Origin of the sequence: Deinococcus marmoris, from assembly GCF_001949125.1 — a bacterium.
Taxonomy (GTDB): domain Bacteria; phylum Deinococcota; class Deinococci; order Deinococcales; family Deinococcaceae; genus Deinococcus; species Deinococcus marmoris_A.
Map to the genome: position 1 here is coordinate 1 of NZ_MSTI01000145.1, position 55,654 is coordinate 55,654.

A 55,654-nucleotide genomic window follows, 5' to 3' on the forward strand; every position below is an offset into this window, starting at 1 on the left:
GGCCGGAAGAACCGTGATTTCATTGGCCTTGACGGGAACAGTGACCGTTTCAAGGACCAGTTGGAACTGCACACTGTAGACGCTGACCGTATGCAGTGCAGCGAAAGCGTCAGACGCTGTGCCACGCGAAGTTTTCCCGTCAATTGCGAAGACTTCCCGCTCCCCTTCAGGGAGCGTTTGACTGGGAATCTGCTGTATCCATCCACAAAAAACGGCTCGGAACGTGTCAGGAGCAACGATCCCAAAAATACGCTCAAACGTATCCTGGCTGGGAATACCGCCTTGCAGCCTCAGAAAACGGCGCAACCACACTTGTCGGTGAACGGCAAAGGTGTGAATCAAGGCGTAGTTCGTTGCCCCACAAATCACTGCCAGAATGCTGATCACCAGAATGTCGCACAGCAAATGGCGAATCCCCCGTGCCTGACGGGGATCATCAAGGGTGGCAAAGGTGGCGGTCAGCGTGATCAGGTCTGCTTGACGAATAATTTTGGATGACACCCACCACCCTACCCTGACTTTGCGGTAGCCCTGCACTCCAGGCCCGGAACCCGTCCTTCTCCTTCTCGCATCCGCTCAGATTTCATCGTTTTTGCAAACGGTTCAATCGGAGTCCGTATGAACAGAGCAAAAAAAGCCCGCCGAAGCGGGAACAGATGTCTGTGGAGCGGCCTCCCGATGGGCAAAAGACACGGGCCGCGATCTGCACGGCCCGTGTCTTTTGCCCTCAAGAGGTCAGGCTCAGCGCGCCGTGGCCCACTTGATCAGTCCGGCTTCCAGCTCGTTGCTCAGGCCGTCGATCTCGGGAATCATCCGCACGCCCACCGAGTACAGCCCGCTTTCTGCCAGCGGCACGTCGGCGCTGAAGGTGCCGTCGCCCCGGTTTTCCAGCTCGAAGCGCGTCAGGTGTCCGGCGCGGCTCAACACCGCTTCCACGCGCAGTTCGTCCAGCGAGATGCCTGCCGGGTTGACGCTGGCGCTGATTGGCGCGGTCTGGCCGGGGTGACAGGTGGCGGGCAACTCGGCGTGGGCGGACAGACTGGTGTACGGCCATTGCTGGCGCACCCAGGTTTTCCACCCGGCAATTGCGTGGGCCTGCGCGCTGCCGTTGGCCGCCACTTCCTGTCCACGCGTGCCCAGCGGCAGGTAGAACTTCTGCACGTAATCAATGACCTGCCGCTGCATAGAAAAGCGCGGGCTGACCGTTTCAATGGAGCGGCGCACCGAGTAGGCCCACGAGTCCTCACCCGTGGCCCCCCCGTAATAGCGCGGCACGATGTTGTCTTCCAGCGTCTGATACAGGCTGTAGGCGTCGGCGTCGTCCTGCACGTTCAGGTCCGCGTATTCGCGTTCCTCGCCAATCGGCCAGCCGTTGGTGCCGTCGTAGCCCTCGCGCCACCAGCCGTCCAGCACGCTGAAATTGGGGCTGCCGTTGAAGCTGGCCTTCATGCCGCTGGTCCCCGAAGCCTCCAGTGGGCGGCGCGGGTTGTTCAGCCAGATGTCCACGCCCTGCACCAGATGGCGGGCCACGTTCATGTCGTAGTTTTCCAGAATGACGATCTTGCCCCGGAACTCTGGCTCCTGCGACATCCTGTAGATTTCCTGGATGAACGCCTTGCCAGGGTTGTCGGCGGGGTGCGCCTTGCCCGCGAAGACGAACTGCACCGGGCGCTGGGGGTCATTGACAATTCTGCTCAGGCGTTCGCGGTCCCGGAACAGCAGTGTGGCGCGCTTGTAGGTGGCAAAACGCCGCGCGAAGCCGATGGTCAGGGCCTGGGCGTCCATCAGCGTGTCGGTGGCGGCGACATCGGCGGCCCCCGCCCCGTTGCGGAGCATCTGCTCGCGCATACGGACGCGGATAAAGGCGATCATCTCGCGCTTGGTCTCCAGTTGCACGTTGCTCAGTTGCGCGTCGCTGAGCTGATCCACCGCCTTCCACATCTCCTCGTCTTCCAGCCGCTCGGTCCAGTCGGCGGGCAGCACCGTGGACAGCAGATCGCGCATGGCCTGAGAGGTAAAGGTCAGGTTGTGCGCGCCGTTGGTGACGTGTCCAATCGGGACTTCCTCCGCCTCCGCACCGGGGTACAGGAACTTCCACATGTCGCGGCTGACCTCGCCGTGCAACTCCGAGACGCCGTTGGCCGCGCGGCTCATCCGCAGCGCAAACACGGTCATGGAGAAGGCCGGGACCGTCTGGCCGTCCCAGTTCTGATCGTGGCGGGCCAGCTCGTACAGCTCCTCGCGCGTGGTGGACAGCAGCGCGGGCCAGTCGGCCAGATAGCGGTCCATCAGGTCATAGGCGAAGGCGTCGTTCCCGGCAGCCACCGGGGTATGCGTGGTGAAGAGGGTGGAGCTGGCGACGGTTTCCAGCGCGGTGCGGAAGTCCAGCCCGCCCTCCACGCATTCGCGGATGCGTTCCAGGCCCAGCAGGGCGGCGTGGCCCTCGTTCATGTGGTAGACGGCGGCGGGAACATCCAATGCGCGCAATGCCCGGATGCCCGCCACGCCCAGCAGCACGTACTGCTGCACGCGCAGTTCCTGATTGCCGCCGTACAGGCGGGCCGTCAGCTTGCGGTCTTCCTCGTTGTTCTCCGGCACGTTGGTGTCCAGCAGCAGCACCCGGATGCGCCCGATGATCAGGTTCCAGATGCGCACCTGAATCTCGCGGTTTCCGATACGCACCGACACCCGCGCCTCCTGACCGTCCGGCGTGCGGGCCGGGGTAATGGGCAGGGTGGTCAGGTCCATCTCGTCGTAGGCCTCGTTCTGCCAGCCGTCCTTGTCGAACAGTTGCCGGAAGTAGCCCTGGTGGAACAGCATGCCCACGGCGGTAAACGGCAGCCCCAGATCGGAAGCACTCTTGCAGTGGTCCCCCGCCAGCACGCCCAGGCCGCCGCTGTAGATGGGCAGCGACTCGTGAAAGCCGTACTCCATGCTGAAATAGGCCACCGGCTGCATATTCGGGGCGTTCTTGCTGGCCCAGGTCTTTTTCAGGTTCATGTAGGCGTCGAAATCGGCCATGACCGCCTTGTAACGGGCCTGGTAGCCCTTGTCGGCGGCCATCTCGTCCAGCCGGGCCTGCGGCACTTCCAGCAGCGTCCGCACCGGGTTCTGTCCGAAGTTTTCCCAGACCTGCGGATCGAGTTCGCTGTACAACGCCTGCGCGTGCGGGGTCCAGGACCAGTACAGGTTGTAGGCCAGCTCCGAGAGCCGCGCGATGGAAGGCGGCAACTGGGGCAGCACCGTGACTTTGCCAATGACGTTCATATGGGCTAGAGCTTATCCCACAGACCCATCTGGAGACCGCGCTGTGGACGCTGAAAATAGGGGTTGTCCAGACAGATGCCGGGAGGCTGTCGGTGGTGTTCCCATCTCATTTTTTCCAGATACGGACGCCCACAGTGAAGCGGGCAAACATCACTCTGGAGGTGGTCGATCTCACGGGGCCGGGCAGCGCAGCCCCCAGTTCTGACGCTCTGCCCCGACGCTGTACGTCCTGTGGCGCTAACCTCTGGCCGTGACTGGACCGAACGCGGAGCTGGACCCCGAGACCCAGGCCCTGATGGACGAGGGTGACCGTCTGGCCCGCCATCTGGCGCAGACACTGGACGCCACGCTGCACGATCAGCCGCGTCTGGTGTTCCTGGGCCGTAGCCTCGCGCTGAATCTGGTGCGCGCCTTTCTGCCCACCGTGGAACACGTCACCGTGCGGGCTGGAACGCCGCTGCATGCGGTCCTCGATCTGGATGAACGTGGGCGGGCGGTGGTCCAGACGGTCACAGCGGATGGAGAGTTGAACGCCGTTCTCCCCGTGGACGACTTGCTGCGCGATCTGCTGTTCGTGCGTGGGGTGCTGAATCCAGTGGTGCGCGGCCACCTGCAAGACGGCGTGATCGGAGACGAACACCACGCCACGCGCGCCCTGGTGGCCTGCCTGAAAAGCCGCCCGGTGCTGGACGCGATGGGCCGGCAGATTCAGGTCTGGATGGGCAAGAAATCACTGCGCCGCTGACCCACCCATTACGCCCAGAGTAGAATTGCCCGTATGACCTCTCCCGCCACCGACAAACCGGCTCCAGACACCCTGGTGTTGATCGACGGCCACGCGCTGGCGTTCCGCTCGTATTTTGCGCTGCCGCCGCTGAGCAATGCCCAGGGCGAGGCCACCAACGCCATCGTCGGTTTTCTGCGCCTGACCCTGCGCCTCGCCCGGCAGCGCTCGAATCAGATCATCGTGCTGTTCGATCCGCCCGTGAAGACCTTCCGGCACGAGCAGTTCGACGGCTACAAGTCGGGCCGTGCCGAGATGCCTGCCGACCTGCCCGGTCAGATCAACCGCATCCGTGAAATCGTCGATGCCATCGGCTTTCCGCGTCTGGAGGAACCCGGCTACGAGGCCGACGACGTGATCGCCTCCCTGACCCGCAAGGCCGAGGGCAACGGGATGCAGGTCCGCATCGTGACCAGTGACCGCGACGCCTATCAACTGCTGGATGACCATGTGCGCGTCATCACCAACGATTTCCGTCTGATCGGCCCCGCTGAGGTGCTGGAAAAATACGGCGTGACCGTGCGCCAGTGGGTGGATTACCGTGCCATGACCGGCGACGCCAGCGACAACATCCCCGGCGCGAAGGGCATTGGCCCCAAGACCGCGTCCAAGCTGCTTCAGGATTACGGCACGCTGGAGAAGATTTTCGAGGCGGCCCACGCCGGAACGCTGGAGCCGAAGGGAACGCGCGAGAAGCTGCTGGCCTCCGAGGAAAACGTGCAATTCAGCCACCAGATGTCGTGCATGGTCACCGATCTGCCGCTGGACGTGGAGTTTGGCACGGGCCGCCTGCCGGGCAACCCCGCACGCATTGCGGAATTGATCGAGGAACTGGGCCTGCATGCCATCGGGCGCGATATCGCCGGGCTGGACGGTGCGGAGGAAGTGGTTCCCGACGTGGACGAGGCAGCCGAACCCATTGCCGACTTCGAGCCGCCCAGAGTCGAAGCGTGGCGCACCCCGAAGGAAGGCGCAATCTGGGGCTATGTCCTGTCGCGCGAGGACGACCTGACAGCGGCGCTCACCGGGGCCGCCACCTTCGAGCCGACAAAAGATGGAGCTGGCATTACCCGTGAAGCTCCGGTCAACGAGCCGGAAGAGTGGAAGAAGGCCGAGGCTGGGACGCCCGCGCCGAGGCTCTTTGATTCCGATGAGCCGCTGACCAAGAAAGAGCAGAAGGCGGCTGAGAAGGCGGTCAAGGACGCCGAGAAGGCTGCCGCCAAGTTGCACGCCCAGTTTCCTGCCACCGTGGACGATGCCGAATTCTTGGGCCAGCGGCAGGTGAATGCGGCGGGAGCCAAGGCCCTGGCCGCCCACCTGAGCGTGCGCGGAACGACGGTGGAGCCGGGAGACGATCCGCTCCTGATGGCCTACCTGCTGGACCCCGCCAACATGAACATGGCGCTGGTGGCCAAGCGCTACCTGAACATGGCCTGGCCGGACGACGCTGCCGGACGCGCGGCCATTTCCGCCCGCCTGCTGACCGACCTGCGCCCCCAACTGGACGAGGCCCGCATCAAGCTGTACGAGAACATGGAAAAGCCCCTCGCCGCTGTCCTGACCCGCATGGAAGTGCGCGGCGTGCGCCTGGATTCCGACTATCTGCGCGGGCTGGCCGCCTCCACCGCCGCCCGGTTGGGGACGCTGGAGGCCGAGATTTTTACGCATGCTGGCCGCGAGTTCTCCATCCGCAGTCCGCAGCAGCTTGAAACCGTGCTGTACGACGAGTTGGGCCTCGCCAGCGGCAAGAAGACCAAACTGACGGGCAAGCGCAGCACGGCGATCAGCGCCCTAGAACCCCTGCGCGACGAGCATCCGGTCATCCCCCTGCTGCTGGAATACCGCGAGCTGGACAAGTTGCGCGGCACGTATCTGGAACCGCTGCCCAACCTTGTCAACCCGCTCACCAACCGCCTGCACACCACCTTCGCGCAGACGGCAGTGGCAACCGGACGGCTGAGCAGTCTGAATCCCAACCTCCAGAACATCCCGATTCGCTCGGAAGTGGGCCGCGAGATTCGCAAGGGCTTCATTGCCGACAGGGGCTTTTGCCTGATTGCCGCCGATTACTCGCAGATCGAGTTGCGGCTGCTGGCGCATATCTCCGGCGATCCCTTGATGCAGCAGGCGTTTCAGGAAGGGGCGGACATCCACCGCCGCACCGCCGCGCAGGTGCTGGGGCTGGAGGAGGGCGGCATTACCCCCGATCAGCGCCGCGCCGCCAAGACCGTCAACTTCGGCGTGCTGTACGGCATGAGCGCCCACCGCCTGTCGGGCGATCTGCACATTCCCTACGCGGAGGCGGCCTCGTTTATCGAGATCTACTTCAGCACCTATCCCGGTATCCGCAAATACATCGACGAGACGCTGGAATTTGGCCGCACGCATGGTTACGTGGAAACCATGTATGGCCGCCGCCGCTACGTGCCCGAACTGACCGCCACCAACCGCAACGTGCGCGAGGCCGGGGAGCGGCTGGCCTACAACATGCCCATTCAGGGCACGGCGTCGGACATCATCAAGCTGGCGATGGTCAAGCTGGATAAAGAACTGGACGCTCTGGGCGCAAGATTGCTCCTTCAAGTTCACGATGAACTGCTGATCGAGGCCCCCGAAGACCGCTCTGATGAGGTGGCAGCCATTACCCGCCAGATCATGGAGGGCGCGGCCAGTCTGAGCGTGCCGCTGGCGGTGGAGGCCGGGGTGGGGCCAAACTGGTACGACGCGAAGTGAGGGGGCTGAAGGTCTGAAGGCCAGGGGGAAGCTGTGAACGTCGTCCTGGCGCGGTCTGAACAGCCGTAGTTGCACCGTTGCGAGGGGACAGACCTTAAGTGGTTCTGGTTCTCCTCCCATGCTGGGCTTACTGGCGGGTCCTAGGGTGGGCAGGTTGTCTATTTTCGTTCCCCCAAGGAGACCACCATGTTGAAACTTGCAGATGCCCGCCAGCTCATTGCCGCCGCCGAAGCCAAAGCCGCCGAGATCGGCCAGCCCATGAACATCGCCGTCGTGGACGCGGGCGGCAACCTGATCGCCCACGTTCGGATGGACGGCGCGTGGATCGGCAGCATTGACATCTCCATCAACAAGGCGTTCACGTCCCGCGCCTTTGACATCACCACCAGGGACCTGGGTAGCAACAGCCAGCCAGGGCAGCAGTTTTTTGGCATCCACGCATCCAACGGGGGCCGCATCATGGTCTTCGCGGGCGGTATTCCCCTGCGCCAGAATGGTGAAGTGGTGGGGGCCATCGGCGTCAGCGGCGGCTCCGGCGAACAGGATCACGCGGTGGCCGAGGCGGGCGCAGCCGCGCTGTAAGCCTCTCCGCACAACCCAGACTGAACCTCGCCCGCCTCTTCTCCGTACTCCAGAGAAGAGGCGGGCGACATGTTGCAAACCATTCTGGACTGGATTTCGATGACCACTGTGACCCTCAGCGAGCAGTACGGCGTCAATCCGGTCATCTTCGGGGCGCTGTACTTCGGCACCATGCCGCTGTTTGCGCTGTCGGTGGCATGGTGGATTCGCAGTTTCCGGCGCGGTGAGTCCACCCTTCTCCCGGCTGCCATGACGGGCGTGCTGTTCATCGCCGCTTACCTGTACGTACTGGTGGCCGGGCGCAATCTGCCTGCGTGGGTCTACCTTTTCATGGCCGCCATGCTTATCCTTGGCGGGATTTCCACCTGGATGCAACTGAAGAAGGGCCGGGCGTCAGCACAAACCTGACTCCGGCCCTTCCTTTTGCGGTTCTACCCTCCGAAGAAAGTCTGGATCAGGAGGAAGGCGTTCAGGCCGATGATCAGCGCGGTGATGCCCCAGCCCAGCCACTTCCAGAAGGGCGTGATGACAAACTCGCCCATCTTGGTCTTGTCGCCACTGAACATCATCAGCGGCACCACGGCGAAGGACAGTTGCAGCGACAGCACCACCTGCGACAGAATCAGCAGTTGCCCGGTGCCCTTTTCGCCGTAAATCAGCACGACGATCACGGTGGGAATGATGGCGATCAGGCGCGTAAGCAGCCGCCGCTTCCAGGGCTTGAGCTTGATATTGACGAAGCCTTCCATCACGATCTGCCCGGTCAGCGTGCCAGTCAGGGTGCTGTTCTGCCCGGAGGCCAGCAGCGCCACGGCAAACAGGACGCTGGCGGCGGTGGCTCCCAGCAGCGGCGAGAGCAGTTTGTAGGCGTCCTGAATCTCGGCGATGTCGGTGCGCCCGGCCACGTTGAAGGCGGCGGCGGCCAGGATCAGGATCGAGGCGTTGATGAAAAAGGCGAAGGTCAGCGCCAGCGTGGAATCAATGGTGGCGAACTTGATGGCCTCGCGCTTGCCTTCCTGGGTGCGGGCGTAACCGCGCGTATTCACGATGGCCGAGTGCAGGTACAGGTTGTGCGGCATGACGGTTGCGCCCAGGATGCCGATCCCGATGTACAGCACGGCGGGGTCCAAGAGCTTTTTACTGGGCACCAGACCGCCCAGCATCGGGGCCAGTTCCGGCCTGGAGAAGATCATCTCGAACAGGAAGGCCACGGCGATGGTGGCGATCAGGGTGATCACCAGCGCCTCCACGTACCGGAAGCCCTTGTTTTGCAGCAGCAGAATCAGCAGCACGTCCACCACCGTCAGGCACACGCCGATAATCAGCGGCAACCCGAACAGCAGATTCAGCGCGATGGCGGTCCCGATGACTTCCGCCAGATCGGTGGCGATGATGGCGATTTCGGCAGAGATCCACAGGGCAATGGCGGCGGGTTTGCTGAAGTGATCGCGGCACGCCTGCGCCAGATCGCGCCCGGTGGCGATGCCCAGCCGGGCAGACAGGGCTTGCAGGTAAATGGCCATCAGGCTGGAGATCAGGACCATGCTCAGCAGCGTGTAGCCGTAGGCGCTTCCCCCCGCGATGGACGTGGCCCAGTTGCCGGGGTCCATGTAGCCCACGGCGACCAGCGCTCCCGGTCCCAGAAAGGACAGAAAGCGCTTCCACGGGGGCTTGGTGTAATCCACCTGAATGCGTGTGACGTCGCTCAGCGACTCGCCCAGGCTTTCCTTGCGCCAGCCGTCTTTTGCCGTCATGGACGCAAGCCGAGGAAGAGCATCACCACGGATGCGCAGGAGGTGGAGGCGGTGTTGCGGCAAGCGGGCGGCGATGTGGCGGCGTTAAAAAGCATGGCGTACTTTAGGCTTACCTAAAGAAAATTGCAAGCGCTTCCGATCCCTGATTTTGTTGTGTCTGGATTGATACTGCTCTATCAAGTCCGAGGTTGAGAAGCGGGCGTTATTTCGCTCAGCAGTATTGACATCGTCCTGACCATTTCCGTCTGAAAAGCGGACGTCGGACGGGCAGTCATTGTCCCAGCACTCAGGGCATTTGTGACTGGCACGGCTCCGAGCGAGAATGGAAATACCAAGAAGCCGTTTTTCCTGATACTGCCATTCGGACAAATGCTCTAGGCTGAAGTCCATGACCATCAAAGCAGTGTTCTGGGATATCGGCGGCGTTCTCCTGACCAACGGCTGGGACCGTGAGCAGCGGGCAGATGTGCTGGGGCGCTTTGGTCTGGACCCTGCGGAGTTCACCGAGCGCCACAAACTGGCCGCGCCAGAGCTGGAGCTGGGCCGCATGACGCTGGCCGAGTACCTGGAGCAGACCCTCTTTTACACCCCGCGCGACTTTTCCCCCGAAGAATTCCGCGCCGCGATGGAGGCCGAGAGCCAGCCACATGCCGACGCCCTGGCTGTGGCTGGAGACCTGTCCGGGCGCTGGCGCATGTACTCGCTGAACAACGAGGGCCATGACCTGAACGATCACCGCATCCAGACCTTTGGCCTGCACGAGTTTCTGCTGGGCTTTTTTACCTCGTGTTATCTGGGCGTCATGAAGCCCAATCCCAGGATTTACCGTCTGGCCCTTCAACTCGCCAACGTGCGCCCGGAGGAAGCTGTCATGATCGATGACCGCTCCCAGAACGCCGAGGCTGCCCGCTCGGTGGGCATGAGCGCCGTGCATTACAAAGGCGCCGCGCAGCTCCGGGAGGAACTGGCGGCGCTGGGGGTGAAGTGATCGGGGTGTGGGTTGTGGGCTGTAGGAACATTGCGGGGAGGCTCAATCTCAAATCTTCTCCCACAACCCACAGCCTGTAGCCCACAACCGGCGAAGCCTACACCTTCACGAACTCCTGCACGCCCATCACGAACATCACGGCCCCGCCCACCGGCACTTCCACCGGATCGCTGACCAGACCCTCGTTCTGCTCGCCCATCGGGACGCTGGGGGCCACCAACCGGCTGCGGGTGCGGCAGGTCTGGCGCACGAAGCGCTTCAAGTCGTCCATGCGCGCGTCGTCCACGCCGATCATCAGGGTGGTATTGCCCTCGCGCAGAAAGCCGCCGGTGCTGGCGAGTTTGGTGACCTCGAAGGCATTTTCCGAGAGGATGCGCACCAGCGCCGTGGCGTCTGCATCCTGAATGACCGCGAGAACGAGTTTCATAACGGTCAGGATAGCAAATGAGCTGTGAGCGGGCGGTCAGGGCCAGCTCTCGGCATTTTGCGGGGGAGACGCAGCTTCACAGCGCGCTGAGGTTGGCGAACTTCACCAGCAGCTTCTTGGTTCCCACCGTGGGGAAATGCACCGTCACTTCCTGCTTGTCGCCCATTCCGGCCACGGCCAGCACCTGCCCCTCACCGAACTTGGGATGCCTGACCTTCTCGCCGCCCCGGTACGCCATGCCTGCCGTCATCGGGCTGGTGTTCTTGACTGAGCTGGGGGTGACAGGCACGGTGGGGCGGTACTGTTTCCACGTCTTGGCACGGTATTCCACCACCTGGCCGTAGGGGTCCACGGTATCGAAGCCCCCCTCGATTTCCTCCAGAAAGCGGCTGTCCTCGGCGGCGTTGGTCTTGCCGTACTGCATGCGGTTCTGCGCGGCGGTCAGGAACAGCCGTTCCATCGCGCGGGTGATGCCCACGTAGAACAGCCGCCGTTCCTCCTCGATGCCACCAGCCTCGGTCAGCGCCCCCTTGCTGGGCAGCAGCCCTTCCTCGGTGCCGACGATGAACACCACCGGAAATTCCAGGCCCTTTGCATTGTGCAGGGTCATCAGCGTCACGGCGTCCTCCGGCACGTCCTTGTTCTCGGTCTTGGAGCGCATGTCGTCTACGCTGGAGAGCAGGGCGGCCTCGTCCAGAAAGTCGCCGATGGTGCCGTCATTGTCGCCGGACCATTCCTCGGCGGCATTGATCAGCTCGTCCAGGTTCTCCATGCGGACCTGCCCCTCTTGACCTTCCTGGCGCAGCAGATCCAGATACCCACTGGTCTCGATCACGAAGCGCAGGAAGGCGGCGGGTTCGTAGTTCTCGGCGGCGTCGCTCATGGCGGCCATCAATTTGGCGAACTCCACGGGTTTCTGCGCGCCACGGTCTAGAATCTGGTCTGCCTCGGCCCGCGCGCAGGCCGTCAGGAGAGAGGTGTTGTTGATGCGTGCCCAGTCCATCAACCGTGCCAGCGCCGTGTCCCCGATGCCGCGCCGGGGCCGCCCGATGATGCGGCGCAGGGCCACGTCGTCCGATGGATTCAGTGACAGGCGCGCATAGGCCAGGATGTCGCGGATCTCGCGGCGGTCATAGAAACCCACGCCCCCTACGATCTTCGCCGGAATCTGCACGCGCCGCAGCGACTCTTCCATCACGCGGGACTGGGCGTTGGTGCGGTACAGAATGGCCATGTCGGCGAACTTGCGGCCCTCGGTGTTGTGCAGGCGGGTCAGCCACTCGGCCACGAAATCGCCCTCGGCCCGGTGATCGGTGGCGCGGTGGAACATGACCGCGTGGCCGTTTTCCTTGACCGCCCGCAACGTTTTGTCCATGCGTTCGGTGTTGTTCTCGATCAGTTTGTTGGCCAGATTCAGCACGCTGGCGCTGGAGCGGTAGTTGTGTTCCAGAACATAAACTTTTGCATCCGAATAGTCTTTCTGGAAATCGAGGATGTTTTGAATGTCCGCGCCTCTGAATTTATAGATCGACTGGTCTGGATCGCCCACGACAAGTAAGTTTTTATCTCTGCTTGCCAGTAACCGTGTCAACTCATACTGCGATTTGTTCGTATCCTGATACTCGTCCACATGGATAAACTTGGCGCGGCTCTGAACGGCATTCAATACGCCCGGCACTTCATGAAACAGCCTCACGGTTTCGGTAATCAGGTCTCCGAAATCGATGGCGTTCTGGCCCTTCTTGCGGCTTTCATATATTCGGTACGCTTCGGCGGCGGCTTCGCGTGGCAGACCGCTGATGTATGGATCGCCGCTTCTCGCCAGGTCTGCGGGCGTCAGGAGGTTGCTCTTGGCCCGGTCCACGATGCCGCGCAGCACGCGGGGGCTGGTGTCCGGGCCGATGCCGGGAATGCTGCCCATCACTTCCTTGAAGATGTCCAGTTGATCGTCGTCGTCGTAGATCACGAAGCCGCGCCGGAGTCCGATATGTTCGCCGTACTGGCGCAGAATCCGCACGCCTGCGCTGTGAAAGGTGCTCATCCACAGTTTATTTGCCCCTGGCATCAGGTGGGCTGCCCGCTCGCGCATCTCGGCGGCGGCCTTGTTGGTAAAGGTCACGGCCAGAATCTCGCCGGGGTCCACGCCGTAATGGGTGATCAGGCGGGCAATGCGGTAGATCAGCGTGCGCGTCTTGCCGCTGCCTGCCCCGGCAATGACCAGGGCCGGACCCTCAAAATGGTCGGCGGCCTGCGCCTGGGTCTCGTTGAGCTGGCTGAGTAAATCGTTCTGGTCCGGCGCGGAAGTCACCGCAGGAGTCTATCAGGGTTGATTCTGCTGGGGGCGTAATGGCGCGGGACTGGTCTTGTTCGAGTTGCTCGACACGGCTTCCGGCGGGCCACCGAAAACTTTTGCTGTGGTGAAAACGTGGTGGCCAGGACCCAGTCAGCCTAGGCGAACGGCAGAGACAAATGGAAAATTCCCCGCACTAAGCGAGGAACATGGTGGTGGATCGCCTCGGACTTGAACCGAGAACCCGCTGATTAAAAGTCAGTGTATAAAACAAACTGATTTGAAAAGCACTCTATGAATACTATCCAGCACAACACCGTTCCACACGAGGTAAATCTAACCATCCGGTGAAGCTCACCCGCCGTCACTGGGTTACACATCGGGTTCACCATCTGGGCCAATGCCTCCAATAGTGGCCTGGACATAATCAGCGAATCATCTGCGTTCTGGTCTACGGGGTTGCGGCAACATCTTCAGCTTACGTTCAGCCAATTTTTCACGTCGAGCATGGGATTTTTCTGGCTTGAGAACGCAAAGAACGCAAACTTTTTAGCAACCTCGGCAATCGCCTTCAGATTTTCAGCAGCAAAAATTTCGTCGTGCTGGGCAGCATTTTTCGGTATTTTGAGCGCGAATTTTCAAAGTCGAGTTAGGATGAGGTCATCCAGTGCATCCAGGGGCAACCCACGGCACTCAGGAAGAGGAGACAGGTATGTTCGGCAGCAGAGAATTCAACATCATTCTGGAGGTACGCGGCGACGAGTTGGTCGCTGTCGAAACCCTCCTGGATGTTGAAGTGAATGTCTGCGCCAGTGCTGCCGTCTGCTTCCAGCACGCTAGTACCCGCAAAAACCTGCGCCACTTGCGCCGGGCTGTCCGTGCCTTCCGACAACGGGTCAAGGCTCCACAGGTTGCGGCTGTCCTGCTCGAACTAGAGACGCAGCTTGAAGAAAAGCTGAGTGCCTTTGTCCCCCAATGGCTGGCCGCTCAAAAAGTCTTGCCAAAAATCAGACCCCTGGACTGCCGCCCGCAGATCCTCCTGAACGCTCCTAACGCTTGAAGTGACAGCCTAGCGCCCTAAAACGGCGCTGTGACTTTCCCTTCCAGTTAAGATTAAGGAGCGTATCAACGTGTCTACGCCTAGTTTCTACAGCATCAACAGCGCCGCCCAATACATCGGCGTCCACCCCAACACCATTCGGAAGCTCATTCGCAACGGCGAACTGAAAGCGATTCAGCCGATGGGAACCATTTACCGCGTGCCGCGTTGGGAACTTGAACGCTGGGTGAACGAGCAGCTTGGGCAGGTGAAGAAATGAGTTCCGCTGACCTGACCGCCAGCGGAACCCCACCCACCACCACTGTACCCAGCGAGTCGAACGGTGTACACAGCAACAAAATTGACTTCCTCAACAACGTTCCATCACCCCTCCAAGATCGCTCTCAGTGGGTGGGTGTCAGACTCTGGCAGGAAGACGGCAAGCCAAAAGCCACCAAGGTTCCCAAGTGCCTCAAGGACGGTCAAATTCAGAACGCCAAGGTGACGGACCCCTCCACCTGGATGCCCTTTCAAGCGGCGCAGCAGTTGGTGTCCACAGGTCAACTGGACGGCGCAGGATTTGTCATGCAGCAGGACGACGGCCTCGTCATCATCGACTTAGACAAGTGCCTAGACCCGGCGACAGAAGAATTGGAGGACTGGGCCAAGACCTTGATCGCCAAATTCCCCACCTACACGGAGATCAGTCAGAGCGGGACAGGTTTGCACCTCGTGATGTGGGGCAAGAAGCCTGCCAAGGGCGTTAAGACTGCCGAAGTTGAAATTTACAGCGACAAGCGATTTATCTGGATGACCGGGAACGTCTTCCCAGGAACCACCACCAAAGTCGCGGACTGTCAAGCGGCGCTGGATGAATTGCTGGCCTCCCTCCAGCCAGCAGACACCGCCGCTGATCCTGCCGACTTGACGACTTGCCGCCCCACCCAATTCAGCGACGAGCAAGTGCTGGCACGGATGAAAAAAGCTCGAAACGGCAAGAAGCTGCTTAACCTGTATGAAACAGGACACTGGGAGGCGGCGGGCTACAAAAGTCAGAGTGAGGCTGATCTAGCACTCTGCGGCGGCTTGTATTTCTGGGCTGAGGGAGACATCAACGCGGTTGACCACATCTTCCGCCAGAGCAAACTCATGCGTTCAAAGTGGGATGAGCAGCACGGCGCGGACACCTACGGCGTGATGAATCTCAAGAAATGCGTAGGCGGCCAGGTTCATGCGCCCAGCGTCAAGGAAAAAAGTGCCATCGGCATCATGCTCGACTTGATCAACGACTCCGAGTGCGAAGTCTTCAAAGGGGCCAACGGCGAGGGGTATCTCAGCGCAGAGGTGGATGGGCGTCAAGTGACCTATGCGCTTGAGCAAGGCGGCGCGAAGAAACTTCTACAACGCCTCTTTTTTGAAAGTGAAGGTAAGCCCATCAAGGGCAAGGACTTGCAGGAAGTGCTGCACCTGCTCGCAGCCAAAGCGGAGTTCGGCACGGCCCACTACCCCGTTGGTCTGCGCGTGATGCGGCATGAAGGCAAGATTTTCATCGCTCTGGGCAACGAACAATGGCAGGTCATCGAAGTGAATCAGGAGGGGTGGCAAGTTAAAGAGGCGGCAGATGTTCCTGTTCGCTTTTACCGCTCTCCAGCCATGCTGCCACTTCCCCTGCCCGCGCCTACCGACGAAGGTGACATCGGGCAGTTGGCTGCCTTCATTCACGTCGATGAACAGGAGTTACGCAACGTCACGGCGTTCTGCCTGTCTGTCCTGAGCGGCATCCACCCCTACCCCATTCTGGTCATCAAGGGCGAACACGGCACAGCCAAGAGCACCACCACACGGATGATCCGGGCCATCACTGACCCTGCCAAAGCTGGACTCCGCACCCTGTTCCGGCAGGAAGAAGACCTTTACATTTATGGTCAGAATGCCCACCTGCTGGCCTTCGACAACATCTCTTTTTTGACGGCAGATCAGTCGGACGCCTTCTGCCGCATGTCCACCGGCTCAGGATTCGGACGGCGCAAGCTGTACACCAACAGCGACGAGCAGCACTTCGAGATGGCCCGTCCCATTATCCTTAACGGCATTCCAGAAGTAACCGACCGGGCGGACCTGGCAGACCGGGTGCTGCGGGTAGAACTCAAGCCTTTCCAAGAGAGTGACCGGATTGACGAACACACCCTCTGGGAAGGGTTCAATGCTGCCTCTGGGGTCATCCTGTCCGGCCTGCTCAACGCCCTGAGTGCCGCCCTGAAGAACTGGGACACCACCACGCTTGAGCGTAAGCCGCGCCTTCTGGACTTCGCACGGCTGGTCACGGCAGCAGAAGCGGCGCTGCCCTGGGAGCAGGGAGAATTCCTAGCCTCCTACATGAACCAGCGCCACGATCTGATTCTGTCCACGCTGGATGATGATGTCTTCGCGCAGGAACTCATTCGGATGGTCAAGCACTGCCAGGGGCGCGAGGTCAGCCACACCGCCACCGATTTCCGCAACCTGATCATCCACCAGTTGCAGTTTATTCCCTACAAATGCCCCATGAACGGGCGGGGGTTCAGCCAGTACCTCAACCGCCACAAGCCAGCCTTCCGCGCCGCCGGAGTTGAAATCATCAGTCGGCTTGTTGGGAGCGGGAGTGACCGCCGGAAAATTGTCGCCACATGGATTGGCCCCATCGAGAAGAAGGAATCTTCTCTCACTCGACTCGCTATCTAGGAAATTTGCGTTCTTTGCGTTATGGACAGCTTCTTCTGATTGGAGAGCTGTTCATTCGCATGGGAAACGGACTTGCGTTATTCAAATCGCAAATCAAAATGTATGAACACAAATAGGGAAACTTGGTAGGGCTAACGAAGACAGAACGCAAGCGGGGGAACTTCAGATTTAGAGGCTGTTCAATCTTTATTGATGTTTTGAACGAAAGAACGCAAATTCAAAGGAGAAACTGATGAACATGAACGCCACGACGAAGCAGAAAAGCGCCGGGACGCTCAGGACGCGGCTCAACGGTCTCAAGCACGGCGTTAGCGCCCGCTTTCTCACCGAGAACGAGCAGGAAGCCTACCAAGAGCATCTGGCACAGCTTCAGGCCGATTTACAGCCCGTCGGCTATCTGGAAGGCAAGCTCGTGGAGGGCATCGCCTACACGCTCTGGCGGCGCGAGAAGCTGTACCACTGGCAAGAAGTCACCACCCAGAGTCAGGCGCGTCAAGCGCTTGAGGCGGCGGCTTACCCGGACTCCGCCGAGATCATGATGACCGAGCTGTTGATGGCGCAAGGACAGGCGGCGCTCAGTCTCCCTGCGGCCCTGCTCCGTCTGGCCGCCGCCGCCGAAGACGCAGGCTTGTTCAAACCTGCTCCGGCAGGGGTGGCCGATCATCTGGACACGCTGAGAGGCGCGGCGGAACACTTGCACTGCTTGACGCCACCTGCCGACAAGACTGCCGCAAACCTTCGAGGGGCGCGAGCTGATCTCGTGCGCTGGCTTGACCGGGTAGATGGACTGCTCGCAGAACAACAGGCCGTGAAGTCCATTCCCAACGAACACACGCTGGGGCTGGTCATGCGTTACGAGGGCAGCCTGGACCGAGCCTTAATGCGAAACCTGGCTCAACTTCGAGCGTTACAGGCTCAGCAGTTGGGCAAGAAGATCGCCGATATGGACGAGGAGGAAGACGACCACGAACCAGCCTGAACCCTCACCATCGCCGCCAGAACGCGCGGGAGAACCCACCGAAGGCAGAACTCTGGCCTAGGTGGGTTCCGTCTTACAGGGCGACAGGTTGGGGAGGATTGACGTGTGGTGAAGGTACGTCGCGGCAGAAGACACCGAGCGGTTCGATGATCAGGCCGACGATGTTCAAGTCTTCGTATTGACGGGCTATCTGTTCGAGGTCATGGGTGAGACGCTCCCCACCTTCAGTAGGAGTGAATGTGCCGAGCCAAGGAGTCCAGAGACAGGTGTAGGGCCAGCCGCTTTTCTTCAAGCTGACATGCTGCCGAGCGAAAGCGTCATTGTCCCCTTGAGTACGAACCACGGCGTGCCACATGTACTTTCTGTCTGGCTGCAACTCCTGAACGGAGTTAAAGGCATAGCCCATATCGGCCATGAGGTCCAGAATCTCTCCGCCGTCTTGATGAGCTTCTGAATCTATCCAGGGAATCGTATCGGTCATAAGTCAGTTTAGCTCAAAACATATTCTCTTTCACTATTTGGCTTCCGGCATCAATCTGATGGGGCATTGTCGAAGGTCAGCAGCTCTCCTACAGTCATGCCGAAGACGTGGGCGATGCGGACGAGCGTGGTGTACCGCACGTCAATTTTAGCCTTCTCAATTTTGTTGGGATAGGCGCGGTTCATCCCAGCGAGATGGGCGAACGTGTCTTGGCTCCACCTCCGCTCCTCGCGCAATTGCTTGATGCGCTGGCCTAACTTTTCGAGCCGCTCTTGGCGTTGTGAGTCATCGAGCGGGCCAGAAGCGGTCATCCCTTGAGCGTGTGCTTTTCGCGCTCGGTGGTGTCGTCTGATAGGGCGTCGTCATATATGGCGATATACAGTGCCTCAGCAGCGTGCTGCACGGAGGTTCTTTATGTTTGGAAGCATTGTCATCATCGCTGGTCTTGTGCTCGGAATTCTGGCACTCATCGGGTTAGTCCGGGGCGTCACGCCTCTCCTCAAGCTCAGGGGACGCCCTCTTGCTGGCGGTCTCTTGCTGGGTAGCATTGTGGTTATGGGGTTGGGAGGCCAACTCCTGCCCAACAGCGATGTGACACTGACATTCACGCCCGCAGCCGCACAGGTGGAACTGAACGGAGAGGTTTACACGCAGTCGCCTGTGAAGGTCAAGCTCACCGACTCCAGCTACACCGTGAAGGCCAGTGCAGACGGCTACCATGCTCAGTCGGTAGATTGGGATACTGGCAAGCAGAAGGCTTTGCGTGTTGACTTGAAGAAATTTACGGCGGCTGAACTTGCCGCCCAGCGAGCAGTAGAGGCACGCAAGGCGAAAGAAGCAGCAGCGGCACAAGCACGGAGAGATGAAGAGGCCGCAGCCAGACGAGCGACAGCACAAGCGGCAGCCGAGGCCAGAGCCGCTCAAGCCGCCCGCGCAGACAAAGAGCTGGACGTGGGGACGTTCGTGGTCATGTGCCAGGATGCTGTCAAGGACAAACTCAAAGCACCGTCAACGGCTCAATTCGCCAGTTCAGCGACAAAAATCGGCAGTGTCCAGTCCAACGAAAACGGGAACAAGTCCTGGGCAGGCTGGGTGGATAGCCAGAACAGCTTCGGAGCGATGCTCAGGACAAACTTTGTCTGCTCCTACAAGCTAGAAAGCCAGAGGCTTGAGGCCATTCTTTTGGAATGACATCCACAGTGAGGCAGACAACCTCGGCGGCTCTCAGGGCCGCTTTTTTATCGGCTGGACCTGTACGCCGTTCATCCACCCGCTATACAGTGCGGTAATGGCTGACAGCACCCAACAAACTTTATTTGCCGTCCCTGACAGTATTGAGCCGCAGAAGCGGAAACGAGGCAGACCGCGCAAGGATTCAGTTATCCCTCAACCGCCCGAAGTGCCAGAGCCGATTGAGACTGCTCCAGTTGTCAAGCGCACACAGGGAGGCGGGGCAACGAGCGACGTTGTTGTCTCAGCCAGCGTCGGGCTGAATTCAGAACTGTTCAAAGACATACTTGATTTGCATGTGCCTAGAGGATCGCTTGTCGCTGACGTGACTTACGGCAAAGGCGTTTTCTGGAAGCTGATTGAGAAGGACTCGTACCAGCTTCGCTTTTCTGACCTCGACGCTAAGACTGACCACGATATAAATCATGATGTGCCAGTAAATACAGGTGTGGATGCGAGAAACTTGCCATTTGAAGCTGCCAGCCTCGACTGTCTAGTGTTTGACCCGCCTTATCAAGAAGGTTTACTGCGAAAGAATACGGATCATCTAGGTAGCTCTGGCACGCACCTTGCATTCCGCCATCATTACTCAAATGGCAAAGCACAGCCGCTTATAGGGGCTTCTATAGCAACTTGGCAGTTAAGAGCTAATTTAGAACGACATCCAGTTATTCTGAGTGACGATTCAAAATGGCATGACACGGTTCTAGCTCTATATGTGAAGGGTGGTCTAGAAGGTTGGCGCGTATTGCGCCAAGATGGATTATTTATCGTTAAATGCCAAGACGAGGTGAGCGCAAATAAGCAAAGACTCACACATGTTGAAATTATTACAGCTTACGAGTCTATGGGATTCTATTGCAAAGATTTATTCATATTAGTGCGCAATAACAAGCCGGGCGTCTCCAGTCTAAAAGATCAAAGACACGCTCGCAAGAATCATTCATATTTTTTAGTGTTCAAAAAAGTTCGCAAACAGCAAGTCGCTAATGGAGTTATTCTTCAACCGCAGTAATAACATCGCCGCCTGCTTCTATAATCATCGACTCTTGAGGAATTTCGCCTTTAGCCCGGCGAGATTTTCTTTCGTTAACTAGCTCATCTAAAAGTTCGAAAAGATCTTCCGTAAAATTACTATCCGCTTCAAGTGGATATTGAACAGATACAGTAGAAGAGATTAGGTGTTCGTTATATTCCGTCTTGTAAGAAGAACTGCGAGGCAGATCGGCATTTCTGCTGTATAAAAATCTCCATTTTTTCTCAAATGCGAAGCAGTTAACTGAGAGTATGTCGAACTCACCCACGCGTAGCAAAGTCGTTTCCAACATCTCTCCATCGGGCATCTCTATTTTTCGTCTGTCACTAGCATCAACCTGAGCCTTACCTGTATGACTTATAACTTCCCCGTCGCTATTTTTAATCAATTTTACAGTTTTTGTTTGAAGTGACTTGCTTTCAATTGTGAACTCTTCATCTTTATAAATAAATCTTCTATCGCCTTTCTTCTTTCTGTCATGATCATCATCTTTTTGTGACGCTGTAATTAAAGAATTGCCCTCAATAACGTGACGCAGCTTGATCTCCGCGACGTATCCGAAAACCATTCCGCGCAAACTAGGATTCTCTTCTAAGGCTTCACCGAGTTCTTCATAAGTGACGCCCCAATCTTCGAGCATATTCGCTTTCTTCGGTGTGCTGGACATTGTTTGCAAGGATAGCATGTTCAATTTGGTTGATCCAATAGATGGGTGCTGTGTACTTGAGTCAGTGGGCTTGATACTGTTGCCCCTATGGGAACAACAGGAGTCTACAAGAACAACATAGGGTTCCGCTGGCATTTGACCTACGAGGGATGCCGATACAACGGCACCGCTCCCACAGCGAAAGAGGCCGAACTGGCCCGCGCTCAGAAGTTGGCCGAACTCAGTCGCGGGTTGGTTGCTCAGCCCACGCAGATCACCTTTGGCGAGCAACTGGAGACGTGGCTGCAAGACAAGGACCGATCAAGGGCCAAGCGCACCAGCCTCGGCTACCGCTACAGTGCCACCAAGTACATCAGCGACAGATTCAAGGCCCTCAAGCTCAAGGACCTCCGCCCCAGCCATGTCCGACAGCTCTACGTCGATTTGCAAGATCGAGGCGTGACCGAAGCCCATACCCTCCGCCTCACCCACGCGGTAGTGCATGGCGTACTGGAAATGGCGTTCAAAGACGAGTTGATGGTCCGTAACCCAGCGCGGGGTCAGAAACCACAGGTGACGAGCAAGGACACCGAGAACGATGACCTTCACGTCTTCAGCCCCTCTGAAGCAGCCCGCTTCGCCGCCGCTTGTGATGTCCACAGTTGGGGCATGGTTTTCAAGTTCATGTTGCTGACGGGTGTACGCCGAGGCGAAGCATGTGGCTTGGCATGGACCAACGTATTTCTAGATGCCAAATTGCCCTATGTCCGTATTGAGCAAGCACTGCACTGCGCGGGCAAGGAAAAGCTGCTGACGCGCCCCAAGACGAAGACCAGCCGCCGTACCCTCTATCTCTCGCCCGACGCTGTGGAGGTGCTTCTGGAAGCCAAGCGCAGGCAGTCCGAGATTCGTCAGCGGCTCGGTGATAAGTCCTTCCAGAATGACTTCGTTTTTACCAGCTCCAAGAATGCCGACTCGCTCGGGCCGGACAATCTGAAGAACCACATGAACTCGATCTGCAAGGCGGCGGACGTGCCTCGCATCCGAATCCATGATCTTCGGCACACGTTCGCCTCGCTGTCGCTCAGAGTGGGTGTCCGGGTTGAAGTGCTGTCGCGCCAGTTGGGTCACGCCTCACCGATGATGACGCTGAACGTGTACCGCCACATCTACCACGAGGAGATGCAGCAGAACGCCATTCCAGCGTCGGTGCTGTTCGGACAAGTTGAGTAAGCTTTGGAAACATTCGCTGATTCACATGCAAGCTAATTGCAGAGCACTTCCGAAAGACGTTAGATTAGCAATGCCTGGCTGATAATGAGCGGGAATGCTTTTGCCTTGAGCATCATAGTCTGCCGAAATGCGCGAGGGATTATATCGAGCGTCTGTAATTTCAGCATTAGCAGTTTGAATTAAGGTTACTATCGGTAAGTAGTCGTCGTCTTTAGCCATCCATTTATCATACGTGACTTTTATCAAACCTAATCTCATAAGATTTTCGATTGATATTTCAACTTCTTTGACACTACCTTCTACATTCATCAAGTCTGTGATGTGCAATTGGCTATCGAACTCTGTATTATCAATCCTATAGAGGAGCTTTACCAAAGGAATAAAATTACGAGTTTTAGAAGTAAAGCTGTGCATTACTCGAGCATCTAATGGAGACATTTGCTTCACTATCTCAACAAATGACAAATGAACCGAACTAACTTTATCGATATTAGCAGCAGATGCCAATAAATTAGCATACATTTCTCGAATGTCTACGTGCTGAGCTGTGTATGTTGAAGCTTCCAGAGCTGGTACTAATATGGCAGGGTCAACTGGAATGCGTTTTTCTTCTGGAATTGCTTCAAGCTTCGGCTCTAAAGTTTCTTGCAAGAGATTTAAGTTTGCTCTGGCAATGACTCCCTGTGCTTGCCAACCATGCATGTAATAGCTAGCCAGACCGCCCACGCCCTTGCCAACTTCTTGGATCGTAGGTTTGAGCAAGTCATCGTAAACTGGCCCGACGAGCTTATCGATCAAGGCTGACACCGGATTGTTAGGCGTGCTGTTGTCTTCAGGCATAACTCAGAATAGCGGGAATTTCAGGCAGATCGGTACTGCTACGACGCTACTTGTGACAGTCCGAGACGCACCCCTCACTCTGCCCATTACACTCGGATTACACATTTTGATCAGAAATTCGCTCGTTTCACCGCGAGACAGAAAGAAAGAAACGCAGTGCTGGACTGCGTTTCCGTGTGGTGGATCGCCTCGGACTTGAACCGAGAACCCGCTGATTAAAAGTCAGCTGCTCTACCGATTGAGCTAACGATCCAAATGCTGCGCCCACGCATGGCGTTTTTGCAGCGGGGATGAGTATACGGAGGGCGGCCCTGGGTGTCAATGTCAAGCCGCCCTTCCACTGAGCCTAACGCCGCGCGCTCGGCGGCAGGTTGGGCATTTTGGGCATCTTGCCCCCTGGTCCCTTGCCGCTCATGCCCCCCAGCATCTTCATCATGCCCTTCATCTGCTCGTGCATCTTGAGCAGCTTGTTGATGTCCTGCACGCTGTGGCCGCTGCCTGCCGCGATGCGCTTGCGCCGCCGTCCGTCGATCACCTTGGGGTTGCGCCGTTCCTTGAGGGTCATGCTGGAAATCATGGCGTCGATGCGCTGAATCTGCTTCTCGTCCACGTTGAAGCCCTCGGGTAGCGCGCGGCTCATGCCGGGAATCAGCTTCAGGAGGTCTCCCAGCGGCCCCATCTTGCGAATCTGGCGAAGCTGCGTGAGCAGGTCTTCGAGGTCAAAGTCGCCGGGCTTCTTGACCTCCATCGCCTTGATGTCGGCCATCTCGGCGCGTTCGATCAGCCCCAGCACGTCGCCCATGCCCAGGATGCGCCCGGCCACGCGGTCCGGGTGAAAGGCGTCCAGGCCAGAAATCTTCTCGCTGGTTCCGGCGAAATAGATCGGTTTGCCCGTCACGCTGCGCGCCGAGAGGGCCGCCCCACCGCGCGCGTCGCCGTCCATCTTGGTGATGATCAGGCCCGAGACCTGCACCCGCTCGTCAAAGGTCTGCGCCACGTTCAGCGCCTCCTGCCCGGTCATGGCGTCCACCACCAGCAGGGTTTCGCTGGGCTGCATGGCGGTTTGCAGGTCCGCCAGTTGGTCCATCAGCGTCTCGTCGATCTGCAATCGTCCCGCCGTGTCCACGATGACCAGATCGCGAAAATCGGTTTTGAGGTGTTCGTCCACGCGGCGGCGGGTCTCGGCGGGGGTTTCGCCGTCGGCCACCTTCAACACGGGCACGCCCACCTGATTGGCCAGCACTTCCAACTGGTCACGCGCGGCGGGGCGCTGGGTGTCGGCGGCCACCAGCAGCACGCGGCGGCCCTTGTTCTTGTAGTGCAGGGCCAGTTTGCCGGTGCTGGTGGTCTTGCCCGCCCCCTGGAGACCCACCATGAACCACACGTTGCCCTCGGTCTTCAGCTCCGGCTGAATGGATTTGCCGCCCAGCGTTTCGATCAATTCGTCGTGGACCAGCTTCACCACGGTCTGCCCGGAGTTGAGGCTGCCCGAGACCTCCTGGCCCACCGCCTTCTCGGAGACTTTGGCCACGAATTCCTTGGCGACGCCAAAATTCACGTCGGCTTCCAGCAGCGCCATCCGAATCTCGCGCATGGCGGCTTTGACCTGCGACTCGGTGAGCTGGCGCTCCTTGCCCACGCGGTCCAGGATGTCCTGCAACTTGTTGCCCAGCGACTCAAACATAGGGGCAAATTACCACGCCGGGGCGGGCGGTTTCAGTGAGGGCAAAGGGAGATCTTGTTGCGCTGCTTTGTGGGGTGGCTGCCACGGTTGACCCCTCTGCTTCGCAGTTCTGCGAGTCCGCCCCTTGGGAGCACGTTCCCTCAGAAGGGAGGCAAGGAGATGGCGTGTGGCATGGGTCTTTTGCGCTTTTCGCCTGCCATCTTCATTTTCGGAAACGCTGCAAAACGTATCCTTACCAGATGGGCAAACTCGTGCGCGACCGCATTCCAGAGTTGTTCGGCGGCCAATCCCACTCCCTGGACCCGACTGACTTTCGCTCCGCCCTCCGCAACAAACTGGGGGAGGAGGTGGCCGAGTATCTGGAATCCGGCGAGGTGCTGGAACTTGCAGACGTGCTGGAAGTCGTGTACGCGCTGGCGGAGTTGGACGGCGTGGGCAGGGCTGAGCTGGAGGACTTGCGGGCGCGGAAGGCTGAGGAGCGTGGTGGCTTCGTGGCCCGACCGTGGTGGGAACCGTCCTCTACTTGAGGCCCACCAGCACGGTACTCAGGATCGCCAGCCCCACCCCTGCCCACTGCACGCCGCCCAGGCGTTCGCGGTTCAGAAACAGCGCCAGCAGCGTGGTCAACACGATGGACATGCTGCCCAGCACAGTCACGATGCTGTCTTCGCCGCGTCCCAGGCCCAGCGCAGTGACGAGGATGGCCCCGGTGGACAGCAGGCCGGACCACCCGGCGTATTTCAGCGCCCCTGGCCCGTCGGTGGGGCGGGGGCCTGTGCGCCGCCTCTGCCACACTTTCAAGGTGGCGAAGGTCAGGACCAGCGTGCAGAGGCGCAAAATCCACGTCGCCTGCACACCGCCCACGCGGGGGGTCAGGCCGTAGCCGATGACGAAGAAGCCCGCGCCCAGGGCCACGGCAGCGAAGATGGCCCACCACGCGCCCTGAATCTGCGCTGGGGTGGACTGAAAGCCCTCCGTTTTCTGCGGTAGAGACACCAGCACCACCGCCGCCAGCACGCCCAGCAGGCCCAGGCCGGTCATCAGGCTCAACCTCTCGCCGCTGAGCCACGCCAGCGCGGTGGTCACGGCCCCGTAGCTGCCCATGATCGGGGCCACCACCGCCAGTTGCCCCAGTCCCAGCGACTGGTAAAAGGCCAGGCCGCCCGCCGTCATCAGGGTGGACGCCCCCAGCGCCCAGGCCCACGCCACCGCGTCTGTGGGAAACAGGCCCGTTCCGGTCAGCAGCAAAAAGAGCAGCAGCGCTGCTGCGCCAAAGCCCTGCGCTGCGAAAGACGCCCGCATGGCCCCCATCCGACGCGAGGCCGGTTGCGCCAGATAGTCCGCGAAACCCCACGCCAGCGCTGCCAGCAGGCCCAGGGTCACGCCGCTCATGAATTGCTCCAGTCCAGACTCACGGGCAGAGGATAGCTGTCCCGCCCTACCTAACGCCCGTTAGGCTGGCCGCGCTATCCTGCCTGTCATGAACAAAGCAGTGATCGTGGCGGCGTCTCGCACGCCGACGGGCAAGTTTTTAGGGGCGCTGGCAGACGTGAGCGCCGTGGAACTGGGCAGCATCACCCTGGCCGAAACCCTGCGCCGTGCGGGCCTCCCGGCGGATGTGATTGAGGAAGTCATCATGGGTCAGGTGGTCCAGGCTGGAAGCGGACAGAACCCGGCCCGGCACGCGGCCCTGAAAGCGGGCCTGAGCAACGAGGTCGGCGCACTGACGATCAACAAGGTCTGCGGCAGCGGCCTGAAAGCCGTGATCCTGGCCGCCCAGAGCATCCGCGCGGGCGATCAGAGCGCCGTTCTTGCGGGCGGCATGGAGAGCATGAGCAACGCGCCTTATCTGCTGCCGGGGGCCAGAAAGGGCTACCGCCTGGGCCACGCGCAGGTGCTGGACGCCAACATGCAGGACGGCCTGTGGTGCAGCATCAACGACGAGGGCATGGGAATGACGGGCGAGCGCGTGGCAGACAAGTACGGCATTGGCCGCGAGGAACAGGACGCCTTTGCCACCCGCAGCCACCAGCGGGCGATTGCCGCGCAGCAGGCCGGACGCTTTGCGGATGAGATCGTCCCCGTGACCGTCAAGGGCCGCAAGGGCGATACCGTGGTGGACACCGACGAGGGACCGCGCAGCGACACCAGTCCCGAGACGCTGGCCCGTCTGAAACCCGCCTTCAAGACAGATGGCTCCGTGACGGCGGGCAACGCGCCGGGGCTGAACGACGCCGCCGCCAGCCTGCTGATCATGTCTGAGGAAGCCGCCGCCGCCCACGGTCTGACCCCCCTGGCCGAGATCGTGGACTACGCGACGGGCGGTCTGGCCCCCGAGTGGGTCATGATGACCCCCGTTCCCGCCACCAACAAGCTGCTGCAAAAGCTGGGCTGGACTGCTGCCGACGTGGACCTGTGGGAACTCAACGAGGCATTCAGCGTCCAGAGCATCGCCGTGATGAACGAGCTGGGCCTGGACCCGGAAAAAGTCAATGTCAACGGCGGCGCGGTGGCGCTGGGCCACCCGATTGGTGCATCGGGGGCGCGGATTCTGGTTACGTTGTTGCACGCCATGAAGCAGCAGGACAAGGAAACGGGTATCGCCACCCTGTGCATGGGCGGGGGCAATGGGCTGGCGCTGGCCGTCAAGCGGTTAGGCTAGGGCATGTCGCAACCCACCCTCTGGATCATTGAAAGCCGCTACACCAAGTCTGGCGACGAGCTGGCCGCCGTCACGCCCCGCCACCGCGAATGGCTGGATCAGCATTACCGCTCCGGCGTGTTCCTGACCTCCGGGCGCAAGCTGGACAATACCGGCGGTGTGCTGATGGCGCAGGCCGAGAGCGAGGAACAACTCCGCGACATTTTCAAGGACGATCCCTTCGTACTGGAAGGCTGCTCGGAGTACGCCTTCACGCCGTTCACGCCCGTCAAGCGCGGGCGGGCGCTGGAGCTTGAAGGCGTGGCGTTGGTGGAGTGAGAGAAGTCTAAGTATCAAGGGTCTGAGGGTCTAAGCAGAGACTGTTTACTGACCCTCTGCCGGGCAATTACGCCATTTAGTGCGTCAAATGCCCCATCTCTGGCCCTTAGACATTCAGACCCTTAGACCTCTAGACAGGCGACGCAGGAGCCATTATGAAATTCGGAGTCATCGGAGCAGGGCAGATGGGCGGCGGCATCGCGCAGGTGGCCGCGCAGAGTGGATTTGACGTGATCGTTCAGGACGTTGAGCAGGAATATCTGGACCGGGGCCGGGGCGTCATCGAAAAGAGCCTCACCAAGTTGCAAGAGAAGGGCAAGCTCAGCGACGCGCCCGCCGAAGTCCTGGCCCGCATCAAATTCACCACGCATATGCAGGACTTTGCCGACTGCGATCTGGTGGTGGAAGCCATCGTGGAGAATCAGGCGGTCAAGAACGCCCTGTTTGAGCAACTGGGGCAGATCGTCAAGCCGTCGGGCATCCTCGCCAGCAACACCAGTTCCATTCCCATCACGGCGCTGGCCTCGGCGTCGGGCCGCCCGGACCGTTTTATCGGCATGCACTTCATGAATCCGGTGCCGTTGATGGCGCTGGTAGAAGTGATTCGCGGCTACGCCACCAGCGACGAGACCGCGCAGTTCGTCACCCAGACCGCCGAGCAGATGGGCAAGACGCCCCTGACCTGCAACGACTTCCCCGGCTTCGTGTCCAACCGCATCCTGATGCCCATGCTCAACGAGGCCATCCAGTGCGTCATGGAAGGCGTGGCCGAACCGGAAGCCATCGACGGCATCATGAAACTGGGCATGAATCACCCGATGGGACCGCTGACGCTGGCGGATTTCATCGGCCTGGACACCTGCCTGAGCATCATGGAAGTGCTTCATACGGGCCTGGGAGACGACAAGTACCGCCCCTCGCCGCTGCTGCGAAAGATGGTGCAGGCGGGGCTGCTGGGCCGCAAGAGCGGGGAAGGTTTCTATAAGTATTGAGACAAAGTGCGGTGGGTGGTTCTGCCCTGTCCGTATCTAAAGGTCTCATCATTTCAGGTGATGAAACGGTCAGGCCGCCCGGAATATGCTGTGTTATGAACGTTACCCGCCACTTCAGCGACACGCGGACAGACCAGGGCCGCGTGCGGTTTCTCCTGGCTTCTGGCCGCGTCTGCCTGATGGCGGAGGGACCCGGCTGGACACACCGCAGCGCCCACGCCACGCTCCCGGAGGCCGCGACTTTTCTGGCCGTGTTGCCGGAACTCTGCGGCGAGTTGTACCGCCAGTCGCTGGATGATCTGGAACATCAACTGGAGTTCGAGCGCGGGTATCCCGGCGCGGCATAGAGCCACGACAATTATCTTCTGCCCCTTCATCCGTCATCCATGCGACGGATGTTTTTCGCTGTGCCTCGTATGATCGGTCCATGACAGGAATCGCGCGGCAAGTGACGCTGGTGCTGGCAACAGTGCTGACTCTGGTGATGAATTACCTCAGCAACGCGCTGCCGCTGTTTGGCAACACCAATGGCGGCATCAGCGATTCGTTGCCCAACGCGTTTACACCCGCCGGGCTGACCTTCGCGGTGTGGGGGCCGATTTTTCTGGGGCTGGCCGTGTTCGCGGTGTATCAGGCTTTGCCCGCCCAGCGAGGTCCCCGTTATGACCGCCTGTTCTGGCCATATCTGCTGGGCAACCTGCTGAACGTGGCGTGGCTGTTCGCCTTCCAGAGCCTCAACTTCGGCATCAGCGTGGTGATCATGTTGCTGCTGCTGGGCAGCCTGATCTCGCTGTACCTGACGGTGCGCGGTCTGCAACCCCTGAGCGGCGAATTCTGGGCGCTGCAAGTTCCGGCCAGCCTGTATCTGGCCTGGATCAGCGTGGCGACGATGGCGAACATCACCGCCTTCCTGGTCAGTGCGGGCGTTACCAGCGGCGTACTGGGTATCGGCGCGCAACTGTGGTCCGCGCTGCTGGTGGTGATCGCGGGGCTGGTGGGCACCTTCTTCCTGCTGCGCTACCGCGATTATGCGTTTGCCGCCGTGCTGCTGTGGGCTTTCCTGGGTGTGTATCTGGCCCGCCCGGACACGCTGCTGGTGGCGGTGGGCGTGATCGCCGGGGCCGTGCTGGTGGTTCTGGCTGGCCTGCGCGCCCTGCGTCAGGGAAGAATGGCGCTGTAGTCCATGCCTGGGCGTCCATCCCCAAGCGTCTGACGTCCGCGCATTGCTACACTGACCACAATGCAAGCGTCTGACACGCCCCTGGCCCTGATCGGCTACCCAGCCCCCGCCGCCCGCGCCCTGCGGGAGCTGGGGCTGGTGGCACTTTCTACCCCCACGGATCATCTGAAAGAGGTCATGGACGCCTGCATGACACTGGGCTTCAGCGGCGCGCTGATCCACCGCAGTCAGGAGGCCCGCGCCCTGGACGCCACCCAGGCAGACGCTACTGCCCGCCGCGTGGGCCGGGTGGACGCGGTGGCTTTCACGGCAGGCGCACACGGAACTTTTGCCCTGGCCGACGCCCTGGGAGACACGCTGGAAGCCAGCGGTTACGCCTCGCGCGGGGCCAGCGCATTGCTGCTGGGAACCGATGTGCATGATCTGGCGCTGGCCCTGCCGCTGACCCGCATGGGCTTCTCGGCGGTGGGTGTGGCGGCAGCCAGTACCCCGGACGCCGAACGGGCGGCGCGTGACCTCCCGGCAGGTGTGCGCGCCTTTCCCATCAGCCGTCAGGACTCTGCGCTGGAGGGCCTGGCCGAACGGGCGGACCTGCTGGTGCTGACCGGCGGCCACCTTCCGGCGGGTCTGGCCCAGCCGTACCACACGATTATCGATCTGACCGGCCAGCTTCGCATCGCTCCCGGCGGGGCGACGCTGCTGGACATGACCGAGCTGTATGCCCGCCGTCTGGCCCGCCAACTGGCCCACGCCACCGGTCAGCGCTTCCATGCCGAGGAACTGACCGGAGCCGTTGCGGCACTGGCATAAGCGCTGGCATAACTGAAAAACCCCTCTCCGTAAAGAAGAGGGGAAGAACGGAGGAACGCCTTTTACTGCGTGCTGCGCGGGTCCAGCACGTCCCGCAGGCCGTCGCCCAGCAAGTTGAAGCCCAGCACGGTTAGGAAGATGGCGAGGCCGGGGAAGATCATGGTCCACGGGTAATCCACGTAGTACGAGCGCGAATCGCTGATCATGGTGCCCCATTCCGGCAGGGGGGGCTGCGCGCCGATGCCCAGGAAGCCCAGCGCGGCCACCTCGATGGTGGCGGTGGCGATGCTCAGCGCGCCCTGCACGATCAGCGGCGACAGGCTGTTGGGCAGCACATGTCGGAAAATCATGCGCCACTGCGACGCGCCCAGTGCGCCTGCGGCCTGCACGAACTCGCGCTCGCGCACACTGAGGACCACGCTGCGGGCCAGACGCAGATAAACGGGCACCTGCACCAGCGACACCGCCAGCATGGCCGTGACCAGTTGTGGGCTGCTCAGCGCGAAGAGTCGGTCCATCGCCGCGATCAGAAACGGCGGATTGTCCACGCTGAAGATGCTGGCAAACCCGATGGCCAGCAGAATACTGGGGAAGGCCAGCATCACGTCGCTCAGGTAGCCCAGCACGTTGTCCAGCCAGCCGCCGAAATATCCGGCCAGCACGCCCAGCAGGGAGCCGATGACCAGCGCCAGGATCGTCGCCACCACGCCCACCTTCAGCGAGATGCGGGTGCCGTGCAGCACGCGCGTGAACACGTCGCGGCCCAGATTGTCGGTGCCGAACGGCGCGGCCCACAGATTTGTCTTGCCCGTTACTGCGTCGGTGTAGATCTCCTTGGCGTCCGGGTTCCACAGCGCCGTGATGCTGGGCGGCTTGAGATTCAGGCGGTAATTGCGGTCCGTCGTGGGGTCATAGGGCCGCAGAACCTGCGCGAAGACCGCCAGCAGTACGAACAGAATGACGATAATGCCGCCGACTTTGCCGGGGGTACTCTTGCGGAAGCGCCGCCAGAAGATGCTCTCCTGCTTTTTGGCGGGCGCGGTGGCAGAGGGTGTGGTGGTGGTCATAGAATTTCCCTCCTCATCCCGAATGGCTTCGACTCCAAGCTCTGCGAACAACCCATCGCAGAGCTTTCCGTCTGCGCCATCCAGTTACTGTTGCTTCTCGCTCCGCTCGGATTCGTCTTCGACTCATCGCAATTCGCCATCATCCGTATTGAATCCTGGGATCAAGGGCCGCGTAGCTCAAATCGACGAGTAAATTGACCACACTGACCACCAGTGCCGCGAAGATCACGCCGCCCTGGATGATCGGGTAATCGCGCTGCGCGATGGCCTCATAGACCCACGAGCCGATGCCCGGCCACGAGAAGATGGTCTCGGTGAGGACCGCGCCGCCCAGCAGTGCGCCCGCTTGCAGGCCGATTACGGTCACCACCGGCAGCAGCGCGTTTCTCAGCGCGTGCTTGATGGTCACCGAGTTGGGGGCCAGTCCCTTGGCGCGGGCAGTACGCACGTAATCCTGCCCCAGCACGTCCAGCAGGCTACTGCGCGTGATGCGCGAGATGATCGCCAGTGGAATGCTGCCCAGTGCGATGGCGGGCAGGATCAGGTGCTTCAGCGCGTCCCAGAACGCCCCGGCATTGCCCCGCAGCACCGAGTCGATCAGGTAAAAGCCGGTGATCGGCTGGATGGTGAACTCGTAGCCCAGGCGGGCGCTGGGGGGTAGCCAGCCCAGCTTGACGGCAAAGAAGTACGACAGCAGCAGCCCCAGCCAGAACACCGGCATGCTCACGCCCACCAGACTGATGCCGGTGGCCAGATTGTCCCAGGCGCTGTTGCGGCGCAGGGCCGCCAGAATCCCGGCGGGCATGCCCACCACCAGCGCGAACAGCAGCGCGGCAATGCTCAGCTCGGCGGTGGCCGGAAAGCGCGTCTTGAGTTCGTTGATCACCGGGATGTTGCTTTTCAGCCCCGATCCCAGATCCCCCTGAAGCAGCGCGCCGATGTACTTGGGATACTGCGCGTCCATCGGATTGGCCGGATTGAAGAACCACGGTTTGTTCAGGCCCAGTTGTTCGCGCAGGGCTGCCGCCGCCGCCGGGGTGGCCCGCTCGCCCAGCATGGCGACGGCGGGATCGCCTGGGATCGAACGCACAAAGACAAAAACCACCAGACTGATGCCCAGCATGACCAGCACGGTCCGCAGAATGCGGCGGATCAGGTAACTGCCCAAAGCAGACCTCCTTGGCCTCGCGCCTGTGGGCGAAACCGGAACAAAGACGGGTAGGGTTGGAAAACGGGATCAGGCCGAAGTGTATGGCGTGCGGGCAGTCTACGGCGTCCTGTAGCTTTTAGACCCTTGGACCTTTAGACGCCTGGGGACAGGAGAGGGGCAGACCTCCCAGACGGAAATCTGCCCCCCACTCCGGTGCGGCTCAGGTTTTACTTCTTGCCCGAGATGTCGATGGTGTTGAAGGCTTCGCTGCCCAGCGGGCTGGGAACCCATCCCTTGACGTAGCTGCGGGCGGCGGCCAGCGGCTGGCTGTGGACAATCGGCACGCGGTACGCGGCGTCATAGGTCATTTCCTGAATCTGGGCGTACACCTTGGCCTTGGCGGCCTGGGTGGCGGCGGCGCGGCCCTGCTCCAGCAGCTTCTGGAGTTCGGGTGGGTTCCAGCTTATGTCGCTGCTGCCGTTCTCGCCGTAGTACGCGCCGTAGAAGTTGTCGGGATCGCCGTAATCGCCGGTCCAGCCGATCATGTACATGTCGAAGCCGGGGGTGGCGTTGCGGTCTTGCAGGTACTTGGCCCAGTCCTCGGTCTTGAGGTTGACCTTGATCCCGATGGCGCTCAGATCGGCGGCCATCGCCTCGGCAATCGGCTTGGGGTTGGGGAAGTAGGGGCGGCTGACGGGCATGTACCACAGGTCGATGGCAAAGCCGTTGGGGTAGCCCGCGTCGGCCAGCATCTTCTTGGCGGCGGCTGGGTCAAACTTGTAGTCGGCGGGCACCTTGCTGCTGTTGGCCCAGGCCAGCACGGGCGGCACGAAGCTGGCGTTGCTGACGGCCAGACCGTTCCAGAACGCTTCCACGATGGCCTTCTTGTTAATCGCCATGCTGATGGCCTGACGGACCTTCTGGTTTTTCAGGTACTGGTTGTTGTTGTTCATGCTGACGAAGCCCACGTTGAAGCTGGGGCGCTTGACGGCCACCAGATTCTTGTCGGCCTGCACGCTCTTGAGGCTGTCGGGCGTCAGGTCGTTGGCGAAGTCGATGGTGCCGGCCTTCATCTCGTTCAGGCGCTGGCTGGCGTCCTTGATGCTGCGGATCACCAGTTCGTCCACCTTGGGCTTGACGCCCCAGTACGACTTGTTGGGCGTCAGGATCACGCGGTCGCCGGTGCGCCAGCTCTGGAAGATGAAGGGGCCAGTGCCCACTGCCTTGCTGGCCGGGGTGCCGTACTTCGCGCCGTCCTTCTTGATCGCCGTGGGGCTGGCGATGCCGAAGTAGCCGGCGGCCAGCACGTTGGGCAGCACGGTGCTGGACTTGGTCAGGTCCACGCGCACGGTCATGTTGTCCACCTTGACGATGTCCTTGATGACGGCGGTGGGATCGCCCTTGAAGCCGCCCAGCAGGTCGCCCACGATCTCGAAGGTGCGGCCCTGGTCCCGGAAGCCGTAGGCGTCCGCTTTGTCCCACCAGCGGCGCAGGTTGAAGACGATGGCGTCGGCGTTCATGGCCGTGCCGTCATGGAACTTCACGTTCGGGCGCAGTTTGAAGGTCCAGGCGGTGGAGTTGGCGTTGGGCGTCCAGGAGGTGGCCAGGCCGGGCACCAGGTCGGTGGTGCCGTCCTTGAAGTCGATCAGGGTGTCGTAGATCTGGCGCTGAACCAGAATGCTGATGCCGTCGGTGATGTTGCCCGATTCCAGGCTGACGGGTTCGCCGTTGTTGCCGAACACCAGGGTGGCCGCAAAAGCGGGGGTGGCGGTGGCGCAGGCCGTGAGCAGGGCGGTCAGGATCAATTTCTTCATGAAACCTCCGGGGCCAGACATCTGTGGTGGCGCTGTGACGCGCCGCTGTGGGATGAGGGCCGTGAGAAAAAGTGAACGTGCGCACAGGTTAGGGGCGGGAGCAGGGGGTGTCAAGCTGTCTAGTCACTGAAAAACTCTAAACAGGTGTGCAGTGGCTCATTGGCCGCCGATCAGTGTCAGACCGAGCAGCGTCGGATTGGCGTTCCTGCCCTCGCTGACCAGCGTAATGGACCTGATGACCACGCTCGGTTTTGGATTTTTCCACTCCAGCACGGGAATATTCACTTCCAGTCCGTCTGCCGTCTGTCCGGCCCAGCCCGGAGCCGGGATCATGGACGTGGGCAGCAGGTCCGTCCAGGCGCGGATGTGCCGCCCGTATTCCAGCGGCTGCACCAGCTTTGTGCCGTCGGCGTACTCGATCTCGTACTGCCCGATGTTCTCGCGCGCGACGGCAGACGGCCAGCCAGTGGTGTGCAAGAAAGCGACAGCGTCGGCCCTGCGCCCGATCTCGATCCTGACTTTCGTGGGCAGATCGCTGACCGCTCCGCGCGCGCCCTTGAGCATTACCGCGCCCGAGATGTCGAACCTGTACGCGCCGATCTGCTGAACACCCGGTTTCAGGTTTCGCAAGTCAATGTCTGGCCCTTTGCCGATCCAGCCCTTCTCGTCGTCGTCGGTCAGGCTGCGTGTGGCCAGCGGCTTCAGGCTGACGGTTGCGCCCGCTGTGGCTTTGTACGCCACGGGCGCGTACAGGTCACGGTAAAGCGCCTCCGCATTGGTCACGGGTTTGGCGTCCGGGTTCCAGAACGCGCCTGCCGCCCGCACGTAGGCCACGCCCTGCTGTGCCTGTCCGTCCCAGATGCTCGGGTTGCCGAAATACCCGGTCCAGCGCGTCTGGATCATGCCCAGCGCACCCGCTTTCTGCACGGCCTTTGCCACCCCCTCGGCATTGCCCGCCTCATCCCAGGACGCGCCCAGCACCGGGAATCCCAATTTGGCGATCTGCCCGACGATGGGGTAATCGTTGCCCGGCGCGTAGTTCCAGTACGCCACCTGAATGTCTTTGGGCAATCTGGCGGGCAGGCTGGCAATCACCGAATCCGAGAAGGCCGAGTCGTGCCAGATCATGGTGTTTACGCCCAAAGTTTTCAGGTAATCGTGAATCTTGACCGTGTCGTCCACAAACAGCTTCTCGAAGCCTGCCGCCTTGCCGTTGGGACGCGCGGGAAAGCGGTCCCGGTTGCGGACCTCGTCGTGACCGATATGGATGGTCCTGGCCCCAAAGACCTCCGTCGCCTCCTTGAAAATGGGGAAGAGGACGCGGCTGTAGGTGGCGGGATTGAGGGTGTCGTAGGCGTAGGGATTCTGGCTGTCGGGGTCCTGATACAGATCCTTGTTCGCGCCGCCGTAGTACATCCACTGCACATGCCCCAGCGTCTCGATGAGGGGAATGACCTCCAGGCCGTGTTCGCGGGCCAGCGCCGCTACGCGCCTCGCCTCGGCCTTGCTCGCGCCGCCGGGATTGGCGTAACCGCCCGCCTTTGCCGTGTCCCACTGCACGTAATTGCTCATGACCAGCACGGCGTTGTATTTCAGCGCCGACAGCATCGGAATCAGCGCGTCATTCACGCCCTTGCTGTACTGATCGAGGTAGATCATCGCCACCCGCTCCTTCAGCGCGGGTGAATCGCTGATCCTGGCAAAGCGCAGGCCCGCAGGCGTCAGCAGTTGCCGCAGCGTCTGCGCGCCCTCGTAAGCGCCTTTCGCGTTTGCGCCGACGATGTAAGCGCCGCTCGCATCTACCCACAGCGCGTACCCCTCGGTGGCGGTGGTGGTCAGGCCCGCTGCCTTTGCTTTTGCAGCCAGATCAGCGTCGGCCAGTGTGCCGATCACGATGGCAGGCTTGCCCACTGAGGCATCCGGTAACGTCGCTCCCAGCCGCGCTTTCCACTCGGCGCGCAGGTCACGGGCGGCCCAGCCCAGCTCGGGGGCCTTGCCCACCGTGCGGATGCCCAGACCCGTCAGCGCCAGCGTTCCGGCGGGGAACTCCGTCCGCTTCGGCTGCGGCACGAGTTGGGTAGACGGAATCTGAGCGCGGGCGTCGGGGATGGGGGTGATCTGGGCTTGGGCAGCTTGGGCAGTGGCAATGAGTAGGGCGGCGCTGAGGGTAATCAAGGTTCTGGGCATGGCTGTGTCCTTTGAGGAGTTGGGAGACGGTGGCGCTGGGGAGGCGTTTGCGGTTCCCCCCTCCCGGCCTCCCCCGCAGGTGGGGAGGAGCTTTTGTGAGCTTGACTTTGATGACGTTTGTATTGGAGGAGGCTTGCTCACAACTAGGGCTTTTGACTCCCTCCCTCCTTGCGGGGGAGGGCTGGGGAGGGGGGTGGCGGGCAAAGCTCGCCTTGCACTTGTCTCACTCCCCCAAATAAAAGCCGGGAGCATCCGGGCCACCCCGAACACCCCCGATTGCTGTCCAGATTCTCAGAGGCTGGCGTTCCAGGCTTTCACGATGTCGTCCAGCGCGGCCTTGACCGTCTTCTGCCCGGCCATCGCGCCCTCGATGTTGTCCTTGAAGACCTTGTTCAACTTGCTGGCGTCCGGGTAATTCAGGGTCAGGTCCTTGGCCTTCTTCAGCTCGGTGCTGGCCACCAGTTTGCCCTGATCGATGGCCGAGTCGCCGCCCTGCTTGAAAAACTTGTCGGTGCTGGACTTGACCGTGCTGGGAAAGGTGGTCTTGGTGACCTTGCTGAACTGGAGCTGGTTGGCGTCGTTGGTCAGGAACAGCGCCAGCTTCTGCGCCAGCGCCTTGTCCTTGGTTCCCTTGGGCACGGTAAAGCCCATCAGCGGCGTGTGGATCACGTTTCCGGCGAGATTGATCGGGTACGGCGCAACCTTGGTCAGGTTGTAGATGGCCTTGTTGTCGTTTTCCACGCGGATGATGAACTGCGGCCCGGTGATCAGCATGCCCAGCTTGCCGGATGAATACAGCTCGGTGGCGGCGGTGTAGCCCCGGCGCATGGTGTCTTCTGGGATGTAGCCCGCCTTGAACAGATCGACGTACTGCTGCACCAGTTTGATGTGTTCGGGGCTGTTGAACACCGCCTTGTTGCCACTCTTGTCCAGAATGGGCAGGCCCGCTTCCTGAAACAGATACAGCATGTTGATGCCGCCGATGTTGGGCATGAAACCGTACATCCCGGTCTTGTCCTTGATCTGTTTGGCGGCGGCAATGATGGTCTGGATGGTGCGCGGCGGGTTGTTGGGGTCCAGCCCGGCCTTCTTGAAGATGTCGGTGTTGTACGCCACCACCTTGGGTGCCCAGTACCACGGCACGCCCATGATCTTGCCGTCGAAGGTGAAGGTGGACAGCGGCGACTCAAAGTACAGCTTCCTGGCGGCAGCGTCCAGCGTCAGCGGTTCCAGCGCGCCCTGCTGCACCAGCTTCACGGCCATATCCGAGGACAGGTTCACGGCGGCAGGCGGGCGGCCCGAGGCGACGGCGGCCAGCAGCTTTTGCTCCATCGCGTTGCTGGGCACGTCCACCCACTTCAGCGACACGGTGGGGTTCTCTTTCTCGAACTGCGTCACCAGCCGGTTCATCTCGTCGTTGAACAGCGGCGCGAGGCTGATGGTCCAGAATTCCAACTGGGTCTTCTGTGCGCTTGCCACGCCAGCAGAGGCGGCGGCGAGCAGGGCGGTGGTCAGCAGGGCGGAACGGGCGGGCAGTTTTTTCATGGGTTGACTCCTGGGCAAACGAAGAGGATGGATTGGGGTTTGATGCGGTGAATCTAGCGCCCCGTCAAGCCACTTGCCTGAGAAGTTGTCTGGCTTCCTCATCTGCGCCCCGTCTGCGTTCCGGGACGTTACCCTGCGGTCCATGACTGCCCAACCCTTACCCGGCGCGTTTGCGATGGTGGATATTCCCGGCCCCGTGCTGGACGCCGACACTGCCGCACACCTCAGAAAGTACGGCGTCCGCAGCGTGTGCCTGTTCGGCAAGAACATCGAGTCGGCGGGGCAGTTGCGCCAGTTGTGCGCCGACTTGCGTGAAGTGCTGGGCGAGGACGCCCTCATCGCCCTGGACCACGAGGGCGGCGCGATCCTTCGCCCCGAGTTCTGGCCCTTCGCCCCGTCTGCCATGGGCCTGGGTGCGGCGAACGACACGGCACTGACACAGGACGTTTCAGCGGCTCTGGCCCGTCAGCTCCGCAGTGTGGGCATCAACTGGAACTTTGCGCCCGTGCTGGACGTGAATGTCAGCCCGGCCAATCCGGTCATTGGTGAGCGGGCGTATGGCGCGGACCCGGCCCTGGTCACGCGGCACGGGCGGGCGGCGCTGGCTGGTTACGCGGCGGCGGGGGTGGCCGCCTGTGTCAAGCACTTTCCGGGCCACGGCGACACGCGTGTGGACAGCCATCTGGCCCTGCCGCGCGTGGACAGGACCCGCGCGGAACTGGACGCCACCGAACTGGCCCCCTTCCGTGACCTGCTGCCCCAGACCCCCGCCGTCATGACCGCCCACATCATTTATCCCGCACTGGATGAGCAGTACCCGGCCACCCTTTCCCGCCAGATTCTGACTGGAGTGCTGCGGCAGGAATGGGGATTTGAGGGCGTGACCGTCACCGACAGCATGGGCATGAAGGCCATCGACGACAACTACGGGCGCGGCGAGGCCGGGGTGCTGGCGCTGGAGGCTGGCGCTGATCTGGTGATGGCCCTGGGCCGCCGTGAAGCGCAGGTGGCGACGCTGGAGGCCATTGGCGCGGCGCTGGAGGGCCGCCTGAACCGCCCGCAAATGGAGGCCAGTCTGGAGCGGTTGCACAGGCTGGCCCAGCAGTATCCAGCGGGGGCAGACAACTCGCTGAATCCACAGGATGACGCCGAGCTGTTTCGCCGGGCCTGGGCGCGGGGGTTAACGGCCTATCGCAAACCCGTCGCCCCACAGCCCGGCTCCCGCATCACCCTGATCGCCCACCGCCAGCCCGTGCGCGAAACCGTCAGCGAGGCCGGAGCGGACGCCGAAACGCTGGCCCACGAACTGGGGAAGGTCTATGAGGTCACCCTCATGCCCTTCGAGACGCCGGATGGGATCGACTGGAATGCTGCCCGCGCCGCAGGAAATCCGGTCATCCTGACCACCATCGCCCGCCATCTTCACCCGGCCCTGATCGGTGCCCAGCCGGACCTCCACATCTCGCTGTACAACCCCTACGCCGTGCTGGACGTGGATTCGCCCGCTCTGCTGGCCTACGGCTTTCGCCCCGAGGCCCGCGCCGCCGTGCTGGGCTGGCTGAAAGGGGAGAGCGCCGCAGATGGGATTCTTCCGTTTGCTCAGTCCTGAACCCAGCCAGTTATTGGTTTTCCCGCTCCCACGGCCACTCGCCCGGCGCTGCCGCCACACCCAGCGCACGCGGCCCGGTGTGGACATTCAACACCGGATTGATGCCCACTGCGCCGGACCACACGATGGGATGCCGCCCCTTGAGTTGTTCCAGCAGCATGTCGGTGTCCTCGCGCACCGTGCCGTACAGCAGGCCCACGCGCAGGGGCGTGCCCTCGCCGTAAGTTCGGGTGACCTGCTGGCCCACCGCCTCGATGCCGCCCTTGTAGCTGCGGGCGCGGCTCACGTTGGTGTACGCGCCCGTCGCCTTGTCCACCGTGATGACGGGCTTGAGGTTCAGCAGCCCGCCCAGCGTGGCCTGCACCCGCCCGATGCGCCCGCCCCGGCGCAGGTATTCCAGCGTCTCGATGGTAAAATACAGTTCAGTTTCCTGTTGCACGGCACGGACCCATTCCAGCGCCGTCTCCAGCGACTCGCCCCGTAGTGCGGCAGTCTGCGCGGCATGCACCTGAAACGCCTGCGCCGCGCTGAGGGTGCCGGAATCGTGCAGGCGAACATCAATGCCTTCCAGGACGCTCCTGGCCTGATCGGCGGCGTTGCGGCTGCCGCTGAGGCCCGCGCTGATGGTCACGGCCAGCACCTGCGGCACAGCCGTTGTCGCGGTGGCCTCGCGGATAGCGTCGGCCCATTCCTGCGGCGTCGGCTGGCTGCTGGTGGGGTGCTGTGGGTTGGTTTCCAGTTCCCTGAACAGATCGGCGCGTGAAATCTCGTCGGTGCGGAAGCTCTTGTCGCCGAAGTTGACGGAGAAGGGGGCGACGGGCACGGCGTTGTTCAGGCCCTCGAAGGCGTCCAGCCCTCCATCGGTGGCGACGGCGAAGTGTTGTTTCTGGGGTGGCTTTCCGGTTTCCTGTGTCATCTGATCTCCTGTGCGTTCATCTGTTCCACCAATTTCAGCATGGCGGTGTGGTCCTCATCCGGGCCGATCAACTGCGCGGCGGCGCGGGTCAGGGCGTCCACCTGCGCCAGTACGGGGGCGCTGCCCTTGACCGCGTGTACCACGTCCAGCGCAATGCCCGTATCTTTCGCCAGCAGCCCCAGCCCGAAGGTGGGCGGAAACTCGCGGGTCAGCACGCGGGCGGGGATCAGGTTCTCGGTGGCATTGCTGCGCCCGCTGCTGGCGTTGATGACCTCCAGCGCCGCGCCCAGATCCACCCCCCCCTTGCCGAGAACGGCCAGTCCCTCGCCCGCCGCCCACAGATTGACGGCCAGCAGCGCGTTGTTGACCGCCTTGACCGCGAAACCCGCCCCGGTATCGCCCACATGCACGATCTTGCCTGCGAAGGCCAGTTCACCGCGCACCGCCTCCACCTCATCCGCCGGGCCGCCGAGCATCACGGTCAGGTTGGCTGCCACTGCGCCGTTCACCCCACCGCTGACCGGGGCGTCCAGAAACCGCACGCCGCGTTCCAGCAGGCGCGCGCGCTGTGAATGTGCCGCGTCCGGGTGGCCGCTGGTGCAGTCCACCCAGACCGTGCCGGGTTTGAGGTGCGTCTCCAGTTGCCCGATCACCTCGTCCACGTCCGCGCTGGTGGGCAGGCAGGTGAAGATCAGCCCGGCCTGCCCGAGTTCTTCCAGGGTGGCGGCCTGCGTGCCGTACTCGGCGGCGTGGGCCTGGGCCTTTTCAGCATGGCGGTTCCAGACCAGGACGCGCCCGCCCGTTTCGGCGGCGTGGCGGGCCAGCGCGGCGGCCATCGGCACACCCATCGCGCCCAGGCCCAGAAATGCGGTTGTCTTCATTCTGGACAGGCTAGACGCAATGGCCGGGTCAATGGCTGAAATTGAACGCGGTGCAATCTTTAGAGGCGGGTTTCTCTCACCTCACTTTCCATCTCCCAAGCGGCGCTCCCATTTCTTACGCGGCGCTGAGGGGTAGGCTGGGGCATGTTCGTTGCAGGACAATCGACGTGTTAGAGGCCATGGCCTGGATCGTCCACCCGGCGGCGGGAATGGCGCTGGCCCTGTTCGCCTCGGTCCTGTTTTCGGGGCGCGGGCGGCAGTGGGAAGCGGTGGCCTTCGCTTCATCCCTGTTGCTGCTGCTGGCGGTGCTGGGTGCTAGCTGGGACGTACATCCGGCGGCGGGGATGCTGCTGGGCTATTTCGGGGCCACCGCGTTCGGCCACTGGCAGAAGCGCTGGCCTGCGCTGCTGGCGGCGCTGGTGGCATCAGGATTCTTCATGCTGGGCGGGGCGAGCTGGATGATTTACCCGCTGGCGATCATGTTCATGATCTGGCTGTTCACCGCCGCTTTCTCGTTCATGGGTAGGGCCAGCAAACCCGCCGAAGAGGGCAAGTCACCTGCCGAACTGCCCGAACATGCCGGGGGCTTTTCCTTCACCCGTCATTGGCCGAATCAGAAGGAGAAAGTGCCCGCCTCCGTTCCCCAGGGCAAAGTCCACCCCTCCAAAACTGCCACGCCTGCTCCCGAACCCTATACGGATTGGATGCGTGACAGCCGTCTGCCCGGCGAGGCCCGCGCGCAACTGATCGCTTTGAACCTGCGGACAAAGGAAGCGCTGACGCACCTGCACGGGCTGGGGCAGCAGGGCAGCGAAGCCGAGTATCTAGCACGCGCCATCCGCGAGGAGTACGTGCCCACCGCCGTCAACGCCTACCTGAAGCTGCCGCGCACCCGTGCCGACACGGCCATCATCGAGGACGGCAAGACGGGCCGCGATCTGCTGCGCGAACAGCTCGACCTGCTGCTGGATGCGGTGCAGGGCATCATCGACACCACGTTGATGGCGGGCGGACGCGAGATGCTGACCCACAAGCGCTTTCTGGAAGACCGCTTTGGCAAATCGGCGGACGCCCGCAGCGCGGACGATCTCAAGGTCTGATGTCGCCCGTCGTTCGCCCCGCCACCCGCGCCGACGTTCCCGCCACGCTGGAGATTTACAACCATGCCGTGCTGCACACCACCGCCTCGTATGACCTCGAACCCGTTTCACTGGACACCCGGCTGGCGTGGTTTGACCATAAGCGGGCGGCGGGCTGGCCGATTCTCGTTTTAGAGGAAGCAGACAAGGTCATCGGCTGGGCCACCTACGGCCCCTTCCGCGAGAAGCCCGGTTACGCGGGCACGGTAGAACACAGCGTTTATATCCGCGACGGCCTGCGCGGCGCGGGCCTGGGAACGCTCCTGATGACCTCACTGATCGAAGATGCCAGCGCCAGGGGCTTTCACGTCATGGTGGGCGGCGTGGCCGCCGATAATGCGGGCGGTCTGGCCTTTCATGCGCGGCTGGGCTTCGTGCAGGTGGCGCATTTCCGGCAGGTGGGGTACAAGTTCGGGCGCTGGCTGGACTTGGCATTCATGGAACTGCTGCTGAACGGTGAAACGGATCAGATCAGCGGATAAACCAGATGATCAGGCGACTGGCCTGCCCGGCGTTTTCCAGCGCCCCCGCGAAGGCGTCCCAGGCGTCGATCCGTCCTTGCAATTCCGGCAAGGCGTGGGGCCGCATCCGGGTCAGATCAGGGCGCATCAGCCAGGTTTCCCCGGTGATGTCGCCGTCCTCGAACAGCAGATCGGCGCTGACCAGCGTACTCAGTTGCGGGGGGTGTGGGCGGCCCGACACGCCCGAGGTTTCCAGCAGTTCCAGCAGTTCGTCGGCGTTGGTGACCATGAAGCGGGCCTCGGCCTGCCAGGGGCTGGGGTCTTCGGGCACCAGCAGTTCCCCGGCCTCCGCCTCGGCTGAAACCCGCGTGGACGGGAGCGAATGCTCCTGCGTTTCGGTTGGACCGCTCTCACAGATAACGACGGCCAGCGCCAGCACTCTTTAACCAGCCGCCCCGACCGCGCGGGCTTCTTCGGGGTTGGACTCGTGTCGGCCCAGTGCGGCCTGCACGTCGGGCCATTCGATGATCTCGAAGCGGCTGTTGCGGATGGCCGGGGTGAATCCGGCGTCCACCGCGATCCGCACCAGCTCGCGCACGGTGGCCTTGTGTCGTCCGCCGCCCCCCGCCGCCGAGACCACGTTTTCCTCCAGCATGGTGGACCCCAGATCGTTGGCACCGTAATACAGCGCGGCCTGCGCCACCTTGAAGCCCTGCGCGGGCCACGACGCCTGAATGTTGGCGAAGTTGTCCAGCGCGATGCGGGCCACGGCCAGTTGTTGCAGGTACTCGTGCGCCGTTGCGCCGGGAGCCTTGCCGTGCAGGCGGGTGTGTTCGGTTTGTAGCGTCCACATGGCAAAACCCGAGAAGCCGTTCCCGTCGTAATCGTGGTTGGCCTTGTCCTGCTGCTCGCGGAGCTTGAGCAGGTGGCTGGTGCGCTGGGCGAAAGTCTCGCCGAAGCCGATCACCATCGTGGCAATCGTATACAGCCCCTTGCTCTGCGCCGCGTCGATAATGCGGAACCAGTCCTCGCTGCGAATCCGGGCGGGGGCGGCGCGGGCACGCACATCGTCTTCCAGAATCTCGCCGCCTGCGCCGGGCAACCCGTCCAGCCCGGCCTCGATCAGCGTGTCCAGCAGCGCGTCCAGACTCAGGCCGAAGTTCTTTTCCATGAACAGCACTTCTTCGGGCGAGAAGGCGTCGATGCGGATCGTGGGGTGGTTGGCCTTGATGTGGCGCAATAGCCCGGTGTAATAGTCCAGCCCCAGCTCCGGGTTCACGCCGCCTTGCATCAGAATGCGGGTGCCGCCCACCTCTTCCAGCTCCACGATCTTGGCGCTGATCTCCTGGTAATCCAGCGTGTAGCTGTCCTTCTGGCGCTTGGTGCGGTAAAAGGCACAGAAGTTACAGCCGACGTTGCAGACGTTGGTGTAATTGATGTTGCGGTCGATCAGAAAGGTCACGGTGTCCGGGTCACGGCGGTCCAGGCGCAGGGCGTTGGCGACTCCGGCGACTTCTGGAAGCGGCAGTCCATACAGCGCCTCGATCTCGGCGGCATTCAGGCGTTCGCCGCGCGCGGCCTTGTCCAACATCTGTGTTTCCAATGCCCGGGCAGGTGAGGTAGGGGAAAGGGCGGTCATGCGGTCAAGTTATCACCCCCAGCGGTGGGCTATTGCCCCCTGAAACACGCTCAGCGCCGTGAAACAGGCCAGGCACAGCGCAATGAAGATCATCCCAAGTTTCTCCCAAGAAAGGGCGCGCGTATCATGCTTTCTGAAAAGTGAGAGCAACGTTGGGAACCGCTGGAGAGGATTTTTGGAAGCGGTTCCTGTACCCGGAGGTAAACGCTATGAAAATGGGAATGATCGGCCTGGGCAAGATGGGCGGCAACATGGTTCTGCGCCTGACGCGCGGCGGCCAGGAAGTGGTGGGCTATGACCGCAGCGAGGACAGCGTCGCCCTGATCGAGAAGCAGGGCGCGAAGGGCGCACGCACGGTGGACGAATTGATCGCGGCGCTGGGCGAACCCGGCAGCCGCGCCGTGTGGGTGATGGTGCCGTCCGGCAAGATCACGCAGTCGGTGATCGACGATCTGGCGGGCCGTCTGGCCCCCGGCGACATCGTGGTGGACGGCGGCAACTCCAACTTCAAGGACACCATGCGCCGCGCCGAGGAACTGGGCGCAAAGGGCATTCATATGGTGGACGTAGGCACCTCCGGCGGTGTCTGGGGCCTCTCCGAGGGCTACGCCATGATGGTGGGCGGCCACGAGGAAGCGGTGGAGCGCATGCGCCCGGTGCTGGAAGTGCTGGCCCCCACGCCCACCCAGGGCTGGGGCCGCATGGGGCCGTCGGGGTCCGGGCACTACGTCAAGATGGTCCACAACGGCATCGAGTACGGCATGATGCAGTCCTACGCCGAGGGCTTCGAGCTGATGCGCCACAAGGAAGAATTCGGGCTGGACATGGCCCAGATCGCCGAACTGTGGCGCTACGGCTCGGTCATCCGCTCGTGGCTGCTGGACCTGACCGCCGAGGCCCTCAAGAACTCGGCGGATTTCGATCAGCTCTCGGATTACGTGGCCGACAGCGGCGAGGGACGCTGGACCATCATCGACAGCATCGAGCAGGGCGTGCCCACCCCGGTGATGACCCTGGCCACGCAGATGCGCTTCCGCAGCCAGCAGGAAACCAGTTACGCCGGGCAGATGCTCTCGGCCATGCGCCGGGCCTTCGGCGGTCACGCGGTCAAGACCCTGGAAACCCCCAAGAAGGAAGGCTTCGTGCCGGAAGTTCAGCCAGGGGATCACCCCAGCGTGGCCGCGCCGGAAAACATCCCGTCCTCCAGGGGAAAAAACCAGGGCGACGGTTCCATGCAAGAACAACTGGGTGAAACGGGCCACGAACGCGTTAAGGGCGACAAATGACCGCGAAACGCGGCAAGAAGGCGGCGGAGCCGGAGAAGCCGTCCAAGCCAGCCCCCAAAGGGGCCACGCCAAAGAAACCTGTCACCAAAAAAGTCTCTGCCGCCGCCACAAAGGGGGCCGTGAAGGAAAAGGCCGCCTCGCAGAAAGTGGGCGTGGCACAGGCCGCACCGAAAGCAAAAACGCCCTCCAAAGCTGCCGCCAGGCCGCGCAAATCCACGGGCAAACCGGGAGCAGACGGTCAGAACCCCTTCCGCACCACCATGCGCCGCAGCCGCGCGCCCGAACCGGCCACGATGGTCATTTTCGGCGTGACTGGCGATCTGTCGCGCCGCAAGCTGCTGCCTGCCATCTTCGGGCTGTGGCAGGACGGCCTGCTCGGGAGTGCTTTCAACATCGTGGGCGTGGGCCGTCAGGAGATGACCGACGAGCAGTTCAAGGACTACGCGATCAAGGCCCTTCAGGAGAGCAAGGAAACGGACGCCATTCAGCCCGGCAGCCTGGAAAAATTCCGCGAACTGCTGTACTACGAATTCGGCGAATTTGGCGGCGACGAGGTCTACGAGCTGGTGGGCAAGGAGCTGGACCGCGCCGAGGAAGCGCACGGCGGGCGCAAGAACGCGCTGTTCTACCTGTCCACGCCGCCCAGCCTGTTCGAGCCGATCAGCAATGGCCTGGGCCGCCTGGGACTGTCCGATCAGTCGGAGGGCTGGCGCAGACTGGTGATCGAGAAGCCCTTCGGACGCGATCTGGAGAGTGCCCGCGAGCTGAACGCGGCCATCCACGATACCTGGGACGAGTCGCAGGTTTACCGGATTGACCATTACCTGGGCAAGGAAACAGTGCAGAATCTGATGGCGATCCGCTTCGGCAACGCCATCTTCGAGCCGCTGTGGAACCGGGGCTACGTGGACCATGTGCAGATCACGGCCTCCGAGGACCTGGGGCTGGAGGGCCGCGCCGGGTACTACGAGGAAGCCGGGATCGTGCGCGACATGCTCCAGAACCACCTGATGCAGTTGTTCGCGCTGACCGCGATGGAAGCCCCTGCCGCCTTCGACGCGGACGCTATCCGCGACGAGAAGACCAAGGTGTTGCGGGCCGTCAAGCCCATTCCACTGGGCCGGGTCAAGGAGGTGGCGGTGCGCGGTCAGTACGGTGCGGGCAGCATGGACGGCGTGAAGGTGCCCGGCTACCGCGAGGAACCCGATGTCAAGCCCGACAGCCGCACCGCCACCTACGTGGCTGTCAAGCTGGAGATCGACAACTGGCGCTGGCAGGGCGTGCCGTTCTTCCTGCGGACCGGTAAGCGGCTGCCCAAGAAGGTCACCGAGATCGCCGTGGTCTTCAAGCGCGCCCCGCTGGGCATCTTCCCTGGCGGCCTGGAACGCAACGTGCTGGCCTTCCGCATCCAGCCCGACGAGGGCGTGAGCCTCAAATTCAGCTCCAAGTCCCCCGGACAGGAAATGGTGCTGCGCGAGGTGGTCATGGACTTCCGCTATGACGCTTTCGGCGCGCAACTGGAAAGCCCGTATTCCCGTCTGCTGCTGGACGCCCTGATCGGCGACGCCACGCTGTTCCCGCGCGAGGACGAGGTGGACCACGCCTGGCAGATCGTCAGCGGCATTCTGGAAGCCTGGGACGTGCGCCCCAGCAAGGGCCAGACCCCCGATTTCCCCAACTACGCCGCCGGAACCTGGGGACCCGAGGAAGCCGAGACGCTGATCGGCGAGGGCCGCCGCTGGAGGCGCTTGTGACGGCTGCCCCCACCGCCCCCACCCTCGGCCCCGTCGAGACCAGCGTCCGCAAGGCGCAGATCACACTGGACGAACTGTGGTCCCAGACCAATGTGGAAACGCGGGCCTACACCGGCAATATCATCGCGCTGACCGTCCGCAAGCATCTGGAGCGCGTGCAGGAGGCGCTGGCGGGCCTGGAAGGCCGGTATGCCGGGCGGCAGATCATCGGCGTGATGGACGGCACGGACGATCTGATGGTCCACGCCAGTCTGGTGTCTCAGCGCCGGGGGGCGTTCGTGGAGCGGCTGACCATCGACGCCAGCACCGAGCAGCTCCAGGGCGCGATTCTTCCGCTGCTGCGCCCCGCCACCGTCAACCACGTCTGGTGGGGTTCGGACACCAAGCCCGAGGGTCTGCTGATGCGGGAGCTGACCGACATTGCCGATCAGGTGATCGCGGACAGCCTGACGCTGGACATTCCCCCGGCCCGGCACTACGCCCTGGCCGATCTGGGCTGGAGCCGCTCTGCGAGCTGGCGTGAGGCGCTGGCCCAGGTCTTCGACAGTCCCGACGCTGCCCGGCAACTGCCCAACGTAGACCACCTGACCGTGCGTTACGCCGGGGGCAAGGACCTGCCTGCCCGCCTGTATGCCGGATTCGTAGCCGACACGCTGGGCTGGAAAAATCTGGAGAATGTCGAGTTCAAGGCGGCCCGCTGTGGCCGTGAGAACGGCGATCTGTGCGGCGTGGAACTTTCCGGCGACGGCGTGCGCTTCACGCTGGCGGCGGGTGAGGCCGAGACTGTTCGCGTGGAATCTGTCTGGGACGACAAGAAGCATGTGACGGAGGTCAACGTGCCCACCATGTCGCTGGCCGAGGGCCTGGGCCGCGTGATGGCCCGCCCGGAACGCGGCGAGATGTTTGAACGCGCCTGGAAACTGGCCAAGGCGACGTTGTGAGGGGGGCGACGCTGTGAAGGGGGCAGCCATGAATCTGCGCGTCTTTCCCACAGCCCAGGCGGCGGCGGACGCGGCTGCCGAGGCATTCGCCCGCGCGGCGCGGGAAGCGGTGACGGCGCGCGGAGCCTTTCATGTGGCCCTCTCCGGGGGCAGCACACCCAGGCTGATGTACGCCACCCTGCGTGATCTGCCGGACATTCCCTGGAAAGCCGTCCACATCTACTTCGGGGATGAACGCAGCGTCGGCCCTGAGAGCCAGGACAGCAATTACGGCACGGCGCAGCGCGAGTTGCTGTCGTATGTGCCGGTGCCCGCCTCCCAGATTCACCGGATGGAAGGCGAACGCCGCCCACTGGAAGAGGCCGCCGCCGCTTACGCTGCCCTGTTGCCCGAACGCCTGGACGTGAACCTGCTGGGCATGGGCGATGACGGCCACACTGCCAGTCTGTTCCCCGGCACGGCGGCGCTGGATGCGGGCGAGCGTGTGGTGGCCAATTGGGTGCCGCAGCAGGACACGGGGCGACTCACCATGACCTTTCCCGAGATCAACGCGGCCCGTCAGCGCTGGCTGCTGGTGGCTGGCGGCAAGAAAGCCGAAGCGCTGGCCGACGTGCAGGCGGGGCGCGGGGACCATCCTGTAGCACGTCTCCATGACCCGGTCTGGTTCGTGGACACGGCAGCTACCGGCAAGCTGGAAAGTTGAGGGCGAACCACCAAAACAATGCTCACCCGAGGAGAACGGGAGTCTGCGATGTCGTGCAGACTCCTGTTCTCCTCTGATGGAAGGTATCGGCAACACCTGGAAATCCGAACGGGCGTCCAGGTGTCTTCACGGAGAGGAGTTGCCCTGCACGAAACAGAGCGAATCTTTACGGGAAAGGCCAGCCCGTTATCTGCCCTGGGTGATGCAGAGATCTCTCACAAAAGCGATGATACCGATAAAAACGGCGTTTTCGGCTCCTCCCTCCTTGCGGGGGACTGGTACAGCTCGCACCGCGAGAGGCTGGGAGGGGGGCACCGCAAACGCCGTCCCAGCGCGGTCAGAGAAAAATAACATCTTGCGAAAATCAGCGCAAAGCCAAACATGAGAGACTTGTCTGAATCACTCAGCGTTATCCGTCACCCCTGATCTATCTGTCCACTGCCGCGCCAGGTCAGCCCTTGAGAATGGCCTCCACTTCAGAGGTGTCAAGTGCCCAGCTTGCCGCCTTTACGTTCTGGGCGATCTGCTCCGCTCTGGTGGCCCCGGCGATCACGCTGCTGACCGTGGGCTGGGCGGCCAGCCAACTGAAGGCCAGCTCCAGCAGGGTGTGGCCGTGCGCCTGGGCGTACTTCTCCAGCGCCTGCACCTTGCGCCAGTTGTCCGGCGTCATGTATTTGTCCTGCGCGCCCTGCGAGGAGGCGAAGCGCGTGCCCTCGGGAATGTTGTCCGGGCCGTATTTGCCGCTCAGCAGACCACTCGCCAGCGGGAAGTATGGCAGCAGGCCCATCTCCAACTCTTCCAGGGTGGGCAGCAATTCGGCCTCCACGTCCCGCACCAGCAGGCTGTATTCGTCCTGGGCGCAGATGAATGGAGTCAGATGCTGGTCCTTTGCGATCTGTGCCGCTTCCCGCACCCCCGCCGCGTCCAGATTGGAGCAGCCGATGGCCCGCACCTGCCCGGCCTGCACCAGTTCGTGCAGCGTGCCCAGCGTGTCGGCCAGCGGTGTCTGGGGGTCCGGCTTATGAAGCTGATACAGATCCAGATAGTCGGTGCCCAGGCGCTTCAGACTGGCGGCCAGCGCCTTACGGATGTACTCGGGTCTGGCCCCCTGGCCCGCCTCGCCCATGTCCATCCCGAACTTACTGGCCAGAATGATGTTGCTGCGCTCTGATCCCAGCGCTTTGCCCAGCATGGTTTCCGAGCCACCCTGATTGCCGTAGATGTCGGCGGTGTCGAACAGCGTGATGCCGTGATCCAGCGCGGCCCTGACCACCGCGTTGGTGGCGGCCTGATCCAGTCGGCCCCCGAAGTTGTTGCACCCCAGACCCACCAGAGAGACGTCGGGACCATTCTTGCCGAGTTTGCGTTGCTGCATGGCCCCCATTGTGTGCCGGGGAGCGGAGATCCCATGAGGCGCTGGCCACAATCCCTTGGTGGAGGGCATCTTTTCCGGGCACGACACTCGCGCAGACAACGGGGTCCCGCGCCATCTCAGCCGCGTTCCAGTCTGAAGCTGATCCCTTCACGGCGCGCTTATACTTCGCGCAATGACCTCCGAAACTGCCCATCCGCCCCAGCCGTGGGTGCTGTCCGCCTTCTGGTTCGGCACGGCCTTCCACTGGCTGGTGCTGCTGCTGATCCTGATGCCTGCCAACGTGGAAATGTTCGTGGGCGAGGCGCGCAAGGGTACCTATCTGGGCGCACTAGTGGCGATTGGCGCGGTGATGGCGCTGATCCTGCCGCCGCTGGTGGGCGCGCACAGTGACCGCACCGGGCGGCGGCTGCCGTACATGCGGCTGGGCGTGGCCGTCAATCTGGTGGGCTTGGCGGTGATGGGTTTCGCCGCCATGACCCTGACGGGCATGAACGGTTTCTGGGTCTACGTGCTGGGCTTCCTGCTGGTCCAGTTCGGCAACAATTACGCGACTGCGCCGTATTCGGCCCTGATCCCGCAACTGGTGCCGCCCAAAGAGCGTGGGCGTTACAGCGGTGTGATGGCGCTGCTTCAGGCGGCGGGGCAACTGCTGGGCGCGGTGGCGGCCTTCGCGGTGGGGATTCTCAAGCTGCCTGTGATCGTGTCGTTCGTGCTGATCGCCGTGGTGCTGCTCATTCCCGCCCTGGTCACCATGCGCGGTATTCCTGAAGCCAAAAACCCCAAACCGCTGGCAACTGCCGGGGGCAAAACGCTGAGCATCCGGGAACTGTTCGCGTATCAGGCGTTCCTGTGGGTCTTTCTGACACGGGTGCTGTTCTCGCTGGGACAGTACAGCGTGCAGCCGTTCCTCCAGTATTACAACCGCGACGTGCTGCGCCAGGCCGACGCCCCCACCAGCACCAGCATCATGCTGGCCTGCATTATCGTGGGCAGCATCGTCTCGGCGCTGATTGGCGGGCGCATCAGTGACCGGGTGGGCCGCAAGCCGGTGATCTACGTGGCGGGCGGGGCGATGGCCGCCGCCGCACTGTTGCTGCTCGTCGCGCCCAATTACCCGGTGGCACTGGCCCTGGCGCTGTTCTTCGGGCTGGGTTTCGGGGCCTTTACCAGCGTGGACTGGGCGCTGGGCAGCGACGCCATGCCCAGCGCCAGCAGCTACGCCCGCGACATGGGCATCTGGCATGTGGCCTTCGTCGCGCCGCAGATGAGCAGTGCGCCGCAGGGAGCGCTGCTGGACTGGGGCAACGCGCGGGGCGGCAACTTCGGCTACACGCTGGTCTTCGGCATCGCGGCGCTGTTCTTTATCGCGGGCGTGCTGCTGGTCCGCAAGGTGCCGGACAATGCGCATCAGGGGCAGCAGGCGGCGGCGTAGCCTGACTGGCCAGGGCGGCGGTGCTTAAGCTCTCTGCTAGGTTCCTTGATCTCTCATTTAGACGGTGCGGAGCGTTTCACAGCCCCCGTCCCGAGCGTGGCACTGTGACCCCTATGAGCGACGATCTGACCCGCGAACAATCCATCAAGCATATTGCCAGCATCATCAAGGACGTCAAGTTCGCCATGCTGACCACCGTGACCGATAGCGGTCATATGCACGCCCGGCCCATGACCACCCAGCAGACCGAGTATGACGGTGATCTGTGGTTTATTGGCGGCAAGGACACCGAGGGCGTTCACGACATGGGCCAGCGCCCGCAGGTGAATGTCAGCTACTCCAACCCCGACGACAGCAACTATGTCAGCCTGACCGGCACCGCCGAACTGGTCGAGGACCGCGCCAAGCTGGACGAGCTGTGGAGCGACTTCTACAAGACCTACTTCGAGGGCGGCAAGGAAGATCCCAACGTCCAACTGATCAAGATCAGCACCCACGGCGCGGAGCTGTGGGAAGGTCCCGGCAAGGTCAAGGCGCTGTACGAGCTGGCCAAAGGCGCAGTGACGGGCAAGCGCGGCGACATGGGCAACAACGAAACCGTCAATCTGTAATCCTGTCTCCGACTTTATCTGTTCCCCGTCATCTGAACTTCTGGATGGTGGGGATTTTTCATGTCTGGTGTCCCTGACCACGCCTGCCAGATGGCCTGTCCAATCCGCCTCCATGCCTAGTAAACTGCACTCCAGATGCGTAAGTTCATGGCCTTTGGCGACGTACACGCCGATTTTGAAACCCTGTGGTCCGCCCTGCGCGCCGCGAGTTGCGTGGACGGCGCGTTCCTGCCGACGCCCCCGGTGCAGGCTGGACTGTTTCAGGTGGTGATCATCGGCGATCTGGTCCATCCCAAGAACGAGCGCGAGTACGCCCGGCTGACTGGTCTGCCGCGTTTCGATATGTATGACCCGGAACATCTGCTGCTGGCCGCACGCAATCAGGCGGCGCAACTGGACCTTCTGCGGGCCTATCAGGCTGCCGCGCCGCACGCGGTTCACATCCTGCTGGGCAACCACGACGACGCCGTGCTGAACGGCAGCTACACCCTGGGGACCAGCGGCGGTCTGGTGCATCTGGAATTCGATCCCGAGCGCGGCGGCGTCCTGCTGCCAGAGCATCTGCGGAACTGGATCGCTGGGTTTCCCCGCGAACTGCGGGTGGGGGCGGTCCAGTTCTCTCACGTCTCGCCCCTGCCCGCCCATACGCATTACGACGATCTGTTCTACGCGGACCGCAGCACCAAGCACTGGTTCCGTGACACGCCGGAATATGTGGAGATGGCGGGTCTGGACTTCGGGGTCTACGGCCACACCCAGATCGATGACGGCATCCTGCTGGACCAGGACCACCGCTTCGCCATGATCGATGCCCTGCACGCCCGCGAGTACCTGGAACTGATGCTTGGCGACTCCGGCGACGGAACGCTTCAGGCGGTGCGGGCCGTTCCCTTCTGACCTGGCCCCGGCTGAAATCTGCCCGCAGGGCTGCTGTGCTTGTTGACAAGTTCCCAGAGCGCGGCTATCCTTAACCCCGCTGCTTTTCGTGGGCAGCACAATGACAATCAAGCACCAGAAAAAGTATTGGTCCGGTAGTGTAGCGGTTAGCATATCTGCCTGTCACGCAGAAGGTCGCGGGTTCAAATCCCGTCCGGACCGCCACTGTTTTCTCCCCCGTGGGGAAAGCAAGGCTGGATAGCTCAGCTGGTAGAGCAAACGATTGAAAATCGTTGGGTCGCCGGTTCAAGTCCGGCTCTGGCCACCAAGTTTAAACCCCGTCCTAGACGGGGTTTTTTCCTTTGGTGCTGACGGCCTAAGCCGTGCCCAACTGCCCTACATGCCCAACGCGTGCCCAACGGGTTTTTCATAGCGTCCTTTCTGAGTCTGGAATGAGTGCGGGAAAGTCCAGCGTCAGGGCCTCACGTTCCTTCTCGAAGACCGTCCTGTATCTGTCCTGAGTGAATGACGCGCGGGCATGGCCCACATGGGCAGAGATGACCTCGACAGGCCGCCCATGCTGCCCCTGGATTGAAATAAAGCTGTGCCGGAGAACGTGCGTCCCTTTGTAGGGCACGTCTGCCGCCTCACACAGCCGCCGCATGAAGCTATACACCGTGTCCGGCAGAATCGCCCCGCCCTTCGAGTTCGTGAATACGGCGTCACTGGGCGTATAGCGCGCGGCCTGGGCCTCCATATCCAGGGCCACCTTCTGCGGCTGTTCCTTGAGGATCGCCAGGGCGTCCCCAGCCACGCGCACCGTCCGGCGTGACCGTGCTGTTTTGGGCGTGGTCCGGTGGGCGTGCCCATTGACGCTGACCAGACTTTCCCTGATATGGACCAGGGCGGATTCCTCGCCCAGCTCCACATTCTCCCAGCGCAGGCCCAGCGCCTCCCCGATCCGCAGGCCGGTCGCCAGCATGAAACAGAAGGGTGCGCCGCGTGGGTCACGCCGGGCCACCGCGTAGAACCGCCCCGCCTCCTCTTCTGTCCACGCCTTCACTGTCACTTCGCGCGCCGCTTCCCGCGTGTATTTGGGCCGGGCCACGTCTGCCGGATTCCTGGGCAGGTCGCCATGCCGCACCGCTTCCGAGAACATTTGATAGAGCATGTTGTGAATCAGGCGCTTCATGGAATCGCCCAGCGGCTTGACGCCCTTCAATCCTTCGCCGCGCCGCTCATCCTGATAGGTGAGGCCCGCATAGAAGGCTTCAAGATCGCGCGGCGTGATCGTCGATAGGCGGCGTCTGCCCAGGCTGGGCAGGATGTGGACATTCATCATGCTTTCGTGACTGCGGGCGTAGGTGGCCGCCTGACTCTGTTTCTTGACCGCGTGCCACGCTTCCAGATAGTCGCCCAGCGTGGTCTTCTCCGTCACGGAGAACTGACCGCGCGCCGCGTCCGTCCTGGCCCGGCTCAGCGCCTCTTCTGCCTCCGTTTTGGTGTCCATCGTCCCAGCCGCCCGCATGAGTTCCCCGTTGGACAGCTCGACACTGGCCCGCCACTGCCAGCGCCCAGACGGCAAGCGCCGG

At 62.1% G+C, this 55,654-nt stretch carries 52 protein-coding genes and 4 tRNA genes (1 of these 56 cut by a window edge); 31 read left to right on the forward strand and 25 right to left on the reverse strand.

What is annotated here, in order from left to right; translation table 11 throughout:
• Positions 1-501 (reverse strand): ISAs1 family transposase (locus BOO71_RS20645; RefSeq protein ID WP_175607497.1); only part of this gene is annotated, 501 nt, incomplete at its 3' end.
• Between the two features lie 240 nt (positions 502-741).
• Positions 742-3,267 (reverse strand): alpha-glucan family phosphorylase, encoded by a 2,526-nt coding sequence (glgP, locus tag BOO71_RS20650; protein ID WP_075835588.1) that lies wholly within the window; start codon positions 3,265-3,267, stop codon positions 742-744.
• 250 nt (positions 3,268-3,517) lie between these two features.
• Here glgP and BOO71_RS20655 point away from each other — a divergent pair, with 250 nt between their 5' ends.
• The 4 genes from BOO71_RS20655 (at position 3,518) to BOO71_RS20670 (ending at position 7,774) form a co-directional block, all read left to right on the forward strand.
• Entirely contained in the window at positions 3,518-4,012 is a 495-nt protein-coding gene (locus BOO71_RS20655) for a hypothetical protein (RefSeq protein WP_254843235.1), read from the forward strand.
• A 33-nt stretch (positions 4,013-4,045) separates the two neighbouring features.
• Positions 4,046-6,784, forward strand: coding sequence for a DNA polymerase I (polA, locus tag BOO71_RS20660; RefSeq protein WP_075835590.1), 2,739 nt, complete (start codon positions 4,046-4,048; stop codon positions 6,782-6,784).
• Positions 6,785-6,970: 186 nt separating this feature from the next.
• Entirely contained in the window at positions 6,971-7,366 is a 396-nt protein-coding gene (locus tag BOO71_RS20665) for a GlcG/HbpS family heme-binding protein (protein ID WP_075835592.1), read from the forward strand.
• A 69-nt stretch (positions 7,367-7,435) separates the two neighbouring features.
• A complete protein-coding gene (locus tag BOO71_RS20670; RefSeq protein WP_075835594.1) occupies positions 7,436-7,774 on the forward strand; it encodes a hypothetical protein in 339 nt (112 codons plus the stop codon).
• Between the two features lie 23 nt (positions 7,775-7,797).
• On the opposite strand, the gene BOO71_RS20675 is transcribed toward BOO71_RS20670, so the two are convergent.
• Both BOO71_RS20675 and BOO71_RS27240 read right to left on the reverse strand, forming a co-directional pair.
• On the reverse strand, positions 7,798-9,120 hold the full coding sequence (locus tag BOO71_RS20675; protein WP_139323090.1) for an Nramp family divalent metal transporter: 1,323 nt from the start codon (positions 9,118-9,120) through the stop codon (positions 7,798-7,800).
• An 84-nt stretch (positions 9,121-9,204) separates the two neighbouring features.
• Positions 9,205-9,516, reverse strand: coding sequence for a hypothetical protein (locus tag BOO71_RS27240; RefSeq protein WP_139323091.1), 312 nt, complete (start codon positions 9,514-9,516; stop codon positions 9,205-9,207).
• Between BOO71_RS27240 and BOO71_RS20680 the strand changes: the two genes are divergently transcribed.
• A complete protein-coding gene (locus BOO71_RS20680) occupies positions 9,509-10,108 on the forward strand; it encodes an HAD family hydrolase (RefSeq protein ID WP_075835596.1) in 600 nt (199 codons plus the stop codon). The two genes, BOO71_RS27240 and BOO71_RS20680, sit on opposite strands and share 8 nt — an antisense overlap.
• 97 nt (positions 10,109-10,205) lie before the next feature.
• Here the strand turns inward: BOO71_RS20680 and BOO71_RS20685 are convergent, their stop codons facing one another.
• The 3 genes from BOO71_RS20685 to BOO71_RS28015 form a co-directional block, all read right to left on the reverse strand.
• On the reverse strand, positions 10,206-10,535 hold the full coding sequence (locus BOO71_RS20685; RefSeq protein ID WP_075835598.1) for a cyclic-di-AMP receptor: 330 nt from the start codon (positions 10,533-10,535) through the stop codon (positions 10,206-10,208).
• Positions 10,536-10,611: 76 nt separating this feature from the next.
• Complete coding sequence (locus BOO71_RS20690) at positions 10,612-12,843, reverse strand: ATP-dependent helicase (RefSeq protein ID WP_075835600.1); 2,232 nt, start codon at positions 12,841-12,843, stop codon at positions 10,612-10,614.
• Positions 12,844-13,038: 195 nt separating this feature from the next.
• Positions 13,039-13,107, reverse strand: a tRNA-Lys gene (locus BOO71_RS28015).
• Between the two features lie 430 nt (positions 13,108-13,537).
• On the opposite strand from BOO71_RS28015, the gene BOO71_RS20695 reads away from it, so the two are divergent.
• From BOO71_RS20695 to BOO71_RS20710, 4 genes are all read left to right on the forward strand, one after another.
• Complete coding sequence (locus BOO71_RS20695) at positions 13,538-13,885, forward strand: hypothetical protein (RefSeq protein WP_075835602.1); 348 nt, start codon at positions 13,538-13,540, stop codon at positions 13,883-13,885.
• 70 nt (positions 13,886-13,955) lie between these two features.
• Positions 13,956-14,144 carry a helix-turn-helix domain-containing protein gene (locus tag BOO71_RS20700; RefSeq protein ID WP_075835604.1) on the forward strand — a complete coding sequence of 63 codons (189 nt, stop codon included), beginning with the start codon at positions 13,956-13,958 and terminating at the stop codon, positions 14,142-14,144.
• On the forward strand, positions 14,141-16,585 hold the full coding sequence (locus BOO71_RS20705; RefSeq protein WP_075835606.1) for a phage NrS-1 polymerase family protein: 2,445 nt from the start codon (positions 14,141-14,143) through the stop codon (positions 16,583-16,585). The genes BOO71_RS20700 and BOO71_RS20705 overlap by 4 nt, the downstream gene beginning before the upstream one ends.
• A 232-nt stretch (positions 16,586-16,817) precedes the next feature.
• Positions 16,818-17,564 carry a hypothetical protein gene (locus tag BOO71_RS20710; RefSeq protein ID WP_075835608.1) on the forward strand — a complete coding sequence of 249 codons (747 nt, stop codon included), beginning with the start codon at positions 16,818-16,820 and terminating at the stop codon, positions 17,562-17,564.
• A 73-nt stretch (positions 17,565-17,637) separates the two neighbouring features.
• On the opposite strand, the gene BOO71_RS20715 is transcribed toward BOO71_RS20710, so the two are convergent.
• Both BOO71_RS20715 and BOO71_RS20720 read right to left on the reverse strand, forming a co-directional pair.
• Positions 17,638-18,045, reverse strand: a complete 408-nt coding sequence (locus tag BOO71_RS20715; RefSeq protein WP_075835610.1) for a hypothetical protein — start codon at positions 18,043-18,045, stop codon at positions 17,638-17,640.
• Between the two features lie 50 nt (positions 18,046-18,095).
• Positions 18,096-18,356, reverse strand: coding sequence for a helix-turn-helix domain-containing protein (locus BOO71_RS20720; protein WP_075835612.1), 261 nt, complete (start codon positions 18,354-18,356; stop codon positions 18,096-18,098).
• 103 nt (positions 18,357-18,459) lie between these two features.
• On the opposite strand from BOO71_RS20720, the gene BOO71_RS20725 reads away from it, so the two are divergent.
• Positions 18,460-19,236, forward strand: a complete 777-nt coding sequence (locus BOO71_RS20725; protein ID WP_075835614.1) for a hypothetical protein — start codon at positions 18,460-18,462, stop codon at positions 19,234-19,236.
• Between the two features lie 97 nt (positions 19,237-19,333).
• A complete protein-coding gene (locus tag BOO71_RS27245; protein WP_139323092.1) occupies positions 19,334-20,290 on the forward strand; it encodes a site-specific DNA-methyltransferase in 957 nt (318 codons plus the stop codon).
• Here the strand turns inward: BOO71_RS27245 and BOO71_RS27250 are convergent.
• A complete protein-coding gene (locus BOO71_RS27250) occupies positions 20,271-20,978 on the reverse strand; it encodes a restriction endonuclease (RefSeq protein ID WP_139323093.1) in 708 nt (235 codons plus the stop codon). The genes BOO71_RS27245 and BOO71_RS27250 overlap by 20 nt on opposite strands.
• Before the next feature lie 87 nt (positions 20,979-21,065).
• Here BOO71_RS27250 and BOO71_RS20735 point away from each other — a divergent pair, with 87 nt between their 5' ends.
• Positions 21,066-22,190 (forward strand): tyrosine-type recombinase/integrase, encoded by a 1,125-nt coding sequence (locus tag BOO71_RS20735; protein WP_075835616.1) that lies wholly within the window; start codon positions 21,066-21,068, stop codon positions 22,188-22,190.
• 21 nt (positions 22,191-22,211) lie between these two features.
• Here BOO71_RS20735 and BOO71_RS20740 read toward each other — a convergent pair whose 3' ends face one another.
• From BOO71_RS20740 to ffh, 3 genes are all read right to left on the reverse strand, one after another.
• Positions 22,212-23,030, reverse strand: a complete 819-nt coding sequence (locus BOO71_RS20740; protein WP_075835618.1) for a DUF4393 domain-containing protein — start codon at positions 23,028-23,030, stop codon at positions 22,212-22,214.
• A 177-nt stretch (positions 23,031-23,207) separates the two neighbouring features.
• Positions 23,208-23,283, reverse strand: a tRNA-Lys gene (locus tag BOO71_RS20745).
• A 93-nt stretch (positions 23,284-23,376) separates the two neighbouring features.
• Positions 23,377-24,714 (reverse strand): signal recognition particle protein, encoded by a 1,338-nt coding sequence (ffh, locus tag BOO71_RS20750; protein WP_075835620.1) that lies wholly within the window; start codon positions 24,712-24,714, stop codon positions 23,377-23,379.
• A gap of 239 nt (positions 24,715-24,953) precedes the next feature.
• Between ffh and BOO71_RS20755 the strand changes: the two genes are divergently transcribed.
• Positions 24,954-25,241: a nucleoside triphosphate pyrophosphohydrolase gene (locus BOO71_RS20755; RefSeq protein WP_075835622.1), complete on the forward strand. Its 288-nt coding sequence runs from the start codon at positions 24,954-24,956 to the stop codon at positions 25,239-25,241.
• On the opposite strand, the gene BOO71_RS20760 is transcribed toward BOO71_RS20755, so the two are convergent.
• Positions 25,234-26,106 (reverse strand): DMT family transporter, encoded by an 873-nt coding sequence (locus BOO71_RS20760; protein ID WP_075835624.1) that lies wholly within the window; start codon positions 26,104-26,106, stop codon positions 25,234-25,236. The two genes, BOO71_RS20755 and BOO71_RS20760, sit on opposite strands and share 8 nt — an antisense overlap.
• Before the next feature lie 88 nt (positions 26,107-26,194).
• Between BOO71_RS20760 and BOO71_RS20765 the strand changes: the two genes are divergently transcribed.
• The 6 genes from BOO71_RS20765 to BOO71_RS20790 all read left to right on the forward strand — a co-directional run bounded on the left by BOO71_RS20765 (position 26,195) and on the right by BOO71_RS20790 (position 30,676).
• On the forward strand, positions 26,195-27,376 hold the full coding sequence (locus BOO71_RS20765; protein ID WP_075835626.1) for a thiolase family protein: 1,182 nt from the start codon (positions 26,195-26,197) through the stop codon (positions 27,374-27,376).
• A gap of 3 nt (positions 27,377-27,379) precedes the next feature.
• On the forward strand, positions 27,380-27,694 hold the full coding sequence (locus BOO71_RS20770) for a YciI family protein (protein WP_075835628.1): 315 nt from the start codon (positions 27,380-27,382) through the stop codon (positions 27,692-27,694).
• 155 nt (positions 27,695-27,849) lie between these two features.
• Positions 27,850-28,686 carry a 3-hydroxyacyl-CoA dehydrogenase family protein gene (locus BOO71_RS20775; protein ID WP_075835630.1) on the forward strand — a complete coding sequence of 279 codons (837 nt, stop codon included), beginning with the start codon at positions 27,850-27,852 and terminating at the stop codon, positions 28,684-28,686.
• Between the two features lie 95 nt (positions 28,687-28,781).
• The gene (locus BOO71_RS20780; RefSeq protein WP_075835632.1) at positions 28,782-29,033 is read left to right on the forward strand and encodes a hypothetical protein; all 252 of its coding nucleotides are present in this window, start codon (positions 28,782-28,784) and stop codon (positions 29,031-29,033) included.
• Between the two features lie 80 nt (positions 29,034-29,113).
• On the forward strand, positions 29,114-29,866 hold the full coding sequence (locus tag BOO71_RS20785) for a tryptophan-rich sensory protein (RefSeq protein WP_075835634.1): 753 nt from the start codon (positions 29,114-29,116) through the stop codon (positions 29,864-29,866).
• 60 nt (positions 29,867-29,926) lie between these two features.
• On the forward strand, positions 29,927-30,676 hold the full coding sequence (locus BOO71_RS20790) for a shikimate dehydrogenase (protein ID WP_075835636.1): 750 nt from the start codon (positions 29,927-29,929) through the stop codon (positions 30,674-30,676).
• 62 nt (positions 30,677-30,738) lie between these two features.
• On the opposite strand, the gene BOO71_RS20795 is transcribed toward BOO71_RS20790, so the two are convergent.
• The 5 genes from BOO71_RS20795 to BOO71_RS20815 form a co-directional block, all read right to left on the reverse strand.
• Entirely contained in the window at positions 30,739-31,743 is a 1,005-nt protein-coding gene (locus tag BOO71_RS20795; protein WP_075835638.1) for an ABC transporter permease, read from the reverse strand.
• A gap of 139 nt (positions 31,744-31,882) precedes the next feature.
• Positions 31,883-32,911, reverse strand: a complete 1,029-nt coding sequence (locus BOO71_RS20800; protein ID WP_075835640.1) for an ABC transporter permease — start codon at positions 32,909-32,911, stop codon at positions 31,883-31,885.
• A 209-nt stretch (positions 32,912-33,120) separates the two neighbouring features.
• Positions 33,121-34,707 carry an ABC transporter substrate-binding protein gene (locus BOO71_RS20805; protein ID WP_075835642.1) on the reverse strand — a complete coding sequence of 529 codons (1,587 nt, stop codon included), beginning with the start codon at positions 34,705-34,707 and terminating at the stop codon, positions 33,121-33,123.
• A 156-nt stretch (positions 34,708-34,863) separates the two neighbouring features.
• The gene (locus BOO71_RS20810; protein WP_075835644.1) at positions 34,864-36,894 is read right to left on the reverse strand and encodes a glycoside hydrolase family 20 zincin-like fold domain-containing protein; all 2,031 of its coding nucleotides are present in this window, start codon (positions 36,892-36,894) and stop codon (positions 34,864-34,866) included.
• A gap of 291 nt (positions 36,895-37,185) precedes the next feature.
• Positions 37,186-38,439 carry an ABC transporter substrate-binding protein gene (locus tag BOO71_RS20815; RefSeq protein WP_075835646.1) on the reverse strand — a complete coding sequence of 418 codons (1,254 nt, stop codon included), beginning with the start codon at positions 38,437-38,439 and terminating at the stop codon, positions 37,186-37,188.
• Positions 38,440-38,581: 142 nt separating this feature from the next.
• On the opposite strand from BOO71_RS20815, the gene nagZ reads away from it, so the two are divergent.
• Positions 38,582-40,048, forward strand: a complete 1,467-nt coding sequence (nagZ, locus tag BOO71_RS20820; protein WP_368482890.1) for a beta-N-acetylhexosaminidase — start codon at positions 38,582-38,584, stop codon at positions 40,046-40,048.
• 10 nt (positions 40,049-40,058) lie between these two features.
• On the opposite strand, the gene BOO71_RS20825 is transcribed toward nagZ, so the two are convergent.
• Both BOO71_RS20825 and BOO71_RS20830 read right to left on the reverse strand, forming a co-directional pair.
• Positions 40,059-40,964 (reverse strand): DegV family protein, encoded by a 906-nt coding sequence (locus BOO71_RS20825; protein ID WP_075835650.1) that lies wholly within the window; start codon positions 40,962-40,964, stop codon positions 40,059-40,061.
• Complete coding sequence (locus BOO71_RS20830; protein WP_075835652.1) at positions 40,961-41,845, reverse strand: NAD(P)-dependent oxidoreductase; 885 nt, start codon at positions 41,843-41,845, stop codon at positions 40,961-40,963. The genes BOO71_RS20825 and BOO71_RS20830 overlap by 4 nt, the downstream gene beginning before the upstream one ends.
• A gap of 179 nt (positions 41,846-42,024) precedes the next feature.
• On the opposite strand from BOO71_RS20830, the gene BOO71_RS20835 reads away from it, so the two are divergent.
• Positions 42,025-42,945: a hypothetical protein gene (locus tag BOO71_RS20835; RefSeq protein ID WP_254843236.1), complete on the forward strand. Its 921-nt coding sequence runs from the start codon at positions 42,025-42,027 to the stop codon at positions 42,943-42,945.
• A complete protein-coding gene (locus tag BOO71_RS20840) occupies positions 42,945-43,466 on the forward strand; it encodes a GNAT family N-acetyltransferase (protein ID WP_075835654.1) in 522 nt (173 codons plus the stop codon). The genes BOO71_RS20835 and BOO71_RS20840 overlap by 1 nt, the downstream gene beginning before the upstream one ends.
• On the opposite strand, the gene BOO71_RS20845 is transcribed toward BOO71_RS20840, so the two are convergent.
• Positions 43,456-43,776: a hypothetical protein gene (locus BOO71_RS20845; protein WP_139323094.1), complete on the reverse strand. Its 321-nt coding sequence runs from the start codon at positions 43,774-43,776 to the stop codon at positions 43,456-43,458. The two genes, BOO71_RS20840 and BOO71_RS20845, sit on opposite strands and share 11 nt — an antisense overlap.
• A 111-nt stretch (positions 43,777-43,887) precedes the next feature.
• Positions 43,888-45,084 carry a cyclic dehypoxanthinyl futalosine synthase gene (mqnC, locus tag BOO71_RS20850; protein ID WP_083653696.1) on the reverse strand — a complete coding sequence of 399 codons (1,197 nt, stop codon included), beginning with the start codon at positions 45,082-45,084 and terminating at the stop codon, positions 43,888-43,890.
• A 209-nt stretch (positions 45,085-45,293) separates the two neighbouring features.
• On the opposite strand from mqnC, the gene gnd reads away from it, so the two are divergent.
• Genes gnd through pgl form a run of 4 tightly spaced genes read left to right on the forward strand, consistent with a single transcriptional unit; the run spans position 45,294 to position 49,768 of the window.
• Positions 45,294-46,370: a phosphogluconate dehydrogenase (NAD(+)-dependent, decarboxylating) gene (gene gnd / locus BOO71_RS20855; protein ID WP_075835660.1), complete on the forward strand. Its 1,077-nt coding sequence runs from the start codon at positions 45,294-45,296 to the stop codon at positions 46,368-46,370.
• Positions 46,367-48,124, forward strand: a complete 1,758-nt coding sequence (gene zwf, locus BOO71_RS20860; RefSeq protein WP_075835662.1) for a glucose-6-phosphate dehydrogenase — start codon at positions 46,367-46,369, stop codon at positions 48,122-48,124. Before gnd ends, zwf begins: the two co-directional genes overlap by 4 nt.
• Entirely contained in the window at positions 48,121-49,065 is a 945-nt protein-coding gene (locus BOO71_RS20865) for a glucose-6-phosphate dehydrogenase assembly protein OpcA (RefSeq protein WP_075835664.1), read from the forward strand. Before zwf ends, BOO71_RS20865 begins: the two co-directional genes overlap by 4 nt.
• A gap of 28 nt (positions 49,066-49,093) precedes the next feature.
• Entirely contained in the window at positions 49,094-49,768 is a 675-nt protein-coding gene (gene pgl, locus BOO71_RS20870) for a 6-phosphogluconolactonase (RefSeq protein ID WP_075835666.1), read from the forward strand.
• 451 nt (positions 49,769-50,219) lie between these two features.
• On the opposite strand, the gene BOO71_RS20875 is transcribed toward pgl, so the two are convergent.
• The gene (locus BOO71_RS20875; RefSeq protein WP_075835695.1) at positions 50,220-51,143 is read right to left on the reverse strand and encodes an aldo/keto reductase; all 924 of its coding nucleotides are present in this window, start codon (positions 51,141-51,143) and stop codon (positions 50,220-50,222) included.
• Positions 51,144-51,315: 172 nt separating this feature from the next.
• Between BOO71_RS20875 and BOO71_RS20880 the strand changes: the two genes are divergently transcribed.
• The 5 genes from BOO71_RS20880 (at position 51,316) to BOO71_RS20900 (ending at position 54,390) form a co-directional block, all read left to right on the forward strand.
• Entirely contained in the window at positions 51,316-52,575 is a 1,260-nt protein-coding gene (locus tag BOO71_RS20880; RefSeq protein ID WP_075835668.1) for an MFS transporter, read from the forward strand.
• Positions 52,576-52,688: 113 nt separating this feature from the next.
• A complete protein-coding gene (locus BOO71_RS20885; protein WP_075835670.1) occupies positions 52,689-53,186 on the forward strand; it encodes a pyridoxamine 5'-phosphate oxidase family protein in 498 nt (165 codons plus the stop codon).
• A gap of 135 nt (positions 53,187-53,321) precedes the next feature.
• Positions 53,322-54,083, forward strand: coding sequence for a metallophosphoesterase (locus BOO71_RS20890; RefSeq protein ID WP_075835672.1), 762 nt, complete (start codon positions 53,322-53,324; stop codon positions 54,081-54,083).
• 128 nt (positions 54,084-54,211) lie between these two features.
• Positions 54,212-54,287: transfer RNA gene (locus BOO71_RS20895), tRNA-Asp, on the forward strand.
• 27 nt (positions 54,288-54,314) lie between these two features.
• A tRNA-Phe gene (locus BOO71_RS20900) sits at positions 54,315-54,390 on the forward strand.
• Between the two features lie 99 nt (positions 54,391-54,489).
• On the opposite strand, the gene BOO71_RS20905 is transcribed toward BOO71_RS20900, so the two are convergent.
• On the reverse strand, positions 54,490-55,654 hold the 3' portion of the coding sequence (locus BOO71_RS20905) for a tyrosine-type recombinase/integrase (RefSeq protein ID WP_075835674.1). 56 nt of this gene lie beyond the right edge of the window; 1,165 of the gene's 1,221 nt are visible here — the last part of the coding sequence; the start codon falls outside the window, past its right edge — the gene reads right to left on this strand; its stop codon occupies positions 54,490-54,492.

Bases quoted from the DNA above. Each gene is read 5' to 3' on its own strand.
- glgP (WP_075835588.1), bottom strand. From the start codon at position 3,267: ATGAACGTCATTGGCAAAGTCACGGTGCTGCCCCAGTTGCCGCCTTCC.
- polA (WP_075835590.1), top strand. From the start codon at position 4,046: ATGACCTCTCCCGCCACCGACAAACCGGCTCCAGACACCCTGGTGTTG.
- BOO71_RS20665 (WP_075835592.1), top strand. From the start codon at position 6,971: ATGTTGAAACTTGCAGATGCCCGCCAGCTCATTGCCGCCGCCGAAGCC.
- BOO71_RS20670 (WP_075835594.1), top strand. From the start codon at position 7,436: ATGTTGCAAACCATTCTGGACTGGATTTCGATGACCACTGTGACCCTC.
- BOO71_RS20675 (WP_139323090.1), bottom strand. From the start codon at position 9,120: ATGACGGCAAAAGACGGCTGGCGCAAGGAAAGCCTGGGCGAGTCGCTG.
- BOO71_RS20680 (WP_075835596.1), top strand. From the start codon at position 9,509: ATGACCATCAAAGCAGTGTTCTGGGATATCGGCGGCGTTCTCCTGACC.
- BOO71_RS27240 (WP_139323091.1), bottom strand. From the start codon at position 9,516: ATGGTCATGGACTTCAGCCTAGAGCATTTGTCCGAATGGCAGTATCAG.
- BOO71_RS20685 (WP_075835598.1), bottom strand. From the start codon at position 10,535: ATGAAACTCGTTCTCGCGGTCATTCAGGATGCAGACGCCACGGCGCTG.
- BOO71_RS20695 (WP_075835602.1), top strand. From the start codon at position 13,538: ATGTTCGGCAGCAGAGAATTCAACATCATTCTGGAGGTACGCGGCGAC.
- BOO71_RS20705 (WP_075835606.1), top strand. From the start codon at position 14,141: ATGAGTTCCGCTGACCTGACCGCCAGCGGAACCCCACCCACCACCACT.
- BOO71_RS20710 (WP_075835608.1), top strand. From the start codon at position 16,818: ATGAACATGAACGCCACGACGAAGCAGAAAAGCGCCGGGACGCTCAGG.
- BOO71_RS20715 (WP_075835610.1), bottom strand. From the start codon at position 18,045: ATGACCGATACGATTCCCTGGATAGATTCAGAAGCTCATCAAGACGGC.
- BOO71_RS20720 (WP_075835612.1), bottom strand. From the start codon at position 18,356: ATGACCGCTTCTGGCCCGCTCGATGACTCACAACGCCAAGAGCGGCTC.
- BOO71_RS20725 (WP_075835614.1), top strand. From the start codon at position 18,460: ATGTTTGGAAGCATTGTCATCATCGCTGGTCTTGTGCTCGGAATTCTG.
- BOO71_RS27245 (WP_139323092.1), top strand. From the start codon at position 19,334: ATGGCTGACAGCACCCAACAAACTTTATTTGCCGTCCCTGACAGTATT.
- BOO71_RS27250 (WP_139323093.1), bottom strand. From the start codon at position 20,978: ATGTCCAGCACACCGAAGAAAGCGAATATGCTCGAAGATTGGGGCGTC.
- BOO71_RS20735 (WP_075835616.1), top strand. From the start codon at position 21,066: ATGGGAACAACAGGAGTCTACAAGAACAACATAGGGTTCCGCTGGCAT.
- BOO71_RS20740 (WP_075835618.1), bottom strand. From the start codon at position 23,030: ATGCCTGAAGACAACAGCACGCCTAACAATCCGGTGTCAGCCTTGATC.
- ffh (WP_075835620.1), bottom strand. From the start codon at position 24,714: ATGTTTGAGTCGCTGGGCAACAAGTTGCAGGACATCCTGGACCGCGTG.
- BOO71_RS20755 (WP_075835622.1), top strand. From the start codon at position 24,954: ATGGGCAAACTCGTGCGCGACCGCATTCCAGAGTTGTTCGGCGGCCAA.
- BOO71_RS20760 (WP_075835624.1), bottom strand. From the start codon at position 26,106: ATGAGCGGCGTGACCCTGGGCCTGCTGGCAGCGCTGGCGTGGGGTTTC.
- BOO71_RS20765 (WP_075835626.1), top strand. From the start codon at position 26,195: ATGAACAAAGCAGTGATCGTGGCGGCGTCTCGCACGCCGACGGGCAAG.
- BOO71_RS20770 (WP_075835628.1), top strand. From the start codon at position 27,380: ATGTCGCAACCCACCCTCTGGATCATTGAAAGCCGCTACACCAAGTCT.
- BOO71_RS20775 (WP_075835630.1), top strand. From the start codon at position 27,850: ATGAAATTCGGAGTCATCGGAGCAGGGCAGATGGGCGGCGGCATCGCG.
- BOO71_RS20780 (WP_075835632.1), top strand. From the start codon at position 28,782: ATGAACGTTACCCGCCACTTCAGCGACACGCGGACAGACCAGGGCCGC.
- BOO71_RS20785 (WP_075835634.1), top strand. From the start codon at position 29,114: ATGACAGGAATCGCGCGGCAAGTGACGCTGGTGCTGGCAACAGTGCTG.
- BOO71_RS20790 (WP_075835636.1), top strand. From the start codon at position 29,927: ATGCAAGCGTCTGACACGCCCCTGGCCCTGATCGGCTACCCAGCCCCC.
- BOO71_RS20795 (WP_075835638.1), bottom strand. From the start codon at position 31,743: ATGACCACCACCACACCCTCTGCCACCGCGCCCGCCAAAAAGCAGGAG.
- BOO71_RS20805 (WP_075835642.1), bottom strand. From the start codon at position 34,707: ATGAAGAAATTGATCCTGACCGCCCTGCTCACGGCCTGCGCCACCGCC.
- BOO71_RS20810 (WP_075835644.1), bottom strand. From the start codon at position 36,894: ATGCCCAGAACCTTGATTACCCTCAGCGCCGCCCTACTCATTGCCACT.
- BOO71_RS20815 (WP_075835646.1), bottom strand. From the start codon at position 38,439: ATGAAAAAACTGCCCGCCCGTTCCGCCCTGCTGACCACCGCCCTGCTC.
- nagZ (WP_368482890.1), top strand. From the start codon at position 38,582: ATGACTGCCCAACCCTTACCCGGCGCGTTTGCGATGGTGGATATTCCC.
- BOO71_RS20825 (WP_075835650.1), bottom strand. From the start codon at position 40,964: ATGACACAGGAAACCGGAAAGCCACCCCAGAAACAACACTTCGCCGTC.
- BOO71_RS20830 (WP_075835652.1), bottom strand. From the start codon at position 41,845: ATGAAGACAACCGCATTTCTGGGCCTGGGCGCGATGGGTGTGCCGATG.
- BOO71_RS20835 (WP_254843236.1), top strand. From the start codon at position 42,025: ATGGCCTGGATCGTCCACCCGGCGGCGGGAATGGCGCTGGCCCTGTTC.
- BOO71_RS20840 (WP_075835654.1), top strand. From the start codon at position 42,945: ATGTCGCCCGTCGTTCGCCCCGCCACCCGCGCCGACGTTCCCGCCACG.
- mqnC (WP_083653696.1), bottom strand. From the start codon at position 45,084: ATGACCGCCCTTTCCCCTACCTCACCTGCCCGGGCATTGGAAACACAG.
- gnd (WP_075835660.1), top strand. From the start codon at position 45,294: ATGAAAATGGGAATGATCGGCCTGGGCAAGATGGGCGGCAACATGGTT.
- zwf (WP_075835662.1), top strand. From the start codon at position 46,367: ATGACCGCGAAACGCGGCAAGAAGGCGGCGGAGCCGGAGAAGCCGTCC.
- pgl (WP_075835666.1), top strand. From the start codon at position 49,094: ATGAATCTGCGCGTCTTTCCCACAGCCCAGGCGGCGGCGGACGCGGCT.
- BOO71_RS20875 (WP_075835695.1), bottom strand. From the start codon at position 51,143: ATGCAGCAACGCAAACTCGGCAAGAATGGTCCCGACGTCTCTCTGGTG.
- BOO71_RS20880 (WP_075835668.1), top strand. From the start codon at position 51,316: ATGACCTCCGAAACTGCCCATCCGCCCCAGCCGTGGGTGCTGTCCGCC.
- BOO71_RS20885 (WP_075835670.1), top strand. From the start codon at position 52,689: ATGAGCGACGATCTGACCCGCGAACAATCCATCAAGCATATTGCCAGC.
- BOO71_RS20890 (WP_075835672.1), top strand. From the start codon at position 53,322: ATGCGTAAGTTCATGGCCTTTGGCGACGTACACGCCGATTTTGAAACC.